General features: G+C 72.7%; 46 protein-coding genes and 3 pseudogenes (1 of these 49 cut by a window edge). 26 read left to right on the top strand and 23 right to left on the bottom strand.

The annotated features are described in order from the left end of the window. The 4 genes from MCM47_RS42695 to MCM47_RS29215 all read left to right on the top strand — a co-directional run. Positions 1–368: the 3' portion of a transglycosylase family protein gene (locus MCM47_RS42695; RefSeq protein WP_305068037.1), read on the top strand. Its footprint begins 412 nt before the window's first position; only the last 368 of its 780 coding nucleotides appear in the window; its start codon lies beyond the left edge, outside the window; its stop codon occupies positions 366–368. Positions 369–785: 417 nt separating this feature from the next. Next, positions 786–1,541, top strand: a complete 756-nt coding sequence (locus tag MCM47_RS29225) for an SDR family NAD(P)-dependent oxidoreductase (RefSeq protein ID WP_374209227.1) — start codon at positions 786–788, stop codon at positions 1,539–1,541. 260 nt (positions 1,542–1,801) lie between these two features. Continuing rightward, complete coding sequence (locus MCM47_RS29220; protein WP_238864680.1) at positions 1,802–2,413, top strand: TIGR03086 family metal-binding protein; 612 nt, start codon at positions 1,802–1,804, stop codon at positions 2,411–2,413. Positions 2,414–2,641: 228 nt separating this feature from the next. Continuing rightward, complete coding sequence (locus MCM47_RS29215; RefSeq protein WP_238864679.1) at positions 2,642–3,400, top strand: hypothetical protein; 759 nt, start codon at positions 2,642–2,644, stop codon at positions 3,398–3,400. 140 nt (positions 3,401–3,540) lie between these two features. Here the strand turns inward: MCM47_RS29215 and MCM47_RS29210 are convergent, their stop codons facing one another. Both MCM47_RS29210 and MCM47_RS29205 read right to left on the bottom strand, forming a co-directional pair. Further along, on the bottom strand, positions 3,541–3,999 hold the full coding sequence (locus MCM47_RS29210) for a (2Fe-2S)-binding protein (protein WP_238864678.1): 459 nt from the start codon (positions 3,997–3,999) through the stop codon (positions 3,541–3,543). Between the two features lie 17 nt (positions 4,000–4,016). Beyond that, positions 4,017–6,488: a xanthine dehydrogenase family protein molybdopterin-binding subunit gene (locus tag MCM47_RS29205; protein ID WP_238864677.1), complete on the bottom strand. Its 2,472-nt coding sequence runs from the start codon at positions 6,486–6,488 to the stop codon at positions 4,017–4,019. Between the two features lie 426 nt (positions 6,489–6,914). Here MCM47_RS29205 and MCM47_RS29200 point away from each other — a divergent pair, with 426 nt between their 5' ends. Both MCM47_RS29200 and MCM47_RS29195 read left to right on the top strand, forming a co-directional pair. Beyond that, positions 6,915–8,255, top strand: coding sequence for an MFS transporter (locus MCM47_RS29200; protein WP_238864676.1), 1,341 nt, complete (start codon positions 6,915–6,917; stop codon positions 8,253–8,255). 274 nt (positions 8,256–8,529) lie between these two features. Beyond that, a complete protein-coding gene (locus MCM47_RS29195) occupies positions 8,530–10,122 on the top strand; it encodes an alpha/beta hydrolase (protein ID WP_238864675.1) in 1,593 nt (530 codons plus the stop codon). Between the two features lie 299 nt (positions 10,123–10,421). Here MCM47_RS29195 and MCM47_RS29190 read toward each other — a convergent pair whose 3' ends face one another. Together MCM47_RS29190 and MCM47_RS29185 are read right to left on the bottom strand one after the other, a co-directional pair. Then, on the bottom strand, positions 10,422–10,715 hold the full coding sequence (locus MCM47_RS29190; RefSeq protein WP_238864674.1) for a DUF1330 domain-containing protein: 294 nt from the start codon (positions 10,713–10,715) through the stop codon (positions 10,422–10,424). Positions 10,716–10,801: 86 nt separating this feature from the next. Next, a complete protein-coding gene (locus MCM47_RS29185) occupies positions 10,802–11,440 on the bottom strand; it encodes a flavin reductase family protein (protein ID WP_238864673.1) in 639 nt (212 codons plus the stop codon). Positions 11,441–11,896: 456 nt separating this feature from the next. On the opposite strand from MCM47_RS29185, the gene MCM47_RS29180 reads away from it, so the two are divergent. The 3 genes from MCM47_RS29180 (at position 11,897) to MCM47_RS29170 (ending at position 16,889) form a co-directional block, all read left to right on the top strand. Continuing rightward, entirely contained in the window at positions 11,897–12,478 is a 582-nt protein-coding gene (locus MCM47_RS29180) for a kinase (RefSeq protein ID WP_238864672.1), read from the top strand. Positions 12,479–13,131: 653 nt separating this feature from the next. Continuing rightward, complete coding sequence (locus tag MCM47_RS29175) at positions 13,132–15,957, top strand: SdrD B-like domain-containing protein (RefSeq protein WP_238864671.1); 2,826 nt, start codon at positions 13,132–13,134, stop codon at positions 15,955–15,957. A 143-nt stretch (positions 15,958–16,100) separates the two neighbouring features. Continuing rightward, positions 16,101–16,889, top strand: a complete 789-nt coding sequence (locus tag MCM47_RS29170) for a hypothetical protein (RefSeq protein ID WP_238864670.1) — start codon at positions 16,101–16,103, stop codon at positions 16,887–16,889. 126 nt (positions 16,890–17,015) lie between these two features. On the opposite strand, the gene MCM47_RS29165 is transcribed toward MCM47_RS29170, so the two are convergent. After that, the gene (locus MCM47_RS29165) at positions 17,016–18,362 is read right to left on the bottom strand and encodes a nitrous oxide reductase family maturation protein NosD (RefSeq protein WP_238864669.1); all 1,347 of its coding nucleotides are present in this window, start codon (positions 18,360–18,362) and stop codon (positions 17,016–17,018) included. Positions 18,363–18,420: 58 nt separating this feature from the next. Between MCM47_RS29165 and MCM47_RS29160 the strand changes: the two genes are divergently transcribed. Together MCM47_RS29160 and MCM47_RS29155 are read left to right on the top strand one after the other, a co-directional pair. Then, positions 18,421–19,629: a Dyp-type peroxidase gene (locus MCM47_RS29160; RefSeq protein ID WP_238864668.1), complete on the top strand. Its 1,209-nt coding sequence runs from the start codon at positions 18,421–18,423 to the stop codon at positions 19,627–19,629. Positions 19,630–19,828: 199 nt separating this feature from the next. Beyond that, entirely contained in the window at positions 19,829–20,224 is a 396-nt protein-coding gene (locus MCM47_RS29155; RefSeq protein WP_238864667.1) for an STAS domain-containing protein, read from the top strand. Between the two features lie 188 nt (positions 20,225–20,412). Here MCM47_RS29155 and MCM47_RS29150 read toward each other — a convergent pair whose 3' ends face one another. Genes MCM47_RS29150 through MCM47_RS29140 form a run of 3 tightly spaced genes read right to left on the bottom strand, consistent with a single transcriptional unit; the run spans position 20,413 to position 23,957 of the window. After that, positions 20,413–22,353, bottom strand: coding sequence for a YhgE/Pip family protein (locus tag MCM47_RS29150; RefSeq protein WP_238864666.1), 1,941 nt, complete (start codon positions 22,351–22,353; stop codon positions 20,413–20,415). Continuing rightward, positions 22,350–23,192: an ATP-binding cassette domain-containing protein gene (locus MCM47_RS29145; protein ID WP_238864665.1), complete on the bottom strand. Its 843-nt coding sequence runs from the start codon at positions 23,190–23,192 to the stop codon at positions 22,350–22,352. The genes MCM47_RS29150 and MCM47_RS29145 overlap by 4 nt, the downstream gene beginning before the upstream one ends. A 60-nt stretch (positions 23,193–23,252) precedes the next feature. Then, positions 23,253–23,957 carry a metal-dependent hydrolase gene (locus tag MCM47_RS29140; RefSeq protein WP_238864664.1) on the bottom strand — a complete coding sequence of 235 codons (705 nt, stop codon included), beginning with the start codon at positions 23,955–23,957 and terminating at the stop codon, positions 23,253–23,255. 652 nt (positions 23,958–24,609) lie between these two features. Here MCM47_RS29140 and MCM47_RS29135 point away from each other — a divergent pair. The 4 genes from MCM47_RS29135 (at position 24,610) to MCM47_RS29120 (ending at position 27,300) form a co-directional block, all read left to right on the top strand. Continuing rightward, entirely contained in the window at positions 24,610–24,831 is a 222-nt protein-coding gene (locus tag MCM47_RS29135; RefSeq protein ID WP_238864663.1) for a DUF6458 family protein, read from the top strand. 440 nt (positions 24,832–25,271) lie between these two features. Continuing rightward, positions 25,272–26,144 carry an RNA polymerase sigma factor SigF gene (locus tag MCM47_RS29130; protein ID WP_238864662.1) on the top strand — a complete coding sequence of 291 codons (873 nt, stop codon included), beginning with the start codon at positions 25,272–25,274 and terminating at the stop codon, positions 26,142–26,144. 78 nt (positions 26,145–26,222) lie between these two features. Then, on the top strand, positions 26,223–26,636 hold the full coding sequence (locus tag MCM47_RS29125) for an STAS domain-containing protein (protein ID WP_238864661.1): 414 nt from the start codon (positions 26,223–26,225) through the stop codon (positions 26,634–26,636). Between the two features lie 190 nt (positions 26,637–26,826). Continuing rightward, positions 26,827–27,300 carry an ATP-binding protein gene (locus MCM47_RS29120; RefSeq protein ID WP_238864660.1) on the top strand — a complete coding sequence of 158 codons (474 nt, stop codon included), beginning with the start codon at positions 26,827–26,829 and terminating at the stop codon, positions 27,298–27,300. A gap of 322 nt (positions 27,301–27,622) precedes the next feature. On the opposite strand, the gene MCM47_RS29115 is transcribed toward MCM47_RS29120, so the two are convergent. Further along, on the bottom strand, positions 27,623–30,439 hold the full coding sequence (locus MCM47_RS29115) for a helix-turn-helix transcriptional regulator (RefSeq protein WP_238864659.1): 2,817 nt from the start codon (positions 30,437–30,439) through the stop codon (positions 27,623–27,625). A gap of 199 nt (positions 30,440–30,638) precedes the next feature. Between MCM47_RS29115 and MCM47_RS29110 the strand changes: the two genes are divergently transcribed. From MCM47_RS29110 to MCM47_RS29100, 3 genes are all read left to right on the top strand, one after another. Then, entirely contained in the window at positions 30,639–31,202 is a 564-nt protein-coding gene (locus MCM47_RS29110) for a TetR family transcriptional regulator (protein ID WP_238864658.1), read from the top strand. A 177-nt stretch (positions 31,203–31,379) separates the two neighbouring features. Then, positions 31,380–31,784 (top strand): hypothetical protein, encoded by a 405-nt coding sequence (locus tag MCM47_RS29105; RefSeq protein ID WP_238864657.1) that lies wholly within the window; start codon positions 31,380–31,382, stop codon positions 31,782–31,784. 163 nt (positions 31,785–31,947) lie between these two features. After that, positions 31,948–32,307 (top strand): hypothetical protein, encoded by a 360-nt coding sequence (locus MCM47_RS29100; protein ID WP_238864656.1) that lies wholly within the window; start codon positions 31,948–31,950, stop codon positions 32,305–32,307. 116 nt (positions 32,308–32,423) lie between these two features. Here the strand turns inward: MCM47_RS29100 and MCM47_RS29095 are convergent, their stop codons facing one another. Together MCM47_RS29095 and MCM47_RS29090 are read right to left on the bottom strand one after the other, a co-directional pair. After that, on the bottom strand, positions 32,424–32,618 hold the full coding sequence (locus MCM47_RS29095) for a hypothetical protein (protein WP_238864655.1): 195 nt from the start codon (positions 32,616–32,618) through the stop codon (positions 32,424–32,426). Positions 32,619–32,651: 33 nt separating this feature from the next. After that, complete coding sequence (locus MCM47_RS29090) at positions 32,652–33,719, bottom strand: alpha/beta fold hydrolase (RefSeq protein ID WP_238864654.1); 1,068 nt, start codon at positions 33,717–33,719, stop codon at positions 32,652–32,654. A 607-nt stretch (positions 33,720–34,326) separates the two neighbouring features. Here MCM47_RS29090 and MCM47_RS29085 point away from each other — a divergent pair. Together MCM47_RS29085 and MCM47_RS29080 are read left to right on the top strand one after the other, a co-directional pair. Next, positions 34,327–34,914 (top strand): annotated as a pseudogene (locus tag MCM47_RS29085) (pyridoxal-dependent decarboxylase); the annotation flags it as partial. Between the two features lie 80 nt (positions 34,915–34,994). Then, entirely contained in the window at positions 34,995–36,782 is a 1,788-nt protein-coding gene (locus MCM47_RS29080) for a sodium:proton antiporter (protein ID WP_238864653.1), read from the top strand. 53 nt (positions 36,783–36,835) lie between these two features. Here the strand turns inward: MCM47_RS29080 and MCM47_RS29075 are convergent, their stop codons facing one another. From MCM47_RS29075 to MCM47_RS29060, 4 genes are all read right to left on the bottom strand, one after another. Continuing rightward, positions 36,836–37,786 (bottom strand): DUF389 domain-containing protein, encoded by a 951-nt coding sequence (locus MCM47_RS29075; RefSeq protein WP_238864652.1) that lies wholly within the window; start codon positions 37,784–37,786, stop codon positions 36,836–36,838. Between the two features lie 80 nt (positions 37,787–37,866). Then, complete coding sequence (zwf, locus tag MCM47_RS29070) at positions 37,867–39,243, bottom strand: glucose-6-phosphate dehydrogenase (RefSeq protein WP_238864651.1); 1,377 nt, start codon at positions 39,241–39,243, stop codon at positions 37,867–37,869. Between the two features lie 35 nt (positions 39,244–39,278). Next, on the bottom strand, positions 39,279–40,859 hold the full coding sequence (locus tag MCM47_RS29065; RefSeq protein WP_238864650.1) for a GMC oxidoreductase: 1,581 nt from the start codon (positions 40,857–40,859) through the stop codon (positions 39,279–39,281). A 146-nt stretch (positions 40,860–41,005) separates the two neighbouring features. Continuing rightward, a complete protein-coding gene (locus MCM47_RS29060; RefSeq protein WP_238864649.1) occupies positions 41,006–41,560 on the bottom strand; it encodes a gluconokinase in 555 nt (184 codons plus the stop codon). A 139-nt stretch (positions 41,561–41,699) separates the two neighbouring features. On the opposite strand from MCM47_RS29060, the gene MCM47_RS29055 reads away from it, so the two are divergent. Next, positions 41,700–42,665: a 2-hydroxyacid dehydrogenase gene (locus MCM47_RS29055; protein ID WP_238864648.1), complete on the top strand. Its 966-nt coding sequence runs from the start codon at positions 41,700–41,702 to the stop codon at positions 42,663–42,665. Between the two features lie 44 nt (positions 42,666–42,709). Here the strand turns inward: MCM47_RS29055 and MCM47_RS29050 are convergent, their stop codons facing one another. The 6 genes from MCM47_RS29050 to MCM47_RS29025 form a co-directional block, all read right to left on the bottom strand. Then, positions 42,710–43,633, bottom strand: a complete 924-nt coding sequence (locus MCM47_RS29050; protein WP_374209226.1) for a cyclase family protein — start codon at positions 43,631–43,633, stop codon at positions 42,710–42,712. Beyond that, complete coding sequence (locus tag MCM47_RS29045; RefSeq protein WP_238864647.1) at positions 43,630–45,453, bottom strand: glycoside hydrolase family 15 protein; 1,824 nt, start codon at positions 45,451–45,453, stop codon at positions 43,630–43,632. Before MCM47_RS29045 ends, MCM47_RS29050 begins: the two co-directional genes overlap by 4 nt. Before the next feature lie 125 nt (positions 45,454–45,578). Then, entirely contained in the window at positions 45,579–46,622 is a 1,044-nt protein-coding gene (locus MCM47_RS29040) for a cytochrome d ubiquinol oxidase subunit II (RefSeq protein ID WP_238864646.1), read from the bottom strand. Further along, complete coding sequence (locus MCM47_RS29035) at positions 46,619–48,097, bottom strand: cytochrome ubiquinol oxidase subunit I (protein WP_238864645.1); 1,479 nt, start codon at positions 48,095–48,097, stop codon at positions 46,619–46,621. Before MCM47_RS29035 ends, MCM47_RS29040 begins: the two co-directional genes overlap by 4 nt. Positions 48,098–48,183: 86 nt before the next feature. Next, complete coding sequence (locus MCM47_RS29030) at positions 48,184–49,527, bottom strand: NAD(P)/FAD-dependent oxidoreductase (RefSeq protein WP_238864644.1); 1,344 nt, start codon at positions 49,525–49,527, stop codon at positions 48,184–48,186. Positions 49,528–49,978: 451 nt separating this feature from the next. Beyond that, positions 49,979–50,809, bottom strand: coding sequence for an oxidoreductase (locus MCM47_RS29025; protein ID WP_238864643.1), 831 nt, complete (start codon positions 50,807–50,809; stop codon positions 49,979–49,981). A 91-nt stretch (positions 50,810–50,900) separates the two neighbouring features. Here MCM47_RS29025 and MCM47_RS29020 point away from each other — a divergent pair, with 91 nt between their 5' ends. Together MCM47_RS29020 and MCM47_RS44150 are read left to right on the top strand one after the other, a co-directional pair. Then, positions 50,901–51,482 (top strand): TetR/AcrR family transcriptional regulator, encoded by a 582-nt coding sequence (locus MCM47_RS29020; RefSeq protein WP_238864642.1) that lies wholly within the window; start codon positions 50,901–50,903, stop codon positions 51,480–51,482. 155 nt (positions 51,483–51,637) lie between these two features. Next, positions 51,638–51,919 (top strand): annotated as a pseudogene (locus MCM47_RS44150) (hypothetical protein); the annotation flags it as partial. A 160-nt stretch (positions 51,920–52,079) separates the two neighbouring features. Here the strand turns inward: MCM47_RS44150 and MCM47_RS29015 are convergent. Next, positions 52,080–54,086 (bottom strand): hypothetical protein, encoded by a 2,007-nt coding sequence (locus MCM47_RS29015; RefSeq protein ID WP_238864641.1) that lies wholly within the window; start codon positions 54,084–54,086, stop codon positions 52,080–52,082. A gap of 558 nt (positions 54,087–54,644) precedes the next feature. On the opposite strand from MCM47_RS29015, the gene MCM47_RS29010 reads away from it, so the two are divergent. Then, on the top strand, positions 54,645–55,133 hold the full coding sequence (locus tag MCM47_RS29010; protein WP_238864104.1) for a hypothetical protein: 489 nt from the start codon (positions 54,645–54,647) through the stop codon (positions 55,131–55,133). On the opposite strand, the gene MCM47_RS29005 is transcribed toward MCM47_RS29010, so the two are convergent. After that, positions 55,105–56,055 carry an IS5 family transposase gene (locus MCM47_RS29005; RefSeq protein ID WP_238864640.1) on the bottom strand — a complete coding sequence of 317 codons (951 nt, stop codon included), beginning with the start codon at positions 56,053–56,055 and terminating at the stop codon, positions 55,105–55,107. The two genes, MCM47_RS29010 and MCM47_RS29005, sit on opposite strands and share 29 nt — an antisense overlap. A 228-nt stretch (positions 56,056–56,283) precedes the next feature. On the opposite strand from MCM47_RS29005, the pseudogene MCM47_RS29000 reads away from it, so the two are divergent. Then, positions 56,284–56,553: pseudogene (locus MCM47_RS29000) on the top strand (GNAT family N-acetyltransferase); the annotation flags it as partial. Positions 56,554–56,729: 176 nt separating this feature from the next. After that, the gene (locus tag MCM47_RS28995) at positions 56,730–57,461 is read left to right on the top strand and encodes a transposase (RefSeq protein ID WP_255752950.1); all 732 of its coding nucleotides are present in this window, start codon (positions 56,730–56,732) and stop codon (positions 57,459–57,461) included. Positions 57,462–57,671: the final 210 nt, after the last annotated feature.

The raw sequence follows: 57,671 nt of genomic DNA, 5'->3' as shown, positions 1-57,671 counted from the left end.
GCGCCCCGGCCGCCGTCGACGCCTCGGCCCCGGCGGCCAAGCCCGCCCAGCAGCCGGCCCCGCAGAAGGCCGCCCCCCAGAAGGCCGCCCCGCAGAAGGCTGTGCCCCAGCAGGCCGGACCCGCCCAGAAGTCCGCCCCCCAGAAGCCGGCGCCCCAGCAGACCGCGCCTGCCCGGAAGTCGGCGCCGCCGAAGGCCGCGGGTACGAACGCGCCGTCGGCCGGCAGCTACACCGTCAAGAGCGGCGACACCCTGAGCGGCATCGCGGCCAAGTTCGGCACCGACACCGCGAGCCTGCACGCCAAGAACGTCAAGACGATCGGCGCCGATCCCGACCTCATCTTCCCCGGCCAGGCCCTGAGCCTCTGACGGCTCGCCCGCCCGCACCGAGCGGCCGCCCCTCCCGGAGGGGGCGGCCGCTGCGGTGCAGCCTGGGGTGCTTCGCGCCGCGGTTGCCGCCGCGCCCGCCCCGGTTGCCGCCGCGCGCCTGGCGCTGACGGCGCTTCGGGGAGCCGGCTTCGACGACCGCGCGCGCCGGCACCTGCGGGAGCCGGACGGCGGGCCGCGGTTCGGCTCCCGCTCTCGCGCGGCGGGGCGGGCCTGCGGCCGGCCCCGCCGCAGCGGCCGAGCGGCGGCTGGCTCCGCTGCCGTCCGGCGGGCGGGAGGAGCAGGGCGAGCGGCGGATTGTTGAACGTTGAACTCGATGTCCGAATGCCGCCGGACTCGCGGGTCGCCAGGGCCGAGGATCGAGTCATGTCCGAGAACGAGACGAGGAGTTCGAACGATATGACGATGACGAAGCCGGCGAAGCTCGACGGCAAGGTGGCCCTGGTGACCGGCGGCAGCCGGGGGATGGGCGCGGCGACGGCCTTGCGGCTCGCCGAGGACGGCGCCGACGTCGTGGTGACCTACCTGGGCAGCGCAGAGAGGGCCGAGGAGATCGCCCGGAAGATCACGGCGATGGGCCGGCGCGGCTGGGCGGTCCGCGCGGACAGCGCCGACCCGCAGGAGGTCCGCAACGTGGTGGCGGCCGTGGCGGAGCGGTTCGGCCGGCTCGACATCCTGGTCAACAACGCCGGAGTCGGCGCGGTCGGTCCGATCGAGGACGTGGCGCTGGAGGACGTGGACCGGGTGCTGGAGGTCAACGTCCGGGCGCCGTACCTCTTCGCCCAGGCCGCCGCGGCCCACCTCGGCGAGGGCGGCCGCATCATCACCATCGGTAGCTGTCTCGCGCACCGCGTCGCCTTCTCCGGCGCCACGCTGTACGCCGCGAGCAAGGCCGCGACGGTGGGGCTCACCAAGGGGCTGGCCCGCGAACTCGGTCCGCGCGGCATCACGGTCAACGTGATCCACCCGGGGCCGATCGACACCGACATGAACCCCGCGGACGGCCCCGGCGCCGACTTCCAGCGCGGGCTGACCGCCCTCGGGGAGTTCGGTTCCGCCGCGGACGTCGCCGCGACCGTCTCCCACCTCGCGGGTGAGGACGGCCGGTACATCACGGGTGCCGAGATCGCCGTCGACGGCGGCGTGGTGGCCTGAACCGGCTGCTACGGGTGCAGCGGCACGCCGGCCCGGGTGCCCGGGCCGGCGCGCCGCCGGCGCGTGAGCGGCACGGCCGGCCGGCGCGCGACCCGACGAGCGGCGCGGGCGTCACCCGGCAGAACGGCACGTGCGTCACCCGGTCGAACGGTGCGTGCGTCACCCGGCCCGGCGCGGTGTTGCGCGGGGCCGGTTGTCGGTGCGCCCGCTTACGATCGGCCGGTCCGCTCACCTGACCGAACCACCGAGAGGCTCCTCCCATGACCGGAAGCGGGAACCCGAGCTCCGACCCGATCGAGCTGCTCGCCCGGGCGCTCGCTCAGACCGCCGGTCTGATCGACGGCGTCGGCACCGAGCTGGCCGGCCACCCGACGCCGTGCCGGTCCTGGGACGTCGGCGACCTCATCAGCCACCTCGTCTTCGATCTGCGGCAGTTCGCCGTCCGGGCGAACGGCGGCAACCCCGACTGGTCGCTGTCCTTCGAGCGGATCGAGGACGACTGGCTGCACGTCTTCGAGGCCGGGGCCGAGGAGCTGGTCGCCGCCTGGCGCGGCGCGGGTGACCTGGACGGGGTCATCGAGCTGCCCGGAGGTGCCGAGGTGCCCGCCCGCTTCCCGCTGGACCAGCAGATCGCCGAGTTCGCCGTCCACGGCTGGGACCTCGCGCACGCCACCGGCCAGTCCACCGAGGGCCTGGACCACGAGGTGGCCCGCGCCTCGCTGGCCTGGGCCCGGGCCGCGCTGCGCCCGGAGTTCCGGGGGAGCGAGGAGGAGAACCACGCCTTCGGCCCGGAGGTGTCCGTCGCCGAGGACGCTCCGCTCTACGACCGGCTGGCCGCCTTCTTCGGCCGGGACCCGCAGGGCAAGTGGTGAGGAGAGTCCCGTCCGAGGCCCCGGCACGTCGACTGCGGGCGTCGCGTTCGAACGGGCTTGCCGCCGGCGGCGCCGGAATCGGACGCCTGTATGACGATTCATCATCTCATGGGCCGATTGTGCTGATCGGCTGAATGCCGCCCGTCCGCTTTGCCAGCATGTCCTCGCCCGGATGCCGCCGACCCCCGGCGGTCGGCGGCACGTATGCGACGTGGACGGAGAGAACTGATGCGAGGCAACCGCGTGGTCCGGCTGGCGCTCGGCTTGTCGGCGGCCCTGATGGCCGCGGCGTGCGGGAGCTCCGGTGCCGGCGACGGCAAGGCGGCTGCAGACGGCCCGGCGGCGCCGACTGCGGCCGCCCCGGCGACCGCTCCCGTCCCGGGGTCGCCCGCGCCCGCCGGGGCGCAACCGCCCGCGCCCGCGCGCGTGCTCGACGCGGTACAGCTGCAGGCCGCCGTCCTCGCCACCGGCGACCTGCCCGGCTACACCGCGACCGGGTGGCCCGTCGAGACCGGCAGGAGCGAGCCGCTCCCCACCACCCCGCAGGACTGCCAGCCGGTGGAGAACATCCGGACCGGGAAGATCAGGCCCGCCGCCTCCGCGAAGGCCGCCGGCAGCGTGATGTCGGCCGACGCGGGCGGCGCAGGCGTCGGCATCCTCCTCGGCGGCTTCGAGGGCGACGGCGCGAAGCAGGTGCTGGCGGCGCTGAGGACCGCGCTGAAGAGCTGCACCCACTACGAGGGCGGCGTCCCCCGGCCGGCCACGGTCGCGGCGCTGCCCGCTCCGGCCCTCGGCGACGAGGCGGTCTCCTACACCCTGGCCTACGGCGCGAACACCCAGGAGGTGACGGTCGTCCGGCAGGGAGCGGTGGTCGCCGTGTTCGCCCCGGGCAACCTGTCGGGCGGCGGCAAGGGCGGCCCTGCGACGAAGGTGCCGCAGGAGGTGGTCGCGCGCCAGCTGGAGAAGCTCCGCAAGGCGGCCGGCTGACACCCGCCCCCCTGGCCCGGGGTACGCGGGGCGCCCGGCCCGCCCCGGCCGGGGGCGTCGCGCCTGCTCAGCCCCTGCTCGGCTCCGCTCGGCTCCGCTCGGCTGTGCGAGACGTAGAACGCGGCCCCCAACACCGGCCCCTACGCCGTCCGGGCGGCCGCCTGCTTGATGGCCTCGCGGATCCGGGGGTACGAGCCGCAGCGGCAGATGTTCTGGATCCGGTCGATGTCGGCGTCGGTCGGGGTGGGGGTGCGGCGCAGCAGGTCGACCGCGGTCATGATCTGGCCGGGCTGGCAGAAGCCGCACTGGGCGACGTCGCAGGCGAGCCAGGCCTCCTGGACGGGGTGCAGGGTGTCGCCGTCGGCGAGGCCCTCGATGGTGGTGACCTGCCGGCCGGCGCAGTCCTTGACCGCCACCGTGCAGGGCTGGAACTCCGCACCGTCCAGGTGGCTGGTGCAGGCGCGGCAGACACCCACCCCGCAGCCGTACTTGGGGCCGGTGACGCCGAGCTTGTCGCGCAGGACCCAGAGCAGGGGCATGTCGTCCGGGGCCTCGACGGTGACCGGCTGCCCGTTGAGGACGAAGGTGTGGCTGGGCATGGGGAGGTCGAGGCCCTTCAGAAGTCGATCGGGAAGGAGCGCGGGCTGGTGCCGGTCGCACGGGCGTACGCGTTGGCGACCGCGGCCGAGGCGGCCGGGACGCCCAACTCTCCTGCGCCGCCCGGCGATCCGGTCGGCGGCAGCAGGTGGATCTCGACCGACGGCGGGCTCTGCCGCTGCCGGGCGTAGCGGAAGTCGGCGTAGCTGCCCTCGCGGACGGCGCCGTGGTCGATGTGGATGCCGGCCTGCAACACCACCGAGATGCCGTCGATCAGCGCGCCGGTCAGCTGGGCCTCCAGGCCCCGGGGGTTGACCGCGCGGCCGACGTCGGCGGCGACCACCGCGCGCGTGACGCGGGGCTGCTCCGGGTCGGCGGCGTCCAGCTCGACGAGGTAGGCGACCCGGCTGCCGTGCTCGTCGTGGTAGCCGATGCCCTGGGCCTGCCCCGGGGGCATCGGGCGGCCCCAACGGCCCGCCTCGGCGGCCTTGTCCAGCACGGCCCGGGCGGCGGCACCGCGCAGACGGGCCCGGCGGAAGGCGACCGGGTCCTGGCCGAGGCGGCGGGCGAGTTCGTCCATCATGATCTCGTCGGCGACCCGGACCGTGCCGGAGTAGACCGAGCGCCAGCTGCCGGTGGGCACCTCCAGCGGGATCTCGGCCAGCAACTGGGTCGGGATGCCGACGTCGTAGGGGTTCTTCTCGCTGAGCAGGAAGAAGGCCTGGGCGAGGCTGAGCCCGGCGACCGAGAGGTTGAAACCGGCGGCGGTGAGCGCCTCGCCGAGGCCGTGCCGGAAGTCGGTGGCCACGGTGGCGGCCCGGTGCTCGTAGGTGAGCACCTGCCCGAGGGCGTGGGTGGCGCGGATCCGGTGGTGGCTGGCCGGGCGCATCCGGCCGTGACGCATGTCGTCGTTGCGGGTCCACATCAGCTTGACCGGCCGACCGGCGGCGCGGGAGACCTGGGCGGCCTCCAGCGCGGCGTCGAAGAAGAGCCGGCGGCCGAACGAGCCGCCGCCGCGCACCACGTGGACGGTGACGGCGTCCTGCGGCAGGCCGAGCTCGGCGGCGATGGTCTGCTGGGCGACGATCGGGGTCTGCGCGGCGAACCAGAGCTCGGCGCGGCCGGGGCGCACGTCGGCGACGGCCGTCAGCACCTCCATCGGTGCGTGGTTGACGAAGGCGAAGTCGAACTCCGCGTCCACGTACCGGGTGAGCAGCGGGGGGACGAGGAACGGCGCGTGGGCGGCGCGCAGTCGGGCCTTGATGTCGGCGGTGGAGAGGGCGGCGACCGGGCCCGGGTTCCAGGTGGTGACCAGGGCGTCGCGGGCCTTGAGCGCCTGGTCGAAGGTCTCGGCGAGCACGGCGACGCCGGTGGGGATCCGGACCACGCCGAGCACGCCGGGCATCGCGCGGGCGGCGGAGGCGTCCAGGGACCTGAGGGTGCCGTTGAGGGTGGTGGGGCGGGCGACCACGCAGGGCACCGCGCCGGGAACGGCGAGGTCGCCGGCGTACTTGGCCTTGCCGGTGACGATGTCGCGGGCGTCGATCCGGCCGGTCGGCCGGCCCACCAGGCGCTGCTGGCCGGGTGTCTTGGGGGCGGCGGAGACGGCGGGGACGGCCACTTCGGCGGCCTCCGCGGCGAGTTCACCGTAGCCGGCGCGGCGGCCGTCGGGGGCGAGGACGGCGGAGTCGGCGGTGCGCAGGCTGTCGGCGGGCAGCGACCAGCGGCGGGCGGCGGCGGTGACCAGCCGGGCGCGGGCGGCTGCGGCGGCGGCTCGGACCGGGTCGTACAGCGATCGGACGGAGTTGGAGGCGCCGGTGAGCTGGTTGAAGAGCAGGTCCGGGCGGCCGTCGGAGAGCGGGACGTCCACGTCGGCCAGCCGGGCGTCGAGTTCGTCGGCGACCAGCATGGCGACGGCGGTGGTGAGGCCCTGGCCGACCTCCAGCCGCGGCAGGTGCAGCGCGGCGCGGCCGTCGGCGGTGACCTCCAGCACCAGAAGGTGCGAGGTCGGCAGGCCGGCCAGGATCAGTGCGTCGCCGAGGTCGACGACATCGGGGATCCCGGGCAGGCCCGACAACTGCGCCGGGGCGGAGGACTGTTCGGCCGCGGTGCGGACGGCGGCCCGGGCGGTGGCGGGTGCGGCGGCGTCCAGGCCGGCCCGGGCGGCGACGGTGAGGGTGGGCGCGGCCAGCAGGTAGGTCAGAAAGCGGCGCCGGCCGGGGTGCGGCGAGTCCGGCTCGGCGGACCGGCTGCCGGGGGAGGCCGGGGCACCCGGAGCGGCGGGGGTCTGCGGCGCGCCGGCCGCGGCCGCGTCCTCGGGAGCGTCGGTGGGTGCGACGGGGGTGCTGATGGGAAGAGTCCTTCGAGCCGGTGACGGCTCCGGTCGGGCGGGCCCGGGCGGCCCCGGCCCCGGTGCCGGACGCGAACGCGGACGAGCATAGGAGTGGGCAATGAGCCGGTCAACACCGTCACTTCGGCCGGGAGCGGACATCCGGCGGGTCCGGATGGGCCGGACACGGACGACACCGGACGGGCCCGGGTGCCTGCGCCGCCGCCGTCCGGATGGCGGCCCCTCCGCGTGCGGACGACAGTTCGGGCCGCGCCAGACCGTGCGGCGGGCGCCGCCGGGCACGCCGGCGGGGAGCCTGTCGCGTCGGCCCTCGGCCACCGCGGGGTGCTCGGCGGGACACCACCCGGGCCGGCCGCCGGACGTGCTCGGCCTCCGCGGGGCACGGCCGCGGGACACCACCCGGGCCGGCCGCCGGACGTGCCGAAGTGGCCCATGATCTCGGGCTTCGGCTGGACCTGCCCGGTGGTCCACTGCTCTCCTAGGATCGAACCTGCCAGTCAGGAACCGTTCAGGAGCGTTCCCGTGGGGAACGGCCGGCCCAGGGGGGCCGCGGCATCGAGGAGTCCAGTGTCGCCCGTACGTCCCATCCCGCCCGCCGGCCCGCAGCGCACGCTGGCCGTCGCCCAGTTGATCGGCTCCATCGGCGACGGCGCCTACTACACCTGCTCCGCGCTCTACTTCACCCGCGTCATCGGCATGTCCCCGACCCGGCTCGGCGTCGGCCTCGCCGTCGCCTGGGCGATCGGCTCGCTGGCCGGTGTCCCGCTGGGGCACCTGGCCGACCGGCGCGGACCGCGCGGGACCGCCGTCCTGCTCGCCCTGGCCACCGGCACGGTAGTGGCCTCCTTCCTGGCGATCCGCTCCTTCTGGCCGTTCCTGCTCGCCGTCAGCCTGTACGCCACCGCACAGTCCGGCCTGACCGCCGCCCGGCAGGCCCTGATCGCCGGCCTGGTCGCGCGGGCGGAGCGAACGGCGCTGCTGGCCCGGCTGCAGTCGACGCTCAACGCGGGTCTCGCCCTCGGCGCGGCGCTCGGCGGCGTCGTCCTGAGCACCGGCAGCCGGGCGGGGTACCTGGTCGCCTTCGCCGTCACGGCGGTGGGCTTCGTGGTGAGCGGGCTGATGCTGCTCCGGCTCCCGGCCCCCGCCCCGGCGCCCGCCGGACCGCGGCCGGCCGGCGGCGGAGCGCGGGCCGAGCGGAGGCTCGCCGTGCTCTCGGACCGGCGCTACGCCCTCGTCACCCTGGTCAACACCGTGCTGCTGCTGCGGATGCCACTGCTCAGCCTGGCGATCCCGCTCTGGATCGCGGCCCGGGCGGAGAGCCTCGGCTGGCTGGGGCCGGTCCTGTTCGTCCTCAACACCGCCGGCGTGATGGCGTTCCAGGTCCGCACGGCACGCGGTGTCACCGGGCTCCGCTCCGCCTCCCGCACCGTCCGCGACGCCGGCGCCTTCCTGCTCGCCTCGTGCGCCGTGTTCGCCCTCACCGCGGCGGACGTTCCGCTCTGGGGGACGGCCGTCCTGCTGGTGGTGGCGGCGACGCTACAGCTGGTGGGCGAGATGAAGCAGTCCGCCGGCTCCTGGCAGATCAGCTTCGACCTGGCTCCCGCCCACCAGACCGGCCAGTACCAGGGGTTCTTCGGCTCGGGCGTGGCGGTGGCGCGCACCGTCGGACCGCTGCTGCTCACCACCCTGCTGCTGGACTGGGGCGCGCCCGGGTGGCTGCTGCTGGGCGGGCTCTTCCTGGCGGCCGGCTGTGCGATGGGGCCGGCGGTCCGCTGGGCGGAGCGCGACCGGCCGGGCGCGGTGGCGGCGGTGCCGGCGCCGGCGCCGGCAGCGGAGGTCCCGTCGCCGGGGGCGGAGGTCCCGTCGCCGGGGGCGGTGGACGCGGCTGCCGGGGTGGCGCGGGCCTGAGACCGGCGAGGCCCTTCGAGCCGACCCCCGCCCGTCATGGCGGGGGTCCGCCACGGCGGAGGCCCCGGCAATTTGGCGATGGACCGTCACCTCGGGCAAAAGGACCGTCAACTTGGTGCCTGAGCAGCAAGAACGCCGGAATCCCGGCGTCCACACGGCAGAATCCGCCGATGTCGATGCTCTTCCCCTTCGGAACATCCACTGCCAGGCTGGCCGGGTTTGCAGAACCGGAGGAGGTTTCGTGTCCCGCGTGTCACGCATGTCCACTGCGGCGTTGGCGGTTGCCAGCGCGTTCGCCCTCGTCGCCGGCACCGCCGCCGCGGCGTCCGCCGCGCCCGACCCCGGCGCGGTCGCCTCGGCCGCCGAGGCCCGCGTCGAGCCGGTCGCCTGGACCCCGTGCAACCCCGATCCGACCAAGCCGGACCCGGGGATCTACGACTGCGCCGTCTACCCGGTGCCGCTGGACTACGACAACCCGTCCGGGGAGAAGATCGGCATCGCGATGATGCGCCGCCGCGCCGCCGACCCGGCCAAGCGGATCGGTTCGCTCTTCCTGAACCCCGGCGGCCCGGGCGGCAGCGGCTACCTCTGGGCGACCACCACCCGTTTCGGCAAGGACGTCCAGGACCGCTTCGACCTGGTCGGCTTCGACCCGCGCGGTGTCGCCCGCAGCAACCCGCTCAAGTGCTTCACCACCGACGAGGAGGCCGCCGCCGTCTTCGACCGGCAGGTCGGCGTGCCCGTCACCAAGGCGGAGGTCGACGCCACGCTCGACGCCACCGAGGACTACACCGACGCCTGCTCCCGCAACGCCGGCCCGCTCATCGAGCACATGTCCACGGAGAACGTCGTCCGCGACCTCGACCGGATGCGCCGGGCCGTCGGTGACAAGCAGCTCAGCTTCGCCGGCTTCTCCTACGGCACCCTGATCGGCTCCACCTACGCCAACATGTACCCGGACAAGGTGCGCGCGGTGATCATCGACGGCAACGTCGACCCCAACCTGCGGCTGCACAACGGCCTGGAGTACGACCGGCAGCGCGCCGCCGGCTTCGAGCTCGCCCTGGACGAGTTCCTCAAGCGCTGCAAGGCGGCCGGTGCCCCGCGCTGTGCCTTCGGCGAGGGCGACACCCGGGCGAGGTTCGACGCGCTCCGCGACCACCTGCGCACCTCCCCGGTCACCCTGCCGGGCGGCACCACGGTGACTCTCTCCAGCTTCACCAGCCAGGTCGCCAATGCCCTCTACGCGCAGAGCCGGCAGGCCCCGCTGGCCAAGTCGCTGCAGGCTCTGGACGAGGCGATCGCGCAGCAGGGCGCCCCGTCGCTGGTCGCCCCGAAGGCCGCCGCCGACGACGCCAAGGCGCTGGCCGTGACGGTGCCGTCCGCTCTGCGCGAGGCCCTGCCGGAGACCCCGTACAGCGCTGACGACTCCTACTACGGCGTCAACTGCCAGGACAAGCCGTACCCGTCCAACCCGCGGGTCTTCGCCAACCTGGCCCGTTCCTGGGAGAAGGAGTCGCCGACCTTCGGCCGCTACCAGGCCTTCGACGCGCCCGCGTGCGCCAGCTGGCCGGCTCCCGCGCGTGACGCCGAGCGCTACTCCGGCCCGTGGAACCGCCGCACCGCCAACCCGGTCATGGTGATCGGCAACCTCTACGACCCGGCCACCCAGTACAAGTTCGCCGAGCGGATGCAGCGCCAGCTCGGCAGCGCCGTGCTGGTCACCGTCGACGTGGTCGAGCACTGTGCCGTCGGCCGCAGCGCGGCGCTGGGCAAGCTGGTCACCTCCTACCTGGTCGACCAGACCGTACCCGCGCCCGGCCAGGTGCTGAAGCCGGACGTGGAGGCCTTCCCGCCCGTCTCCTGACGCCTCAGCGCCGCAGTTCACCACAGCGCGACCGGCTCACCGCAAGGGCCCGCCCCGGGTGCATCACCCCGGGGCGGGCCCCCGCCGTTGGGGCTTCGGACCCCGGCACGCACCCGCGACTGACCGCCGCCGCCGTGCAGACGGTGGGGGGAGAAGGGGTACGAGGGCTTCGTCCTGGCCCTGTCACGGCGTGAGCGGCCGCGACGGCCCGCCCCGGGCGGGCGCCTGGTCGGCCCGCCTGGGTGTCCGGGGGTGTCCGGGGTGCCCGGGGTGTCCAGGGGGCGGGGCGGAGGCGGCGGTCAGTCGATTCCTTCGACGATGCGGAAGTCGCGCTCGACGCCGTCGGAGAGGGCGACCAGCGCCTCCTGGTAGGCAGCGCTCTCGCGTGCCGCGACGGCCTGCTCGAAGCTGTCGAACTCGACCAGGATGGTGCGCTCGGCGATCCCGGCGTCATGCGCCGCGACCCGACCGCCGCGGACGATGGTCCGACCGCCTGCGGCCTTGACGGCCGGAGCGGCCAGCTCGTTGTAGGCAGCCAGCTTCTGAGGGTCCGAAATGGTGCGGTAGACGCTGACCCAGTAGGCCTTGGGCATGGCACCTCCAGTGTTGAATGAGTCCGACCAGCTTACGAGTTGGCTCGGACAGGCGTCGGCGGGCGAGAGCGAGACCGTCAGCCTGCTCAGACAGTCGTCGACCGGAGTCGGTGCGGCATCTTCCAGCCCTTGGCGAGCCTCGACGGGTGAACGTTGCGTCCCCCTCCGAAGAACTCGCAGAACTTCATGATCAGCGGGTCCCAGCCGAGCGGGTCCACATGGTGCGTCCCCGGGATGACCAGGTCCTCCTCGACATGGGCGCGAAGGACCTCGACCTCGAAGGCGGTGGCATGCGGTTCGGGACCGCCGAAAGGATGGACCGAGACGACCCTGCATTCCAGCTGGACCGGGCACTCCGCAACCCTGGGAGCCCGGACCAGGTCCGATGCCTGCTCGGTCAGCCGTGCGGTCGAGAACTTGTCCGGCTCGTGCCGGTAGCCCTGCTTCGCCTTGTAGTCCGGCACGGCCGGCTTCCCGGTGGTGAGCGCGATCCGGTCGACGGCGTCGACCATCGCTGACGAGGGCAGGTTGAGCACGCACTCGCCCTCCCGCAGCAGGTTCGCGGTGGTCTGGGCGTTGTCGCCGAGACCGAGCATGCAGGACTGACCCAGCCACCACGCCGAGGACATCGGCATCAAGTTCGCCGTGCCGTCCTCGTTGAGTGAGCTGATCAGCACCACCGGAGTTCCGAAGTAGAGGACCTTGAGCCCGGGGACGACGTGCATGCGCTGCGCCTTTCGCGGAGTGCCAGACGGACAGGCTCGCGATCAGGAGCACGAACCACCGCTGACTCTCTCGTGAGCGAACCCCTCGACGCTGGCGGAGATACGACATCGCGCTTCGGGCAGGTGAAGCGGTCCTCCGACGACAGGCCGGCGCTATCTACGGGGACGCGCGCCTGGCTGGTGCCAGCCCGGCCCACGCAGAGACGATGATCCGCTTGGCGGTGATCGGCGTGATGGTCCGCCGGCCGGCCCGGGGCCGAGCAGCCGGCCGGAGCGGCCCGCGGCTTCTCACGCTTCCGTCGTCTCAGACAGACATCTGTAAGGCACGAACCGGTCACACCTACTTGCCTGACGTGCAATACAGGCCCCGAGCGCCCCAGATGAGCTTCGGCACTACCTCCCGTCCCACACCCCGTGACCGCGTCGCACGTCCTGGCCGTGGGTACGGTCGGCATCGTGGACGACAGCGTCGATCAGCCCTCCGCCGTGAGCACCGCTGCCGGGACGGGCAGCACCGGCACGGTGCTGGTGGTGGTGCGCGGACCCAGCGGCGCCGGGAAGTCCAGCACCGCCGCCCGGATCCGCTCCGCCTACGGCCGCGGCCTCGCCATCGTCGGACAGGACCAGCTGCGCCGTGAGGTGCTCCGCGAGCGCGACGTCGTCGGCGGCGCGAACATCCCCCTGATCGGTCTGGTCGCCCGGCACGCCCTCAACAGCGGCTTCCACACCGTCGTCGAAGGCATTCTCGACGCCGGCCGCTACGGCGCCATGCTCGCCGACCTGGTGGCCGGCCACCGCGGCCGCAGCTTCCTCTACTACCTCGACATCGGATTCGACGAGACGGTGCGGCGCCACGCCACCCGGCCGCTGTCCGCCGAGGTGAGCGCCGAGCAGATGGCCGGCTGGTACCGGCCGCTGGACCTCCTGCCCGGTGGACTCGAACACGTCATCGGCGAGGACAGCACCCTTGACGACACCGTCGCCCGGATCCTGGCCGACACCGCTCTCACCCCGTCGGGCTGGACACCGCGCCCCTGACCAGCCGCCAGGACGAGCCGGCCAAGTCACCCGGTGAACGGCGTCCAGCGACGGGGCTGTGGGCGGTTTCGTCCAGCGCCCGACCCCCGGCCGTCGCCGATCTCCCTCCGCGCACCCGCTCTGGCGGGCGCGCGCTCGGTGTGGCGCCGGCCTCGGTGGTCTCCTCGACAGGTGCGATCGGGGTGCCGCTCTGGCGGGCGACCTGCTGGGAGACGCGGCCCCGCTGGTCAACCCGCCGGTGCTTCAGGGCCTGACGGACGTGCAGACGGTGTGTCGAGCAAGTGTCCGATCCGTTCCGAGTGGAGGGCGGAGGGCGGGTTCCGATCGGACCCGGATCCGCCGGGGCGCCGCCTTCCGGCGCGGGGCGGCCGGCCTGCACCGGGTCTCGCCGCGTCCGCCCGACCGGGTTCAAGGAGTGCGGTCTGTGGCAGAAGTTGCCTTGTGTGAAGGAGAGTTGGACTGCATAGTGCGTGTGCGCCCGCCCCGGTAGGCGTGACCCTTCGCCGACGAATCCCTGATTGAGGGGCAACGTTCCGGTTCTGCTGCGAACTTGTGCGGAGCCCCTTTAGGCTCCCATTAACAATGGCGGCGTTCCGCCACTCACGAACTCCACGAGGCCGGGCGGAAGGCCCAACCGGACGATGAGAGCAGGGATGACTACGACATTCGGAGAAGCAACCGGTGCCGCGCGCGGCCCGGATCGGCGCCGACCGGGTGCGCTCGGCGGGCGCACCGTGGGCGGCGCGCTGGCGCTGGCCGTGGGGATCGGTGCCTGCTCGCTGGTGGCGGCACCGGCGGCGTTCCCGCAGACGGGCGACGGGACGGTGACGGTCCGCGTGGTGCGGGCCGTGGACACGGACGGAGTGTGGACGCCCGGGCTGGAGCCGGGCATGGCGGGCGTGAAGGTGACGCTCACGGACGACGCCGGCACGAGTATGACGGGCACCACGGCGGCGGACGGCACGGTGGCGCTGGCGCCGGCCGCGGCCAAGCTGACCGGCGGCAAGTACCGCGTCCAGGTGGTGAATCCGAAGCCGGGTACGCTCTTCCCGGCCTTCGCCTCACGTCAGGGGCTGGCCGGGGCTCCCAACAAGCTGAGCAGTAACGAGGAGTTCGTCGACCTCTCCGGCGGCAAGGAGGTGACGTACACCACCGGGCTGTGGAATCCCGGTGACTACTGCCAGAGGAACGCGCCGCTGGTGACGACCTGCCAGCCCGCCATCCGCGACGGCGGACCGCAGCGGACGCTGGTGTCCTTCCCGTACAGCGCGCGCGGCCAGGACGGCGTGGACGTGAAGGTCACGGACATCGCGACGAACGCGGAGACCGGGACGCTCTTCGGCATCGCGTGGAACCGGGCGGACCGGCGGGTGTTCTCCTCCGCCGTGGCCAAGCGGACCACGGACTACGGTCCGGGCGGTGCGGGCGCGATCTACGTCACCGACCTCGCCCAGAAGCGCACCACGCTGTTCACCACCGTCCCGGACGCCGGTTCCACCGTCCACGGCGGCGGCACCGACGACGCGTTCCTGGCGGTCCCGGGCAAGGAGAGCCTCGGCGGCATCAAGGTCACCGACGACGGCAAGGACCTCTTCGTCGTCAACCTCAACGACCGCAAGCTCTACCGCTACAACGCCACCGTGCCGACGGCCCCCTCGCCGACGGCCGCCTACCCGATCCCGGACCCGGGCTGCCCGGCCTCCGGGGACTGGCGCCCGTTCGGCCTGGGCCTCCAGGACGGCACCGGCTACCTGGGCGGTGTCTGCTCGGGCGAGTCCACCGGCAGGACGTCCGACCTGCGCGCGGTGGTGCTGCCGTTCGACCTGACCACCGGCGCTTTCGGCAAGGCGGTGCTGGACCAGCCGCTGGACTACCCGCGCGAGTCGACGGTCGGTGGGGGACCGTGCGACGGGGCGGGCTGGTTCCCGTGGACCAGCACCTACCCGACCTCGCAGAACGGCAAGCCGTGCGGCGCCTCCACCATCGCCCAACCCGAACCGGAGCTGGGTGAGATCGCCTTCGAGTCCGACGGCTCGATGCTCCTGGCCTTCCGCGACCGCTTCGGCGACCGTGCACCGGCCGGTCCGACGCCGGGTTCGGCCTCCGTCGTCATGTCGGGCGGTGACCTGAACAAGGCGTGCCCGGCGAACGGCACGTACGTGATGGACACCAACAACGGTTGCGGACTGACCACCCGGGGCACCCGCTTCTTCGACACTAGCTGGGGTGGCCACCACAACACGGCGTTCGCCGGCATGGCCCTCTCCAAGGCGGAGAACACCATCGCGGTCTCCGCCTTCGACCCCAATCACACCGCCCTCGGTTACGGCACGTCGTTCCTCCAGCGGAACGGCAAGCAGGACCCGAAGTTCGGCCTGCGGCTCAACCCGCCCGGGGTGGACAGCGCACCGTTCGGCAAGGGTGCCTCGATGGGCGACCTGGAGGTGCTCTGCGACCAGGCACCGCTGCAGATCGGCAACCGGGTCTGGTACGACCCGGAGCGCAGGGGCATCCAGAGCCCGGGCCAGAAGCCGGTGCCGGGCGCGACCGTGAACCTCTACGACGAGGCCGGGAAGGTCGTCGGCACCACGAAGACGACGGAGGGCGGCGAGTACTACTTCGACGACTCCAACGTCACCGGCGGCCTCAAGCCTCACACGAAGTACACCGTACGGCTCGACGATCCGGCCGACTACGCGAAGGGCGGACCGCTGTACCAGTGGGTGCCGACCGACGCGGACGTCGGCGACAACCGCTTCGTCGACTCCAAGGGCGTCGTCCCGGCGGGCGGCACGTACGCGGAACGGGCCCTCACCACCGGCGGACCGGGCGAGAACGACCACACCTACGACTTCGGGTTCCGGCAGAAGGAGGGCGCGCTGCGCCTGGTCAAGCACGACCAGGACGGCAAGCCGCTGGCCGGCGCGAAGTTCCGGCTGTGGAAGGAGACGAACGGGACGAGCGGGCTGCAGACCAGCGGTGACAAGCCCGACACGGCGGTCGGCGAACCGTGCACCACCGGGGCTGACGGCACCTGCCGGGGCAGCGGTGCGGCGGGGACGTACTACTGGCAGGAGTCGAGCCCGCCGGAGGGCTACGCCACGCCCGAGGTGACGGTGTTCGGGCCGCTGGTGCTGAACGCCGACAACCTCGACGCCGGTGTCGAGGTGACGGCGGTCAACCGCCTGCTCCCGACGCCGACCCCCACCGGGACCCCGTCGCCCACCGGTAGCCCCTCGCCGACGCCGACCGGGCAGCCGACGCCGGACCCGACCAGCCCTGCCCCGGCGGCGCCGGTCCCGACGATGCCGCCCCCGGTGGTGCCGCCGGCCGTTCCGGCTCCCGCCCCTGGGTCGCACCTGCCTAGCACCGGCGCGGGCCCGGGCATCCCGGTGATGGTGGCCGGCGCGAGCACGCTGACCGTTCTCGGTGCGGCGCTCGTGCTGGTGGCCCGCCGACGCAGGGCGCGACAGCAGTAGCAGGAAGCACCCCCTTGCCGGGCCCACCCGGGTCCGGGCAAGGGCCGGTGCCCGAGTACCGGTAGCGGTCGGGCGGGCCGGCGGACCCGAGGTCCGCGGGCCCGCCCGACCGTCGTGACCGACCGACGAGAGAAGGCGATCGCATGGCCCGGAAGACGACGGCAGCCCCGCGCGGGGCCCGTGGTCGGACCCTCCGGCTCCGAGCGCTGATCGCGCTCGTGGTGTGCGCGACGGCGACGGGTGGCCTCGCCGCCTACCGGGCCGTCACCGAAGAGGCCGGGGAGCGACCGGTGACCGTCGAGGAGGCCTCCCGGCTGGCCCTGTCACGCCTGAACCTGTACCAGGCCAGCCCGATCACAGTGACGCTCGCCGCCGCCGAGGGCGGGGGCGTCGACGTCCGGGTCGAGGGAATCGTGGACTACCGCGCCCGCCGGGGCGTGGGCCGCTACCGGGTCACCGGGGCGAGCGGCCCGCTCGACCACGGACTCGTCGTCTGGGACGCCGGCGGCCTCGGGCTCGCCCCCGAACCGGCCGGTACCGACGGCCCGGCCTGGGAGCAGGCCGAGCGCGTCCCCCGCCAGGGCTGGTCGCCGCGCGCGTACACCGCGGACCCCCTGGACGCAGGGCTCCGGCTGCTGGTCGAGCTGGGCGCGGACCGGCCCGACAACCCGTTGCTGCTCGCCCAGTCCGGGGCACGCCGGCTCGGCCGCGACCGGATCGACGGCCGCGACCACGACCGGTTCGCCGGTCCGCGGGCCCAGGGCGCCGCAGCGGACGGCGCGCGGTCACCGCTGACCTACTGGGTCGACGGCGACGGCACGCTGCGGCGGGTCACGATGCAGATGCCCGGTCTGGGCACGCCGGCCACGCTGGACTTCGGCGGCCACGACGGGTCGGCGAAGTTCCCCGAGGCGCCGTGGCTCACCGGCTGACACCCGACGCCTCAGGGACGGCTCCGGGTGCCGACCCCGGAACCGACCTCCCGCGTCGGCTCCCGGCACCCGCAGTGGCCGGGCCCGTCCGTCCGGCCCGGCGACGGACCGGACGGACGGGCGCCCTCACGCCGGTCGGTCCGGGAGCGGTCCGGCGTCCGCCGGCAGCGGGTAGGAACCCGGGTCCACGGTCCCCGGCAGGTCGGTCGCCGGCCGTCCGGGGGCCGACGGGTCGGGCAGCGACGGCTGGGCGGGCGGAGCCGGCACCTGGCTGAACGGGACACCCGGCGGAGCCTGGACGGGAGCGGTGCGGCCGGCGCCGAGCGGGCCGTGCCCCGGGCCGCCGCAGCCCGCCGCGGTCTCCAGACCCTCGGGGCTCTGCACGGTCGGCCGGTTGCCGCTGAAGCAGTTGCCGGTGTCGACCGATGCCAGGACGAGATCGGCCCCGTTGCCGTCCACCAGGTTGCCCTCGACGCGGTTGCCGCCCGCCGGGTGCCCGGGCGGATCGGTGACCACCACCCCGGCCGCGCGGTTGCCGCGGACGAGGTTGCGCTCCACCCGGTTGGCGGTCCCGCCGCCGATCCCGATGCCGATGCCGAAGCCACCGTCCGCCTGTTCGGGCGTGTCGGCGGCGTTGTTGTCGGCGACCACGTTGCCCGCGATCACGGCACCGTGCTGCGGGGCCAGCGCCTCCAGATCGTTGGAGTTCACCGTGACGCCCACGCGGTTGCCGACCGCCCGGTTGCCGAGGATCGACAGACCGTCCGAGGCGTTGGTCAGCTCGACGCCGACCGCGTTGCGTTCCACGGTGTTGCCGCGCACCACGGTGTCGCAGGGCTTGCACTGGCCGACGTAGATCCCGGAGTCTGCGTGCCCGGAGGCGTAGGAGTCCTCGATCACGCCGCTGCGCGCGTCGAAGGCGTAGATGCCGTACAGGCCGTTGTTGTAGGCCGTCACCCGCGTCGCCCGGAAGCCCTGGACGGGCGGGAAGCGGGCGGTGTCCAGCGGGTCGTAGGCCGAGCCGCCGGCGCCGCGCTGCTGCAGCTTCTCGTCGGTGACGCCGGTGAAGAGGACGCCGTTGGCCAGGTACCCGTGGACGGTGAGGTTCTCCACCACGGAGCCGGGGCCGGTGACGGTGATGCCGTTGGCCAGGCGGAGTCCGCCGTCGAACAACACGGCGTTGCGGTCCGTCCCGCGCACCACGAGGTTGCGCTTGGTGACCCGCACGCTCTCGCGGTACGTGCCGGGGCCGATCAGCACCGTCTCGCCCTCACGCGCGACGTCCACCGCCTTCTGGACGGTGGGGACGTCCTCCGGTACGCGGACCACGCTCCCGGCCGGATGCTCGGCGTCGCCCGACGCCGACCCCGTCGAGGAGCACCCGGTGGCCGCCACGGCGAGCGGGAGGGCCAGGACCAGCAGGCGTCCCAGCACCGCCCGGGGTTTCGTGGGGCGGACGGGTGCGGTCGTCAACGGGCGATCAGGAGGCGTGATTTGCATGGTACGTGTTCTATCGTCTCCAATGGGCCGCATGCCCACCGAACCGGAAAACGCACAACCGTCGAGCGGATCCTCCGCGGCCGGTGTCGGGCGGCGACGGGCGCTACTGGCCGCCGGGGCGGTGCTCGCCGCCGGCGTCGGCGCGGCAGCCGCCGAACTGGCGGACGGCGGGCGTCCGTCCGGCCGCACGGACGCCACCGGCGCGCCGCCCCCGCAGGCCGCGCTCCCCTTCCACGGTCTCCGGCAGACGGGGGTGACGTTCCCGCAGCCCGCGGCGACCCAGCTGCTCGCCTTCGGCCTTCCGCAAACCTCCGCCGCCGCGGACCGGGAGATCCTGCGCACCCTCCTCGCCGCGTGGACGCGCACGCTGTCGAGCGCGGTGACCGGGCCGTCACCCGACCCGCGCCTGCAGGACGCCGGCACCGCCCGGCTCACCTCCCTGGTCGGTGTCGGCCCCGAGCTCGCCGCCCGGCTGGACCTCGCCGTCCCCGCCGGACTGGCCGACCTGCCGCCGTTCCCGGGCGACCGCCTCGACCCGGCCCGCAGCGGCGGTGACCTGGTGGTCCAGTTGTGCGCCGAGGACCGCTGGACGCTCGCCGTCGTCGGCGAACTCGTGACGACCGCCGCCCGGGCGGCCGGCGCCGTGCCGCGCTGGGCCCAGTCCGGCTTCCTGCCGCCCGTGGACGCCGGCGCCACGCCCCGCAACCTGTTCGGCTTCAAGGACGGCACCGCCAACCCCGACGAGGCGACCGCCCGGCAGTGGGTGTGGGGCCCGCCGGGCCCGCACGAGAACGGCACCGTCCTGGTCTACCGGCGGATCCGCATGGACACCGCCGCGTTCGCCGCCCTCCCCGAGGACGGGCAGAACCTCGCGATGGGCCGGCGCAGGGGCGACGGCTCCCCGCTGACGGGCACCGCCGAGCACGACGACCCGGACATCTACGCCAAGCGGCCGGACGGCTCCTACGTCATCCCCGTCACCGCGCACGTCCGCCTGACCAGTCCCCGCCTCGACGGCGGATCCCGGATGCTCCGCCGCGGCTACAGCTACGACGACGGCCCCGGCGACCGCGGGCTGCTCTTCTGCGCCTTCATGCGCGACCCCGCCCAGTTCACGCGCGTCCAGAACCGTCTCGCCGCCCGGGACGCCCTCAACCCCTTCCTCGAACACACCGCGTCCGCCGTGGCCTACGTCCTCCCGGGCGCTCCGGCGGGCACCACCCTCGGCGAGCACCTCTAGCGGCACGTCGAACACCCGGCGACGGAGGTCCCGGCGAACGCCCTCGCGACCCCGGAGAAGTCGCGGGACGGCCGGAACGCAGGCTGAACGGCCTCCGGAGCGACGAGTGCTCCTGGTGCACGACGCGTGGTGCCTCCGCGATTTGGCTGCCCAGGGGCGGCATGCATAGGGTCATGAAACATCTTCGTTGGAGGGGACGTTGCCAGCCCAGGACAAGACCGTTGCCGCACCGCCGGAGCCCACGTCCGCCGCGGGTCTCACCGTTCGGGTGTGGCGCACCGCGAACGAGGCGGCCGTGTGCAGCTTCACGGGCGATCTGGACCTCGAGAACCTCGCCGAGGCCCGCACTGCGCTGCAGGAGGCGGTCGCCGCATCTCCCCCTCTGTTGGTGGCCGACCTCGAGCACCTCGGTTTCTGCGACTCCTCAGGCCTGAACCTGCTGCTGAAGACACGCATGAACGCAACCGCGGCCGGAATCCCGTTCCGCCTCGCAGCACCGTCGCGGGCGATCACGAGACTGCTGGGCATCACGGGGGCCGACACGGTCTTCTCCCTCCATCCCTCGGTCGACGAGGCGCTCGCTGCCCCTCGATGACGCCGGACCCCCCGCGGCCCTGCCGGCCGGTGGTCAACGGCGACGCTGACCGGCCTGTACTGAAGGCCGGGACTCCCCGCTGCGCTGGGATTCCTGCGGATTGCCGGGCCGCCGCCGAAGCCGGGGCCCGGCCGTGACCGAGATGGACGGTGCGGCGCAGCTGCCCTCCTTACCATCCTGACCGTTCGTCACAGCTCCAGGTCGGGGTGGAGACGGGCGACCGTCCACACGCGCCGACGGCGCAGGACGAGCGACGTGAGGCACAGGAACAGGACGCCGAAGCCCACCAGGAGGGCGATGTCCCGGGTGAGGTGGGAGGCGAGGCCACCGCTGATCGTCACGCGGAGGCCGTCGACCAGGTAGGTCATCGGCAGGAAGGCGTGGACCGCCTGGAACGGCGCCGGGGTGGTCTGCATCGGGTACAGGCCGCCGGACGCCGTGAGCTGCAGGATCAGCAAAATCAGTGACAGGACGTCACCCGCGGTGCCGAACGCGGTCCGCAGGCAGTGGTCGATGGCGACGAACGCGGCCGCACCGACCAGGAGGAGCAGAACGGTCTTCCAAGGAGCCACTGCGTGCAGTCCGAGACCCGCGCTGACCACGCCGTAGAGGATCAGGGCTCCGAGCGCGCCCAGCGCGGCGGCCGGGAGCCAGCCCGCCACGGCGAGGGTGGAGGCCCGGGTGCGGGCGGCCAGCGCCCTGGTGTTGACCGGTCGCAGGAAGAGGTAGGCGAAGAGTCCGAACACCCACAGGGCGACGCCGAAGAAGAACGGCGCGAGCCCGCGGCCGTAGACGCCGGCGGGATGAAGGTTCGACCGGTCGATCTCGACGGGCGTCCCCAGCACCTGGGAGGCATGGCTCAGTTGACCGGCGTCCAGGACGGGGACCTGCTTCCGGCCGTCGTCGATGAGGTTCGCCAGCGTGGTGGCACCGGTGTTGGCCTGGTCGGCGGCCGTCTTCAGCGCTCCGGAACCCTGCTGGAGGGCGGACAGGCCCGTGGACACCGTGGAGGTCCCTGCGGCGATGCTCTGGGCGCCGGAGTCGACCAGCGCCAGGGGCGTCCGGGCGTTCCGGGCGGACTGCTGGGCGGCTGCCACTGCCTTCTGGAGGTTGGCGGCCTGCTGGAGCGCCGCGCGGGCGTTTCCGCCGGCGGTCGCGGCCTGGCCCTCGATCTGGCCGGCGGTGGTGTCGGCCGCCGAAGCGTCCTGCCTGACGCGCTGGAACAAGGGGTCATCGCTCAGCCCCGGGTGTGCCTGGGCCAGGCGGTCCAGACCGGCAGCCGCCTTGGCGGTTCCCTCCTTCACCGTTGACGTGGCGATGTGGACGGCGTCCACGCCCTGGGAGACGAGGGCGGCCGCGCCGACCAGGGTGCCGGTGGCCGAGTCCAGCTGCGGGGCGGCCTCATCGAGGGCGGCGGCCGCCGCGTGCACCTGGCTCGTGGCCTGGCTGAGCTTCCGGGCGCCGTCGGCGAGCTGGGCGGACCCGGCCTGCAGCGTGGCGCCGGCGCCGACGGCGGCGGAACTCCCCTGCTGGGCGACGGTGGTGGCGTTCACGAGTCCCTGCGCCGCCCGCGCCGCGGTGTCCAGCTTTCCGCTGACGTCCGCCAACCGGCCGTAGACGCCGCGGACGTAGGCCCCGTGCGCAGCGGCGTTGACCTGCTCCTGCAGCTTCGCCTGGACGACCTCCGTCATGACGCCCGCGATGTAGTTGTTCGCGTCGTTGAGCCGGATGTGGATCCTGGCCTGTTCGGGCTGTGCGTCGGGACCGGTGGCCAGGCGGGCGCTGAAGTCCGCGGGGATGTGAACCGTGAAGGAGTAGCGCCCGCGCTCCAGGCCGGTGCGGGCCGTGGCCTCGTCGACGAACGCCCAGTCGAACTCCCGTGAGGCTTTGAGCTCCGTCACGACCTGCGCGCCCGCGTCCACCTGCTGCCCCTGCCGGGTCTGGGCCGGCAGGTCCTCGTCGACCACCGCCACGGGGATGTGCCCCGTCTTCCCGTAGGGATCCCAGTTCGCCCACAGGTACATGGCGCCGTACAGCAGAGGAACCAGACACAGCACCAGGGGGACGAACCGCCTCAGCGGGCCCCGGAAGCTGCGCAGTTCCAGCACCGCGAGCCTGATCGCCGTCATGCGGCCCCCTCCTTCCGCTGGGGCGAGCCGTCCGGCCCGCCGTCCGGCCCCCGCCGTTCGTGCTCCTGCCGCGCGTCCTCATCCGAGGCGTCCGAGCCGTCCGAGGCGTCCGGTCCGTCCGAGGCGTCCGGTCCGTCCGGTCCGTCCCGTCCATCCGGTCCGTCCGGTCCCCGTTCCTCGGGCGGTCGGCTCCGCCGGGGCAGGGCCACCAGTACGGGCGCCGGGCCGAGGCCGCCGCCGGCTGCCGGAGGGTCGAGGGCGCCCGCCAGGACGGTGCAGCCCACCCGGCGGGCCCGGTCGAGGAGCCGCCAGACCCGCGTGCGATCGTCCGCCGGACACCCGCGGTCCACGTCGTCCGCGACGATCACGGCGGGACGCGTGGCCAGGGCGAGCGCGACGGCCACGCCCAACGCTTCCGCCGGGGGCAGGTCGCGCACCAGCGCCCTGTGGTCCACGTCGAGGTCCAGGGCCGCGAAGGCCTCGGCGACCTGCGCCCTGCTCAGCCGGCGGCTCAACCACCGGCGCTCGGCCACCAGCTCCCGCACCCGCAGGTCCGGGTCCAGCCCGATGGCGGGCTCTGCACGGGCCACGGCCACCAGCTCTCTCACCCGGCGGCCGTTCGGGGGCAGGACTTCACCGCCCACCCGAACCGTGCCGCCGTCCAGCCGCATCCGCCCCGCGAGCGCGAGCAGCACCGTCGTCCGGCCCGAGCCGCCCGGCCCGTGGACCACCAGCAGTCCGCCGGGATCCACACTCACGTCCAGGTTCTCGAACACCGCACCTCGGGGCCCGCGCACACCCGCTCCGCGCGCCACCACGTCCACACCGGCAATCTCCACCCCCAGCCGGTAACCCGTCCGTGCCGCGCCATGTCTGTCAGACCGGTCACACTTCTCGGCTCAACCGGAAGCCAGACGCGGGGCGAAGGCCGAGAACCACAGGGCCGCGAACGTGGCGACGGTCATCAAGGGGACGAGGAGCCGGGACTCCACCTTCCCTCCGGTCCGCCTGACCAGCACGAGTTCGAAGCGCCTGCGGTAGGGCCAGAGCAGGGGCGCGCCCCGGCGGGTCAGGCAGTCGCCGAGCAGGTGGCTCAGCGTGCCCAGGCAGACGGTGTAGGGCAGCCAGAAGTCGATGCAGGTGAACCAGGCGGCCACCGTCGCCGTCCCGACACCGGCCAGACCGACGGAGGTGATCCACGCGGTCGGCCCGTGCCCCGGTGGGTGGAGGTGCAGGGCCCGCGCCGCGAGGGCGAAGAGCACGAAGGTGAGACCGAGGGTGAAGCCGCCGCCGAGGTGGATGACGCCCATCCGGGTGCCCCACCCGGTGAGCGCGACGAACAGCAGCGAGTGCGTCGCATGCCGGTGGCCCCCGCACAGCCGGCCCACCAGACGGCACAGGCCCCTCGACAGCGGACCGAGCAGGTGCGCGGGCGTGGCGTCGTGGTGGTCGAGGTCCGGCAGCAGCGCGGCCCCGGCGCAGAGCAGGGTGCCGACCAGCACCTCGCTCGGCCGCGGCTGCGCGCCCAACACCGCCTCCGGCAGGAACGGCGCGGTGGCCGCGTAGAGCAGTGCCCCGCCGATCGCATGTGACTGACCCAGCATGTCGCCCCCTGACCTTCCGCTGCCTGGCGCACCGCCCGCTCCGGCCGCAGCCCGGGTCGGCGGAGGTCCGACTGCTACCCGCTCGGCAGTCACCCGGTTCCTCCTGCGCCCTCCCCCCCCGCCACGTCCGGTCGGGCGTTCGGGCGTCCCTCGGCCGGGTGCCCCGGGCGGCGTGGAGCATGCCTGACCGCCCGGGGCCCGCCGGGCCCGCGGTACGGGTGCGTTCGACGCGCCGGGGCGGAGCCTTGGACGATCGAGGCTTCGCCCGGCCGACACCTTGGGGCCGGCTCTCCCCGTGCGGGTGGTTGCCGGTCGACGGCCCCGGGGAGCGGCGTCACCCGCTCGGGGCGCCGGCATGGAACGGCGCGCAGCGGTCAGCAGCCAGGAGACCCGTGCGTCGCACCGGGTCGGCCCGCGCGACCCTCCTGTCGGCCGCTGGGCCGCTGACACGAAGGGAGACACCCGTGCTCGCCGGCATCAGCGTCGCCGTCCTGATCCTGGTCGCCGTCCTGGCGGTGCGCGCATTGAGGCGTTGAGGGGTGCGCGGTGCGCGTCAGGGGTGCGCGTCCGCGGGGAGTTTCGTCGCCGCCGGCATCCGATCCCGGATCCGGGGCAGTCGAGGGACAAGCCGACTGACGAGGAGTGAGACAGTATGGGTATCGGTGGCTGCATCGGGTTGTTCGCCCTCGGCGCCATCATGGTCTTCGCGACGGACTGGCATCTGAAGGGCATCGACGTCCACACGGTCGGCTGGATCCTCATGGCCGCCGGCCTGCTGGGAGTGATCACTTACGTCAACGTGTTCCGGCGCCGGCGCGTGGGTCGCAGAGTGGACGTCGACGAGGTGGTCGAAGAGCGTCGCTACTACGAGTAGGCCGCCGCATCCGGGCTGACGGTGAGGAGTGGGCGGTCGGCTCGGCCGGCTTCCCGCTCCTCGCGATGCCGGGGGAGGGGGTGTTCGGGCCCGAGGCGCGGCCTGGGCGCGCCGGGCGGTGCTGCGAGCCGTCGGGCGTGGTCGGGCCGGCCATCGAAGGTCGCCCCCGTAGAACGCCGGGTCGGGACCCGCATCCGGTCGTGGGCATCATCGAACCCGGGCGGATGGATCCGGTCGTGGGCCGGGTGCGGTGCGCGCCGTCATGGAGGCCAGCCCGGCGTCCAGGCCGCCGGGGACAAGGCCATTCCCCGGGAGGAGGTGCTCCGGACGGCGGATCTGGTGCGACGTGACCTTCGCGAAACCTTCACGAAGTGCGGCTGCATCGATCTCGCGCTCCGGGGTAGCAGGGCCCCGTCGTGCCGTAGCGGGAAAGGACTCGGATGCCCACGCCCACCGGTGAACTGCTCGCCGCCCCAACCGTCCCGGCCGGGAGGATACGGGAGCTGCTGCCAGCCGACCTGCCCCGGGGGGAGGACCTGCGCGAGATGGCGCCGGCCGACGCGCGGGAACTCACCCGCGTCCTGCTGCGCCGCCTCGCTGCGCTGGAGGAGGGGACGCGGGAGTACTCGTACGTCCGCAACACTCTGGTGGAGATGAACCTCTCCCTCGTGAAGTTCGCGGTCCGCCGCTTCACCTCGCACCGCGAGCCCAGGGAGGACCTCCTCCAGGTGGGCGCGGTCGGCCTGGTCAAGGCCATCGACCGGTTCGACCCGGACCTCGGCGTGGAGTTCACCACCTTCGCCATGCCGACCGTCCTCGGCGAACTGCGGCGCCATTTCCGCGACACCACCTGGGCGGTGCACGTGCCCCGGCGGCTCCAGGAGCTGCGTATCGTCCTGGCCAGGGCCCAGGAGAAGCTGTCGCAGGAACTCGACCGCGCCCCGACGCCCGCCGAACTCGCCGAGCACCTCTCGCTGCCGGTCGAGGAGGTCGTCGAGGGGCTGACCGCGGCCAACGGCCACACCGCGGGCTCGCTGGACCTCGGCGGCTCGGAGGACGAGGACGGCCCCGGCGCGCTGGGCGAGCGCCTCGGCGGGGAGGACCAGCGCCTGTCCCGGGTCGAGGACCTGGTGGCGCTCAAGCCGCTGGTGGCCGCACTGCCGGAGCGGGATCGGCTCATCCTGTCCATGCGCTTCTGCGAGGACCTGACGCAGTCCCAGATCGGGGCCCGCCTCGGGCTCTCCCAGATGCACGTCTCCCGGCTGCTGAGCCGCACCCTGCGGAAGCTGCGGGAAGGGCTGGTCGGCGACTGACGGTCGCCGAGGGCCGTGATCGGCGCAGCGACCCGGCCTATGTATGGTCGGAAGGCACGGACAATGGAGGGGGCGACGATGATGCCGTCCGACAACGACCAGGGCGAAGCGGCCCTGGTGACCGAACCCAGGCCCGGCCTGGTGGTGCGCAGCCGCACCACGGAGGCCGGGGCGGCGGTGTGCGCGCTCGCCGGCGACCTCGACATCGAGACGCTGGCCTCGGCCGCCGAGGACCTCGCCGAGCTGGTTGCGCGGCGCCCGTCCGCACTGGTCATCGACCTGAGGGAGGTCGCCTTCTGCGACTCCTCCGGGCTGAACCTGCTGCTCCGGACCCGCATCGCGGCCGAGAAGGAGGGGCTGCACCTGCGGCTCGCGGCGGTGGCGCCGACGGTGCTGCGGGTGCTGGAACTGACCGGTGCACGAACGGTGTTCACGATCCACGAGACCGTCGAGGAGGCCCTGGGCGCCGACCGGGTGCGCGTGACCGGGTGAGCGCGGGACCGCCCGAGCGTCAGGTCGCCTGACCGCCTGACCGCCTGACCGCCTGACCGCCCGAGCGCCGGGCTGTCCGAGCGGCGGGGCGGCCCGCCCGGCTACCGGTCGGCGCACGGGGAGAGGCATAATCCCGGAGCTGCCGGGAAACCGAGCTGCGAGAGTCGTCGATGCGGAAGGGTGCCCTTAGATGTCGATGAGCCGGGGAACCCTGGACGGTGACCCGCTCCCGGGCGGGCTCGTGCTGCCCGCCGGCGGTCAGCGCAGACGGTTGCCCCTCGCCGGGCTCCCCAAGCCGGTCGCGCGCGCGAGGGCCCACACCGTCCGTGCGCTGGGCGACTGGTGCGCGTCCGTCCCCGCGCCCGGCGCGGAGATCACCGAGGACATCGTCCTGGTGGTCGCCGAACTCGTCGGCAACGCCATGCTGCACGGAGACGGCCCGCTGGAACTGGTCCTCGACCTCACCCCGGACCGGCTGCGGATCGAGATCAGCGACCGCAGCACCGACCTGCCCGCTCCCCGGGAACCGCACCACCCCGCACTGCCCGGCGGCCACGGCCTGTTCATCGTGCAGCGGATCGCCGACCGCTGGGGCGCCGAGCCGCACGCCCAGGGCAAGACCATCTGGGCCGAGTTCGAGGCGTACCGTCTCCTGGGTGCGTGACCGGGAGCCTGCGGCATTCCGGATCCGAGCAGTACGTCCTGACGGCAGGGAGCCCGGACGGCGTGCGGTCGGCGACGAACGACAAGCGGCGGGGCCGCCCTCCTGATCGGGCGGCCCCGCCGCTTGCGCCCGTCCACACGACGCGGAGAGTCAGGGCTGACGCGTGCGGGCCCTCGCGGCTGAGCGACGGGCCGAGGACTGGGACCGCTCCCCGGCGGAACCACCGCTGGCGCTTGGCCGGCCCCGCCCGTGGTGGCACCCGACCGCGCGCGGCCGGGTGCCACCACGCCTTCGGCGCGCCCGCGTTGGCCGGGGCGGAGGGTCAGCAGTGCTGCGCGAGCGCGGAACTCGGGGCAGGGGCGTCCTCGTCCAGGCTGGTGAGGGCGTCGCGCAGGGCGGCTCTGGTGGTGATGCCCAGCTTGGGGAAGACGCGGTAGAGGTGGGCGCTGACGGTGCGGGGCGAGAGCCTGGTCCGTTCGCCGATCTCCTTGTTGGTCAGGCCGCTGGCGGCCAGCTCGGCGATCCGGCGCTCCTGCCAGGTCAGCGGGCTCGTGGTGCGCGCCGCCGGCCGGGCAGGGACGCCGCTGACCCGAAGTTCGGCCCGGGCCCGGGCGGCCCAGGCGGTCGCGCCGAGGCGTTCGAAGGCGTTGGCGGCCGGGGTGAGGAACTGCCGTGCCGTGGTGGCGCCCTGGACCCGGCGGATCCGGCTGCCGTGCGCCAGCCGGATCCGGGCCAGTTCGAACGGGAAGCGCGCTGCCGCCGGGTGGTCCACGGCCAGCGCGTAGGCCTCGGAGGCATCCTGCTCGCTGTCGGCGGTCATCGCCAGGGCGCCGTGGGTGACCAGCGCCAGCCGAGGCGAGACGGCGGGCAGGTTCGCGTCCAGGGCGGCCTGCGCGTGCGCCCGGGCTTGTGCGGTGCGCCCGGTGTGGACGGCGGCCTCGACCAGGTCCAACAGGGTGCGGGAGGCCTGGTGGGCGTAGGGCTGGAAGGCGCCCGGTGCGGTGATGCCGATGGCCTGGAGGTAGGCGCCCTCGTAGTCGCCGTCGCTCAGCGCCGCCGTGGCGCCGGCTGCGTCGGCGAGCTGGGTGAGGAAGCCGATGCCGCGCGGGCGGGCCCAGGCGTCGACCACCCCCTGGAGTTCGCGGGCGAGCGCCGTCTGCCCGCGCATCGCGGCGAGCTGGGCCAGGTAGGCCCTGGTTTGCTGGGCGAACAGCTCGTGCCCGTGCTCGTCGGAGTGCCGCAGGGCGCGCCCGCCGGTGCGCTCGGCGGCCTCCCATTCACCGGCGCCCATCTGGTCGAGCATGATCAGGTGCAGCATCACCATGCCGGTGGAGACCGCGCCGGTCTCCAGCTCGCGGGAGACGACGCGCTGGAGGTGCGGGCGAAGCGGGCTGAGGACGTCCAGGTGGTAGGCGGAGACGGCGAGCCGGGCGACGTCCCACGGCTCCTGGCCCGGCAGGTCGGCGGCGGCCCGTTCCACTGGGCCGGTCCAGCCGGCTCCGTGCCGGACGACGTCGCTCCAGGTGGCGCTGTAGATCCGGGCCCGCTCGCCGACCCGGTCGCCGAGCGCGGCGAGCAGGGCGTGGGTGCGCTCCCACAGGGCCCGGTCGGCGGCGAACTGGCTGGTGGCGAGCAGCAGGGCGAGCAGCCGGTCCAGCACCTCGGCGGCGATCGCGGAGACGGTACGGTCGGTGCCGTCCGCGTCCTGGCCGTCGCCGGCGACGCGCCGCTCGGCCAGCCGCTCGACCACGGCGGCGATCTGCCGGTGGGTGGAGCGCACGTCGCCGTCCTGGTAGAGGGCCTGGTAGCCGGAGGCGAGCGCGGCGGCGGGGGAGCGGTCGGCGTCGGGCCCGTGGTCGGCCCGCAGTAAGCGGCGGGCGTGGCCGAGGCGGGCGGCGTGTCCCGCGATGAACGCCGCGTCGCCGAGCCGCCGGGACCGCTCGGCCGGGTGTTCGCTGAGTTCGGCGGCGCGGGTCAGCCAGGTCACCGAGGTGAGCGCGCCGCCGCGTCGGGTCGCGGACTCGGCGGCGGCCTCCAGCACCCGGGCAACCTCCTCGTCGGGGTCCAGGGTGGCTTCTGCGAGGTGCGCGGCCCGGCGTTCGAGGTCCCCCCGGTGCAGCTGCGCCAGTGTCCGGTGCGCCTCGCGGCGCTCGGCGGGGGTCGCCAGCTGGACGACGCTGGAGCGCACCAGCGGGTGTCGGAAGGCGAATTCGCCGGTGGACGGCTCGATCACCAGCAGGCCGCGGACGACGGCCTCGTCGGCGTCGCGCATCCGGTACCGGTTCGCGGGCACCGGGCCGTCACCGGAGCCGGCGGCGACGCCGTCGAGGGCGCCCTTGAGCAGCTCCGCCCGGACGGTGGCGGCCAGGCCGGTGATCCGGGTGCCGTAGAGGTGCTGGAGGCGTCGGGAGGGTGAGGCGCCGCGCAGGGACCTCGGGTCGGCCGGGTGCTGGCCGTAGGCCGGGCCGGCCACGTGGCCGGGCAGTTCCAGCAGGGCGAGCGGGTTGCCCTGGGCCTGGTCGAGGACGACACGGCGCAACCGGCGGTCCAGTGACGGGTGGTGGCCGTCCAGCAGGAGGGCGGAGTCCTCCTCGTTGAGCGGGCCGACCGTCAGTTCGGGCAGCGCGGCGGTGTCGAAGGGGGAGGCGATGTCGGAGCGGACGGCCAGCAGGAGTTTCATCCGGCTGCCGGTCAGCCGGCGGCCGATGAACCCGCAGACCGCCGCGCTGGAGTCGTCCAGCCACTGGGCGTCGTCCAGGGCCAGGAACAGCGGCTGTTCGACCGCCGCTGCGGAGAGCAGGCCGAGCGCCGCGATGCCCAGGGCCATCAGGGACGGCGGGGTGCCCCCGGCCCGGCCGAACACGGCTTTGAGGGCCGCGCGGGAGATGTCGTCCAGCGCGGCGGTGTGCGGCAGCAGCGGGTAGAGCAGCTGGTGCAGCCCGGCGTAGGGCAGTTCGGACTCGGCCTCGACCCCGGTGGCCCGGACCACGAGTCGCCCGTCCCGGGCTGCCAGTTCGGCGGTGAAGTCGAGCAGGGTGCTCTTGCCGACCCCGGTCTCGCCCCGCAGGAGCAGTGTCCGGCCCTCCACGGACCGGGCGAACGCGGCCAGGTCCTCCCGCTCGCCGTTCCGACCGAGCATCGGCCCTACTGATCCCACGGCCCGGTTCCCTCCCCCTCGAACGTGCAGGTTGTCTGCGAAGGCCGCGGTGGGTGGGAGGGCGGGAGGCCCGCGCCGCGTACGGCCGTACGGCTTCTAACCACCTGGTTGGTTGATTAGACACCGACAAGGAACTGACTGTCAACCAAACGGTTAGTCGGTGCTCGGCTAAGGTCTGCCCATGCAACGCGACGCCGAAGCCACCAAGCAGAGACTCCTCGCGGCCGGGCGGGCCGAGTTCGCCGCCCACGGGCTCCACGGTGCCCGTGTGGACCGCATCGCGGCGGCGGCCCGGAGCAACAAGGCGCAGATCTACCACTACTACCGGAGCAAGGTGGGCCTGTTCGACGCGGTCTGGAGCGCCGCAGTGGAACAGATCGTCGACAGCCTGCCCTTCGACGGGGACGACGACATCCCCGAGTTCGCGGCCCGGCTGAGCGACATCTACGCCGAGCACCCCGAGATCCCCCGACTGATCACCTGGCAGAACATGGAGCGCGGCGCCGAGGCCTGCGACGCCCGCGCCCTCGACGAGGTCCGCCGACGCATCGGGGTGCTCGCCGACGCCCAGGGCAGAGGCCTGGTGTCGGACCGGTTCGAGGCTCGGCTGCTGTTCGCGGTGATGATCCACCTCGCCATGCTCTGGCCCACGATCGCCCCCGAGGTGCTGATGGTGGTGGACGTCCACGACGCGGCGCGGCGCCGCGACCTGGTCCGGCGGGTGGCGGCCGCGCTGCTGGACTGACCGAGTGCGGGGCGGGTCGCGACGGACGGGGTGGGAGGAGGTGGCGCCGGCCGGGTGGTGAGGATCGCAGTCATTTGACTGACGCCGGGGCCCTGGCGGGGGCGGCACTGTGAAGGCGCTGCACGAGCAGACACGTCATCAGCACATCGCAAGTACCGCATCGCAGGAGTCATCACCGTGAACAACCCGTTCGGCAAGCCGGCCAGGGCCGTCGGCGCCCTGGGCCTCACCGTCGCCGCGCTGACCACCGTCTCGGCCGTCCCCGCCTCGGCGAGCGCCGCGGCCACGGCCGGCTGCACGAAGAACTTCGGCTTCGGCAACGTCCAGGTCCAGGTGGACAACTGCTCCGACGGCTGGGTGTGGATCTACGTCGGCGACGGCACCTACTACAAGGGCTCCGTCCAGGCCACCGACGACTTCGGCCACGTGAAGACGCCGCTGGAGGTGGACCAGGGCAAGTCCGTCGCGACGAAGTACATCGGCAGCATCAAGAGCATCAAGATCTGCGGCACCAAGTACCTCGGCTGGACGCCGCCCCGCCCCTGGTGGACGTACTGCTCCAACGAGCTCTACGTCCACTGAGCTCCACTGGGCGTCCACTGGGCGTCCCAATTGAGCATGCCCGTGCGTTCCGGACGCCCGGTCCGGGAACCTGACCCGCCGGTACGGCAGGAGCGGCCCGACCTCGGCCGGCCGCCTGCCGTACCGGCGTCACCAGCACACCCACGGAGAGAGGTGGTTCCCCATGTTCAGCTCGAAGACGGTGCTCCGCGGTTCGGCTGCCGCAGCGGCCGCCGTCGCCGCCCTGCTCGGTCTCGGCGCGGGGTCGGCGAACGCGGCCGGCTGGCCGCCGCTGCAGCCGGGCGCCCGCCTGTACGCCGGCACCGGCGGCAGCGGTACGGCGACCACGGTCGACCTGGACGACCTCGGCACCTGCCACACCTTGGCGGCTCCAGCCCGTTCGGTCCAGGTCGCCGGCGGCACCGCCTCCGTGGTGCTGTACTCCGGCCCGGGCTGCACGGGTGCCGTCCCGTGGGCCACCGGCTCGCTGGCGCAGTCCGACACGCCGTGGGCGATGCGCAGTTACCAGGTGGTCCGGGCCTGAAAGCCGCCGCGGCGACCCCGGCCGGACGCCGGGCGACCGACCTCTTCAGACTCGAGCACGGACCGAACACTCCCCCATCGATCATCCGGTGTCGGGTCATGCCTGACCCGCTGCGCTCAGAGACCCGGATCCGCCGCCAGGCAGGAGAACCTGATCGCCAGGGCGTCGGGGTCGAGGGTGTCCGCCGCCGGATACCTCGGCAGCACCGCCTTCTCTTCGACCATGTCCTCGTAGGCGACGCGTTCCGAGGGCGCGCCGAATCGGGCCTCGCGGTTCGCTGCTGCCTGCTCGTGGGTGTTCGCATCACTCATATCGGCACCTCCAAGTGGTCGACACGCTCGCGGTCACAGGTGGTCGGCGTCCACCACGGCCTGCGCGAACGCCGCCGGCGCCTCCTGCGGCGCGTTGTGGCCGATGCCGGGGAGCACGCGGTGCTCGTACCGGCCGGTGAAGAACCTCCGGTACCCGGTGCCGTCGGTCGTGGGCAGGAAGGGGTCGAGAGCGGGGTCCACGGCGATGGTCGGCACCGTGATGGCCGGCCGGGCCGCGAGCAGCTGCTCGTAGCGGTTGTAGCGAGGCTCTCCGTCGGCCAGGCCCAGACGCCAGCGGTAGTTGTGGATCACGACGGCGGCGTAGTCGGGGTTCTCGAACGCCGCGGCGGTGCGCTCGAAGGTGGCGTCGTCGAACTTCCAGGTCGGGGAGACCTCGTCCCACACCAACCGGCACAGATCGTGCCGGTACTGCTTGGTCTCCATGGCGAGGCGGCCCCGGTCGGTGGCGAAGTAGTACTGGTACCACCAGGTGTGCTCGGCCTTCGGCGGCAGCGGGTTATGCTGCGAGGGGATGTTGACGATGAGGTATCCGCTCACCGCCACCAGGGCCTTGACCCGCTCGGGCCAGAGCGCCGCGACGGTGCCGGCGGCCCGCGAGCCCCAGTCGAAGCCGGCCAGCACTGCCTTGTGGATCTTCAGGGCGTCCATCAGGGCGATGACGTCGAGGGCGACCGCGGACTGCTGCCCGGTGCGGACGGTCGTGGGAGACAGGAAGTTCGTGGTGCCGTGGCCCCGCAGGTACGGCACGATCACCCGGTAGCCGGCATCCGCCAGCAGTGGCGCCACGTCGACGAAACTGTGGATGTCGTAGGGCCAGCCGTGCAGGCAGATGACCACGGGCCCGTGCTTCGGCCCGACCTCGGCGTAGCCGATGTCGAGCACACCAGCCTGGACCCGCTTCAGCTCGGCGAACGTGGTGTGCGTGCCCGGGGCGATAGCCGGGATGACCGGGCCCGGGCGGCCGGGCCGATCGGAACCGGCGGCGAAGGCGGTGGACGCGTTCGATGCCGCGCCGACCGAGACGGTCGTGGCCCCCACCCCGAGACCGACCACCTTGGTGAAGGTACGCCTGTTGATCACGTCTGATCCTTCCCGGAGACTCGTTGATGCCTCCACTGTTCGTTCGGCCACCGGCCCGACACATCAGTCATATGACGTCGAGTGTGCGAAGGCGCTCGCGACACGAAGGACCTGCCGGGCCGCCACATTCAGCCATTCGACCAGGTTCCGTCCGGGCGGTCATGTGCGGAGCCGGATGCCGACCTGACGGCCGGGCTGCGCCCCGCTCAGGCGGTTCGGTGTCGCCGTCGAACGGGCGGGCGAGGGCGGCCACAGTGGTCGGGACCGGTGTCCACGCGTTCGGGAAGGGGGAAATGGGACCCGGAAACCCTGACCGCCATCGTGCCGGAAGTCCTCGACAACACCACCCCGAACGCGCGCCCCGAGCCCAGGCCCTCCACCCGGCCGCATCCCTGCCCGCCCGATCCAAGGCCCGGACCCGGCCGGGGCGTTCGTGGAGCGGATGCGGTCGCCCTGGCGCGGCCGCTGGCTTCGGTCTGGCTGTCGACGAAGCCGATCCGCTTTCGTCCATGCCACGCAACCGGTATGGCGCAGGTCCGCATGCCGCCTGAGGAATCGGTCCGTAGTGTCACATGCGGACCAGTGGACCCATAGGTGAGGTGCCTCGATGGCTCTGCACAACGCACAGGAGCAGGCGGCCGACGCGGCCGTCGACATCCTCGCCTCGCCGCTGAGCGAGCACCCGCTGCCCAAGCGGGCCATGCCTGACTTCCCCGCGCCTGCGCCGGTGGTCTTCCAGCTGCTGCGCAACGAGCTGCTGCTGGACGGCAACGCCGCACGGAACCTCGCCACCTTCTGCACCACCTGGATGGACGACGAGGTCCGCCGACTGATGGACCTGTGCCTCGACAAGAACATCGTCGACAAGGACGAGTACCCGCAGACCGCGGAGATCGAGTCACGCTGCGTGAACACCCTCGCGGATCTCTGGCACGCCCCGGCCGGCTCCGGCGGCATCAACGCGGTCGGCTGCTCCACCACCGGCTCCAGCGACGCCGCCATGCTCTGCGGTCTCGCCCTGAAGTGGCGGTGGCGCAACCGCCGGCAGGCCGCGGGGCAGTCGACCGAGCGGCCGAACCTGGTCTGCGGGCCGGTGCAGGTGTGCTGGGAGAAGTTCGCCCGATACTTCGACGTGGAGCTGCGGCAGGTGCCGGTGGAGCCCGGGGCGACCGGCCTCCAGCCGCACCAGCTGCGCGACCTCGGCGGCGACGACATGCGCAGGGCGATCAAGCACCTCGACGAGGGCCGCCCCCACGACGCAAGCCCTGGACCGACGTGACGGAGGACCAGATCCTACTGGGTTGCGGCCTGACCGTCGCTCTCGCCGTGGGATCGCAGATCCTGGCGAGCAGACTGCGCGTGCCGTCGCTGATCGTTTTGCTGCCGGTCGGGTTCGCGGCCGGGGCCCTCACGGAGGTGGTCCGCCCGGCCAACCTCGTGCCGGACTTCACGGCCCTGGTGTCGCTCGGGGTGGCCGTGATCCTCTACGACGCGGGGCTGGGACTCGATCCGCAGCAGCTGAAGGGCGAGACCCGCAGTGTGGTGTCACGGCTGATCGTGTTGGGGATCCCCATCACCGCCGGAGCCGCTCTGGGGCTGGTCGTCGCCTTGTTCGACGTCCCGGTCGGTGTGGCGGCCATGACGGGTGTCATCCTTGTCGTCTCCGGGCCGACCGTCGTCGGCCCGCTGCTCGACAATGCCAGGCCGGCCGACCGGGTTCGGAGGATCCTGACCTGGGAGGGGACCCTCGTCGACCCGCTCGGCGGAATCCTGGGGGCGGTCGTGTTCCACATCATCGTCCGGGCCCAGAACAGCAGCCACGGCTTCCGGTTCGGGGGGTTCCTCGGGAGCATGGCCGTCGGGCTGGCAGGCGGCGCGGTCGGTGTTGCACTGCTGTGGCTGACCCTTCGCAAGCTGCGGCTCGGCGAGACGCTCGGCACACTCGCCCAGCTGGCCACGGTCGTCGCGGTGGCTGCGGGCTGCGACATGGTCCTGGACGACACCGGCCTGATCGCGGCGATCGTCACCGGCATCGCCGTGTCGAACCTGCCCGGGTTCGACATGCCGGCGCGCCGCCCGTTCTTCGAGACGGTCGTTCAGCTGACCATCGGCCTCCTGTTCATCTCCATCTCGGCCTCGGTCTCCCCGAAGTCCGTCACCGCGGTGCTGGTTCCTTCGCTGGTGCTCGTCGGCGCGCTCGTCCTGGTGGTCCGGCCGCTGGTGTCACTCGTCGCGGCGGCCGGAACGGCTGTGGACGGCGGGGAGCGGGCCTTCATCGGCTGGATGGCGCCCCGGGGCATCGTCGCTGCCTCCACCGCCGCGACGTTCTCGGCCTCGCTCGCGCACCAGGGCCTGCCCGGTGCCGACAAGATCCTCCCGATCACCTTCCTGGTGATCGTCGGAACCGTCCTGGTCTACGCACTGACCGCCCGGCCGGTCGCTACCTGGTTGGGCGTCGGCGCCTCGTCACGCTCACGGCCCCTGCTGGTGGGCGCCTCCCCGTGGGTGATCGACCTCGCGCAGTCGCTCCGCGCGGCCGGCCTGGAAGTGATCATGTGGGCCGGTGACCCCGGGGAGCGGGAACGGATCAGAGCGGCGGGAATCGAGCTGGCCGCGGGCGAACTCCTCGCCACGGCCACCGACCCCCGGGCCCGGCTGGAGGGGGTCACGGCGGCGCTGCTGCTCACGGACGACGACGACCTGAACGCGCTTGCCTCGGTGGTCGTGCAGGCCAGTCTGGACGGCCCGGTGTACCGGGTCGGGCCGCCCCCCGGCGGTCAGGGCATCGTCGCCCCGTTCACCGGCGGCCGGGTGCTCTTCGCCCCCGCCCTCGTCCGCGACGCGCTGCAGGCCCGCCACGAGCAGGGCGCCCGTTTCGTCCTGCAGCCCGCCGCCAACCCGCTCCCCCCGGGCCATGAACTGCTCTTCGTCGTAAGGGCCGACGGCCGACTCGAGCCGGTCACCCGGGGGCAGGCCACCGAGCCGGCGAAGGACGACACCCTGCTCCTCCTCGGGCCGGCGCCGCACCCTGCACCGTCGGACGGCGCGCGCAGCGGCGGCTGACCGCGTGGGCCGTCCGACGGCGGCCGGGGACGCAGTCCGTGCCGGTCAGCCAGTCAGTCGCCCTCGGGGTCGGTGCGCCGCCCGGCTCGCTGCCAGAATCGCCGCTGCAGGCGGAGGGTGAGGACGCCGACGAGCACGAGTACGAGCACGTTCAGGAGGAGTTGGAAGAACGAGCCCCGGGCCTCGTGCCAGTCGGCGAAGGCGACCGAGACGGCGATGTCCGAGGCGGCCGGGATCGTGGTCACCGAGATGAAGACGCCGAGGAGCGCGCTCGCCCGCGCCTCGGTGAGCGAGACGATGCCGACCACACCGGCGAGGGCGGCCACGACCAGCGAGAAGAAGTCGGGTGTGTCGATGAGCTGGGACACCGGCCGCAGGCCGTGCTTGAACGCATCGGACTCCTGGTCCAGGGCCCGGGACAACCCCGCGAAGGCCAGCGACACGACGATGGCCAGCAGGAACCCGACCGTCAGTGCGCGTGCACCCTCGCGGACCCGGCGCCGGTTACCGCGGTCGATCCCCAGCGCGACGCTGACGATCGCGTTGTACTCGGGGCCGACCACCATCGCGGCCACGATGAGGATCTGGGAGTTCGACATGATGCCGACCGACCCGATGACGCCGGCGATGACCAGGAACAGGTAGAAGGAGGGGAGGTAGGTTCCCTCCGCCCGGATGTGCGCCTCGACCGCGGCCCACAGCGGCGTGTGCACGAGGAGGCTGGGCTGGTCGGCCTCGATCCGTTCCGCGTGCCGCGAGAACATCATCTCGACGTCGTCGACGGCGATGGACCCCGACCGGTCGATCCCCAGGTCCCGCAAGCCGCCCAGCACGTCGTTCGCGGCGCCCTTCATGACGTCGCACTCCAGCGCGTCACCGTCCGGCGCGTTCGACGCCGACCGCAGGACCACCAGGTTGAGGACGCGACGGTCCGCGGCGAGCAAATCGATCGTCCGCTCGGTGAGCGAGGGCGGCGTCACCATTCGAAAGTGGACCAGGTCCATCCGAGTTCCTCCTGCCACCGAGGGGCGCCGGTGGCGCACACGGCACCACGGGCCCCTCGGGCGGCGGCCGGTGGGCCGGCTCAGCCAGCCGGGTCGTACCAGGTGTCGCCGTTCGGCAGCAGGGTGTCGGCCTCCTTCGGCCCCCAGGTGCCGCGGCCGTACGGGTGGACCGGGACGGCGTCGCCGAGCACGGGGTCGACGATGCGCCAGGCGGCTTCCACGGTGTCCTGACGGGCGAACAGCCAGCGGTCACCGTCGAGGGCGGCGCCGATGAGCCGGTCGTAGGGGCGCATGTCGGAGCCGGGAATCTGGCTGAAGGTCAGCTCCTCGTGGTTGGCCCGCCAGCCGCCGCCGGGCGCCTTTCCGGCCAGCGTGAGCGCCACCTGGGTCTCCGGCCAGACCCGGAAGCGGAGCATGTTGGTGGCCGGCGCCGGCCGCAGACCGAACACGTCGTGAGGGGCGCCGCGGAACCGGATGCTGATCTCGGTGGCGGTCACCGGGAGGCACTTGCCGGCGCGGATGAGGATCGGCACGTCGGCCCAGCGCCAGGAGTCGGCGGCGAGCCGGATCGCGGCGAAGGTCTCCACGGTGGACTTCGGGTCGACGCCGTCGACGTCGAGGTAGCCGTCGTACTGGCCGCGCACGATGTGCTCGGGCGTGAGCGGCCTCAGCGAGGCGACGGCGAGGGCCTTGGAGTCGCGCCAGGCCGACAGGCCGTGTCCGGAGGGCGGGTCGGCCAGGACGGTGGCGAGGACCTGGAGCATGTGGTTCTGGATCACGTCGCGGATCGCGCCGGTGCGGTCGTAGAACCGTCCGCGGTCGGAGACGTCGAACGCCTCGGCCATGGTGATCTGGATGCTCTCGACGTGGTTCCGGTTGAGCAGCGGCTCGAGCACCGAGTTGGCGAAGCGGGCGAACAGGACGTTCTCGACGGGGTCGAGCCCGAGCCAGTGGTCGACCCGGTAGATGGCGTCCTCGGGGAAGTGCTCGTGCATGGTGGCGTTGAGGGCGCGGGCGCTCGCCAGGTCCGTGCCGAAGGGCTTCTCGACCATGATGCGGGCGTCCTTGGCCCGGCCGGCGGTGGCGATGCCCTGGGCGATCCGGCCGAACAACGGCGGCGGAACCTCCAGGTAGTACAGGGTCCGCCCGCCGCTGCCCATGGCCTCGGACATCGCACGGTAGGTGGCGTCGTCGCCGAGGTCGCCGTCCACGTAGCGCAGCAGGCCGAGCATCTTGGTCGCGGCGGGGGACGTGGGGTCCATGTGGTTGAGGGTGAGCGAGGCCTCGGCGTAGTTCCGGAACTGCTGCAGGTCCCAGCCGGCTTTGGCCACGCCCACGATCGGGACGTCGAGGACGCCGCGTTCGACCAGGCCGACCAGGGCGGGGAAGGTCTCCAGTTTGGCGAGGTCGCCGGTGGCCCCGAAGATGACCAGGGCGTCCATCTGCTGTGTCGTCATCGTGAACTCTCTCGTTGGTCCGGGTGGTCCGGTGGTCAGCGCAGCCGGTCGGCGATGTGGTCGCCCACCCGGAGCGCGTTGGCGATGGCGGTGAGCGACGGGTTCACGGCCCCGATGCTGGGGAAGAAGGACGTGTCGACGACGTAGAGGTTGTCCACGTCGTGGGCGCGGCAGTTGACGTCCAGGACGGACGCGGCCGGGTCGGTGCCGAAGCGGACGGTGCCGGCCTGGTGGGCGGTGGCGCCGATCGGCATGCCCTTGTGCAGGTAGATGCTGTGCGAGAGCAGGTGGTGCGGGTGCATGCCGAGTTGGCCCAGCATCCCCTGGAGCTTGTGGCGCAGCCGTTTGAGTCCGGCGGTGTTGTTCTTCTCGTCCAGGGCGAGGTGGATGCCTCCGTCGGCGTCCAGGGTCACGCGGTTGTCGGGGCGGGGCAGGTCCTCGCCGCAGAGCCAGAAGTCGACGGCGTGGGGGGCGAGCACCTCGAAGGGCATGTCAGGCGAGACGGCGCCGGCCCAGCGCGGTGCCTCGCCGTGGATCTGCTCGGCGTCGGACTTGCCGAGCATCTGGATGCCGCCGAGCGGGTAGTCCCAGTCGTCGGCGCCGAGGTACCAGTCGTTCATGGCGAGCGTCTTCTGGAACGCCGTGGGGTTCGGCTCCTTGGAGACCGCCATGAGTGCCAGGTTGTTGTGCCGCATGTAGTTGCGGCCGACCTGGCCGGAGCTGTTGGCCAGTCCGTCCGGGTGCCGGTCGTCGGCCGATCGCAGCAGCAAAACGGCGGAGTTGACGGCACCGCAGGCGACGACCACGACGTCCGCGGCGAAGGTCTCGGTGCTGCCGTCGCCGAGTTCGGCGACCACGCCGGTGACGGTCCGGCCGGTGGGGTCGGTCTCCAGCCGGCGCACGTCGGCCCGGGTGATCATCGTGACGTTGTCGTGCTCCAGGGCCGGGTCCACGCAGAGCACCTGAGCGTCGGACTTGGCACCCAGCAGGCACGGGAATCCGTCCACCCGGTCGCAGCGGATACAGGCACTGCCGTGGACAGCCCGGCCCTTCTCGTCCTGGATCAGGTTCACGCCGATCGGCAGGTGGAAGGGGTGCAGCCCGTGCTTCTCCAGGTCGTCGCTGAGCTGCTGGATGCGCGGCTCGTGCTCGACGGGCGGGAAGGGGTAGTCGGCGCTCGCCGGACCTTCGGTCGGGTCCTCCCCGTGCCGGCCGTGGACCAGGTAGAGCTGCTCGGCCTGCGAGTAGTACGGCTCCAGGTCGGCGTAGTCGATCGGCCACGCGGGGGAGATCCCGTCGTGGTGCTGCAACTCCCCGAAGTCCTCGGGACGCAGGCGGAAGAGCGCGGCCCCGTAGAACTTGGTGTTCCCGCCGACGTAGTAGTTGACCTCGGGCGGGAACTCCTTGCCGTCCTTGTCGTACCAGTACTCGGGGGCACGGTACTTGCCCTTGACGAACACCGCGGTGGAGTCCCAGTTGTCCCGTTCGCGGGGCAGGTAGTCACCGCGTTCGAGGATCAGGATGCGCTTTCCGGTCGGGGCCAGCCGGTGTGCGAGGGTGCCACCACCCGCGCCCGTGCCGATGATGATGACGTCGTAGTGCTGAGCGCCTGCCACGGAGAGTTTCCGATCTGGAGTCGTTGCCGGCCCTGCTGCGCCGACCCCCCGGTGACCGTCGCGGTGCGGGTCGCATCACGCACCACCGCGTCGGCAGGACCGGTCCCGTCCTTTGCACGCTACAACCGGCCGGGCCGGGTGGCACCTCAGGGCTGGGACCGGTGGATCGGATCGGCCGGGTGGGCGGGCCGGGCCAGGGCCTGCAGCGCCGCCTCCACGGTCCGCTCCGTGCTCCCGGAGGCGTCCACGGTGACTCCTGGCTCGTCGGCCCCGAGCGGCTCCAGCGTCCGGTACTGCGAGTCCAGCAGCTCCGGCGGCATGAAGTGCCCTTTCCGGGCGGAGATCCGCTGCAGCGCCAGGGCGGGGTCGAGCGACAGGTGCACGAACCACACGTCGGCGCCGGGCGGCCGCAGCAGGGCCCGGTAGGCGTGCCGCAGCGCCGAGCACGCGAGGACGCCGCCGCTGCGGTCCGCTGCCGTGCGGATCCACTCCGACACGGCCTCGAGCCAGGGGCGGCGGTCGGCCTCGTCCAGGGGGCGCCCGGAGGCCATCGTGGCTCGGTTGGCGGCCGAGTGGAGATCGTCCGCGTCGAGGAACGGCACGGCGAGCCGGTCCGCCAGCCGGCGGCCGACGGTGGTCTTGCCGCACCCGGAGACCCCCATCACGACCACCACGCGGTTGCCGAGAGCTACGCCGGTCATGGTCGGCGGGCCTCCTCGGGTCGGCTGCGGGACCATTGCTGCGGGGACACGGGTGAGTCTCCACTCTCACCCCCTGGAGGCCCGACCGCCGCCAGGCGCACCGGCGCGGTCCACCGGTCGGGCCGGCACGGAGGCCAGCATGACGGTTGCCGGCGAGGGTTCCACCGGGGCCCCGGCGATGCGGGTGATGCTGCCGTACGCGCCGCCGGAGCTCGGCGCCCTGCCCAAGGGGTGGCAGGCCCTGGTCTGGGACGGCCGCGGCCCTGCTCCGGCCGACAGTGCGATGGAGGCCGTCGAGTTCTTCGTCGTCCCGTACACCCGCACCCGCGCGGCGCTGCCCGTACTGGATCGGCTGCCGGCGCTGCGGGTGGTTCAGTCGCTGAGTGCGGGGGTGGAGAACCTGCTGCCGTACGTGCCCGCGGGTGTCACGCTCTGCAACGCCCGCGGGGTGCACGACACGAGCACGGCCGAGCACGCGGTGACGCTGCTGTTGGCCGCACTGCGGGGGATCCCCGAACTCGTCCGGGCGCAGCAGGCGCAGCACTGGTCTGCTGGCTTCCGCCCGGCGCTGGCCGACCGGACGGTCCTGGTCCTGGGCTACGGAGCGATCGGCGCCGCCGTCGAGGCCCGGCTCACCCCGTTCGAGTGCGAGGTCCTGCGGGTGGCCCGTACGGCCCGGCAGGCGCCGCTCGGGCCGGTGCACGCGACGGCGGAGCTGCCGTCGCTGCTGCCGCGGGCCGACGCGGTGGTGCTGACCCTGCCACTCACCGAGCGGACGAGGGGTCTGGTCGACGCCGGGTTCCTGGCGCGGTTGCGGGACGGTGCCGTGGTGGTGAACGTCGGTCGCGGAGCCGTGATCGACACGGCAGCGCTGGTCGCGGAGCTCCGTGCCGGGCGCCTGGCAGCGGCACTGGACGTCACCGATCCGGAGCCGCTCCCGCCGGGGCACGCGCTGTGGATGGCGCCGAGCACGCTGATCACCCCGCACGTGGCCGCCACCACCTCGGCCTTCCGCCCGCGCGCACTGGCGCTCGTCCGGTCGCAGTTGATGCGGTACGCCGCCGGCGAACCGCTGGCCAATGTGGTCTCCTCCGGCCGGGGTTGACGCGTTGCGGGTCGGGCCCCGGCCGGGACGGGCGTGAGTGACCGTCAGAGGATCGCGATCGGGTTCACCGGGGAGCCGGTGGCTCGTGGCAGCCGCAGCGGCGCGACCACGCACAGGAAGGACCAGCGTCGCTCCTGCACGCAGAGCGGCACGAGGTCCTCGAACTGCAGGTAGTCCAGCAGGTGGAGGCCCATGGCGTGCACGGCGAGGACGTGGACGGGGTAGTCCACGCCCTCCGCCGGGGACGGTGCGGCGTCGTTGTTGCCGTCGCTGCCGAGAACCGCGACCCGTCGTTCGGCCAGGAACTCCATGGCGTTCGGATGGAGTCCCGCGCGGGCCGCCGAGGCGTCCCAGGGGCCGTGCTCGGCCCGGCGGCGGCGGTGTCCGACCCGGACGAACAACAGGTCGCCCGGACCGACCCGGACTCCCTGGGCGGCCTCCGCCGCGGCCAGTTCGTCGGCGCCCACCTGCTCGCCGGGCTCCAGCCAGGGCACCCCTCGTGCCCGCGGGACGTCCAGCAGGACGCCGCGGCCGACGATGCCGTCCCGGACCAGGTCCACGGAGAGTGCGTCGGCCCCATGGGTGGTGAGGGTGTCCGCGTCGACGCCGCCGTGCAGTGTTCCGTCGTAGACCACGTGGCAGAGCGCGTCCAGGTGGCTGTCGGCGTCGCCGTGCACGTTCATGGCGATGTGGTCGCGGGCGAAGGCCAGGCCCTCGTCGGGCACCCGGCCGGCCACCGCGCCGGTCATCCGGTGGACGGCGGGTTCGGGGTTGTCCGGCCCGGGGCCGGTCTCCACCGGTGCGGCCAGCGAGACGTGCAGCCCCGCCCGCACCTCGCGGGCAGCCGCCGCCACCCGCTCCGGGGTGAGCTCGGCGAGGGCGCCGTCCGCCCGGTCGCGGCGCAGCCGCCGGTACAGCGAGCGGAACTCGGCGGCGCCGACCGCGGCGGTGGTGGGGTCCACGGTCACTCAGAACCCTGCTTCCCGTCCAGTGCGTCGTCCAGGGTTCTGGCAGCCATGATCAGGGAGAGGTGGGTGAAGGCCTGAGGGAAGTTGCCGAGCTGCTCGCCGGAGGGGCCGATCTCCTCGGCGAACAGGCCGACGTGGTTGGCGTAGGTGAGCATCTTCTCGAAGGAGTAGCGTGCCTGCCGCAGCCGCCCCGCGCGGGCGAGCGCGTCGACGTGCAGGAAGGTGCAGAGGCTGAAGGTGCCCTCGGAACCGCGCAAGCCGTCGGGCGAGGCGGCGGGATCGTAGCGGTAGACCAGGCTGTCGGAGACGAGCTTGCGGTCCATCGCGTCGAGGGTGGACAGCCAGGCCGGGTCGCGCGGCGCGAGCAGGCCGACCCGGGGGACGAGCAGCAGGGAGGCGTCCAGGACGTCGCCGTCATAGTGCTGGACGAGCGCCTGCTCCGTCTCGCTCCAGCCCTTGGTCATGATCTGCTCGAGGACCGCGTCGCGGGTGTTGCGCCAGCGGACGATGTCGGCGGGACGGCTGAATTCCTCGGCCAGGCGGATGCCGCGGTCGAAGGCGACCCAGGTCATCACCCGGCTGTAGGTGAAGTCCTTGCGGCCGCCGCGGGTCTCCCAGATGCCCTCGTCGGGCCGGTCCCAGTTGTCCGCGAGCCAGTCGAGGGTCTTCACCGTCGCCTTCCAGCCGCGGTAGCCGGCCTGGATCCCCACCTCGCGTCCTTCCGCCATGGCGTACAGCGCCTCGCCGTAGATGTCGAGCTGCAGCTGGTCCATGGCGGCGTTGCCGGCGCGGACGGGGTACGAGCCGCGGTACCCCTCGAAGTGCTCCAGGATCTCCTCGCTCAACTCAGGGTCGCCGTCGACGCGGTACATGATCTGCAGCCGCTCGCCGGGCATCTCCAGTCGATCGTGGAGCCGGTCGCCGAGCCAGCGGGTGTAGGCACCGGCCTCGTCGGCGAAGCCGAGGTCGAGGAGCGCGCGTACGGACAGCGAGGCGTCGCGCACCCAGGTGAAGCGGTAGTCCCAGTTGCGCTCGCCGCCGACCTGCTCCGGCAGGCCCATGGTGGCGGCGGCGATCGGTGCGCCGGTCGGGTGGTAGGTGAGCAGCTTGAGGGTGATCGCGGACCGGCGGACCATGTCGGGCCAGCGTCCGCGGTAGTTGGCGGTGCGGACCCACTGCTGCCAGAAGTTGACGCTGTCCCACAGGGACTCGGTGATCTCCTCCTCGTTCATGGGGGGCGGCGAGGCGCCGTCGGCGGCGCAGACGGTGAGCACGGCGCCGGCGGCCTGGCCGGCGTTGAGCGTGACGGTGCCCGCGACGTCGTCGCCGGCGCGTGCGACCGGGAAGGTGGTGCGCAGGTGGCAGGCGATGCCGGGGGCGTGGAAGGCGGCGTACCGCTCGTCGAGCTGGAGTTCGTGCTCTGCTCGGCCGTAGTCGAAACGCGGCCGGCAGTCGAGGGTGAAGGTGACGGTGCCGCGGACGGCACGGATCGCGCGGACGACGGTGTGCCGGTCGGTGGGGCTGCCGGAGGTGTTGGGCGGCATCCAGTCGATGAGTTCGCCGACGCCCTCGGGGGACATGAAGCGGGTGACCAGGACGGCGGTGTCCGGGTAGTACAGCTGCCGGTAGGTGATGTCCCCGCTGTCGGGGCCGATGCGGAAGTGGCCGCCGCGCTCGTGGTCCAGTAGGGCGGCGAAGATGCTGGGCGAGTCGACCCGGGGGGCGGCGAACCAGTCCAGCACACCCTTGGAGGAGACCAGGGCGACGGTCTGGAGGTCGCCCACCAGGCCGTGATCGGCGATAGGGGGGTAGCGGTCCATCAGTGCTCTCCGTGTCCATGATTCGGCTCCCCCGGCTGACGCTAGCCGAGGTGCTCGTGGCGGGGCGGTCCTCGTCGGTGGGTCCGGCCGCCGCGCCCCACGGACGGCCGAACGGTCTGCCTGCGTCAGGCGTCGTCCCCCGGGAGTCGTGCGGCCGAGGTGTCGGTGTCGGTGAGCGGCTCCAGCCGGCCCTTGGTGTCGAGTCGGTAGACCAGTACCAGGGCCGGGCCGACCAGCAGGACGGCGATGAGCGTCACGATGGCCAGCCAGCGCAGGCTGTGTGCGGCCCCGGCGGCCTGGGAGACCGTGAGCGAGGTCGGCAGGAGGTAGGGGCGCTGGGCGAAGCCCCAGGCCAGCACGGCCAGTCCCACGGTCGCCACCGAGGTGTAGCGGGACCAGCCGTAGAGGCGGCGAACCAACAGCAGCACGGTGGCCAGGCCACAGACGCCGGCCAGGATCGCCATCAGGAGTCCGAGGCCGCTGGTGAGGTTGTCCCACACGTACCGTGCGTCGTCCCGGGTGACGGGCAGGGCGATGAGGGCGAGGACGACGAGCGCCGCGAAGGCGGCCCAGGCCCGCCGGCGGAAGTAGTCGACGAGGTCGTGGGCGCCGAACCGCCGGGCGTCGGAGCACAGGAACACCGCACCGAGGTAGGCGGTGGCGGCGATCGCCATCAGGCCCGCCATCAGCGAGGTGGGGTTGGCCCAGGCGTCCGAGGACGCGGGGACGTCCACCGCGACCCGTCCGGAGGCGATGCCGCCCAGCACGGCGCCGAGGAAGAACGGCGTGAGGAGCGAGGAGATCGCGAACGCCGCGCCGTACACCCGGCGTTGGGCGATCCGGTGGGTCGGCTTGCGCAGTGCGAAGCCGGCTCCGCGCAGCAGCTGTCCGACGGCTGCGAGGGCGAGCGGCAGCCACAGCGCCTCGAAGACGGCCTGGAACATGAGGGGGAATCCCGTCCACATGAGGATCAGGATGAAGATCAGCCAGACGTTGTTGACCTCCCAGACCGGTGCCATGGCGTGGTCGATCAGCCAGCGGGGCCGTTTGCCGCGCTCGGCGCCACCGGCCAGCAGGTCCCAGAAGCCCGCGCCGTAGTCGGTGCCGCCGGCGCAGGCGTAGGCGGCGATGGCGATCACCAGCAGCCAGGCGATGAGGTCGGCCATCATCGGGCACCGCCGGACGTCGCGTCGGACCCGCCGCGCGCTGCGCCCGCCCTGTCGGGTGCACGCTCTCCTCTGGGGCCATAGGGGGTGTCGGTCTCGGGATCGGCCGTCCCGCGCATCGCGGCGCCTTCGTCGGCGATGCGCCAGCGGGTCCGCATCTTCAGCAGCACGGCCAGGAAGGACGCGAACACCGCCACGTACAGGACGACGACGATGCCGAACATCGTCCAGATGCCGGCGGCATGGGTGGGGGTGACGGCTTCGGACACCCTCATGTTGAAGTAGACGATCCAGGGCTGGCGGCCGACCTCGGTGGTGATCCACCCGCATTCGACTGTGAACAGGCAGGCGGCTCCCGCCAGTGCGGCGCAGGAGAAGAACCAGCGGTTGATCGGCAGGTCGCGGTGACGCCACCAGATCCAGGCGTACCAGAGCGCGAGCAGGATCAGCACGCTGCCGATGGTGGCCATGATGTCGAAGGCCCAGTGCACGATGGTCGCCTGCGTGGGCGTGGGGCGGTCGGCCGCCGACACGGCGGTCAGACCGGTCACCTGGGTGCTGGGCTTGAACCCGGCGAGGATGGAGTCGAGTTGCGGGATCTTGATCCCGCCGGAGATCGTTCCGTTGCCGTTCAGTCGGCCGAAGACGTATTCCGGCACGTGGGTGTCGGTGTTCCAGACGATTTCCATGGCGGCGAACTTGGTCGGCTGCTTGTTGAAGACGGCGCGGGCGGCGGAGTCTCCGAGGAAGAACTGGAGGGGGGTGAGGATCGCGGCGACGGTGAACGGCACGGTGAACCCGAGCTTGTGGTAGCGGTCGCGCCGGCCGCGCAGCCAGCCGACCGCGTACACGCCGGCCACCACGTAACCGGCGGTCATGAACATCGCGACCACGAAGTGCCAGTACTGGGGGCCGAACATCGGTGTGAAGATCGCCTGCCGCACGTCGACGTTCACGGGGTTGCCCTGGGAGTCCAGGGTGAAGCCCTGAGGGGTGTTCATCCACGAGTTGGCCGCGATGATGCCGAACGCCCCCATCGCCGCGGTCAGCGGCAGTGGTACGGCCAGCCACCAGTGTGTCCACGGCTTGAGCCTGCGCCAGCCGTAGAGGTAGACGGCGATCAGGACGGCCTCCAGGAAGAACGCCCAGGCCTCCACGCCGAAGCCGACGCCGAAGACGTCGCCCCAGCGCCCCATCATCCCCGGCCACAGCAGGCCGAACTCCAGCGACAGGACGGTGCCGGTGATGATGCCGATGGCGAACTGCACCGCCATCACCGCGGACCACCGCCGGGCAAGCAGCAGGGCCACCGGGTCGTTGCGGCGCAGCGCGCGGTAGTGCATCAGGACGGTGATGAACGGCAGCGCGACGCCGAACGGCACCAGCAGGATGTGCGAGGCCAGGGTGAAGGCCATCTGTTCCCGGGCCGGCAGGAGCTGGGGAGGGGTGTCCGCCAGGTGGGCGGCGATGCTGAGCATGTGCGCCTCGATGGGTCCGCCCCGCGTGCGCGGGGCTGAGGGGGAACGGCAACGGTACGGCCGGTACGAACCGACCGGGGGCGGTGTCAGGACGAGGGTGCGGGGGGCTCCGTACCGGCGGCGGGAAGTGCCGCCGCGGCCGCGTCGGGCATGGTGAAGGCGCGTTCGCGCCGCGAGCCGGAGGCGAAGACGACCGCCCAGCTGAGCACCGCGCCGAACCTGCTGCGGAAGCCGGTGAGGAAGGCCAGGTGGATCAGCAGCCAGGCCAGCCAGCCCGTGGTGCCCGACAGGTGGATCCGGCCGACCTTCACGACGGCCCTCCCGCGGCAGATGTAGGCGGCACTGCCCAGGTCCACGTACTTGAAGGGCTTCGGCTTCCGCTTGCGGCCCTCGATGGAGTGGCGGCCGGCGCGGCCGGCGTAGGCGCCGGACTGCATGGCGACCTCGGCGAGGCCGGGCAGCCGGTCGAGGCTCATCACGTCGCCGGTCACGCGGATGTGCGGGTGTCCGGCGAGGGTCAGGTCGGGTTCGACTGAGATGCGCCCGGCCCGGTCCTGGGTCGCGCCGGTGGCCCGCGCGAGTGCGGCGGCGATCGGCGGGGCCTCGACGCCGGCCGTCCACAGCACGGTGCGCGCCGGGTGGCGGGTGCTGGCGCCGTTGCGGTCCTTGACGGTGAGCCCGCCCGCGTCGACGCCGGTGACCATGGTGCCGAGGTGCATCTCCACCCCGAGGTCCCGCAGCGTCCGGGCGGCCCGCTCGGCGAGGCGGGGGCCGAAGGCGCCCAGGACGGCGTCGGAGCCCTCGAAGAGCAGCACCCGGGCCTGCGCGGAGTCGATGGCGCGGAACTCCCGGTCGAGCGTGTGCCCGGCGATCTCCCGGATCTGCCCGGCGAGCTCTACCCCGGTCGGACCGCCCCCGACCAGCGCGAAGGTGAGCCACTGCCGCCGCTCCTCCGGATCGGCGGCCGTCTCCGCCATCTCGAACGCCTGGTAGAGCCGGCGCCGGATCGCGATGGCGTCGTCCAGGGTCTTCATGCCGGGCGCGTGCGCCGCGTACTCGTTGTGGCCGAAGTAGGACTGGCGCATGCCGACGGCCACGATCAGGTCGTCGTAGGGCACCTCCAGGGGCTCGCCGCCGGGCCGCTGCGCACGCACCACCTTTGCCTCCGGGTCCACGTCGGTGGCCTCGGCGAGCAGGCAGTCCACATTGCGGTGCCGGCGCAGCACCCCGCGCAGCGGCTGCGCGATCTGTCCCTCCGAGAGGATCCCGGACGCGCACTGGTACAGCAGCGGCTGGAACAGGTGGTGCGCCCGGCGGTCGATCACGGTGACCGCGGCGGGGGCGTGCCGCAGGGCGCGGGCGGCGAACAGCCCGGCGAACCCGCCACCGATGACCACCACCCGTCGGGGCGTGAGGTGGTCCTTCATCATCGTCCCCGGAGTGCGCCGGCCGTTCCTGCCACCATGGTCTCTCCTCCGGGCATGTGGAAGGGCCCTGCGGCCGTGCACGCGGAAGGCCCTAGGCATCAACAGGTGGTCGCGCCCGGGGCAGGTGTACGAGCCTTGGCGGCGCGGAATTCAAACGAAAGCACGCGGGGCGGCCGACCGGTAGCCTGGCGCGCCAGACGAGTGCCCTCCTCCGGTCTCATCACCGGAACGGCCCAAGCCCACACCGTGGCGCAGGGGAGGGTTCGGCGGTTCTTCCCTGTCGTGCTTGAACCGGCGCGGAAGGACACAGACGCTCTTCGCGCGCATGAGTGGCTCTGTTCACGAGTTGCGACAGCACTTGTTGACGAGTTTGGGAGGCACTTGAGCCGCGACGGCCGTCGAACAGTTCGCGAGTTTCGGCAGCACCCTGCGGGCCTTGGCTGTCCCGGATGGTTCAGCGTGGCAGGCCGATGGCGCGGGAGATGACGGTGTCGAACGCGCGGTCGGGCAGGAGGCGGCGCAGGGCGATGAGCGGGCGGGCGCCGAAGCCGGTGGCGTAGCGGGTCTTGGGGCGGCGGGCGGTGACCGCCTTGGCGATGGCGTCGGCGATGACGGACGGCGGGGAGTTGCGGTTGGCGTTGGCCTCGGAGCGCAGGGAGGAGGCCACGGCGGCGGCCTGGGTGGCGTAGGCGCCGGCGGTGGAGGACTTCTCCAGCTTGTCGGCGGCGATGGCGCCCCATTCGGTGGCGATGCCGCCCGGCTCGATGACGACGACGTCGATGCCGAAGGGCTTGGCCTCCAGGCGCAGGCAGTCGCTGAGGGCTTCGAGGGCGAACTTGGTGCCGTGGTACCAGCCGCCGAGCGGCGTGTAGATCTTGCCGCCCATGGAGGTGACGTTGACGACGGTGCCGGAGCGCTGGGCGCGCATGTGGGGCAGGACGAGCTGGGTCAGGCGGATCGCGCCGAAGACGTTGACCTCGAACTGGTAGCGGGCCTCGTCCAGGGGCACGTCCTCCAGGGCGCCGTAGGAGCCGTAGCCGGCGTTGTTGACCAGCACGTGGATCCGGCCGGTCTCCGCGATGATCTTGTCGATGCCGGCCCGCATGGAGTCCTCGTCGGTGACGTCCATCGCGAGCGGGCGGACGCCGCGGTCGGCGAGCTTGGCCAGGCGGTCGGTGCGGCGGGCGGCGCCGTAGACGGTGTAGCCGAGCTCGTTGAGCTTGAGGGCGGTGGCTTCGCCGATGCCGGAGGAGGCACCGGTGACGAGGGCGGTCTTGGCGGGCATGGCGGGTCCTCACGGGTAAGATGAACTATGGTTCACCATCTATCCTGAACCTTGGTTCATCTTGATGCAAGTGAAAGGGCAGGCGAGTTCTGTGACCCAGGCCAGGGCACCGCGCGCCGACGCGGTCCGCAACCGACGGAAGATCCTCACCGCCGCCGGTGAACAGATCACCCAGCACGGCCCCGAGGTCGGCATGGACGAGATAGCAGCCGCTGCGGGCGTGGCCGTGGGCACCCTGTACCGGCACTTCCCCACCAAGACGGACCTGGTCGCCGCCGTCGTCGCCGAGTGCGTCGCCCGCGTCGCCGACGACGCCGAAGCCGTCCTCGCCCGCGTCGCCGCCGGAGCCCGGGCCGCGGACGAGCTGACCGCCTTCCTCGGCCGCGTCATCGAGCAGTCCGTCACCGACCGCGCCGTGAAGGCGGCCGCCCGGACGCTGGGCGCGGAGCCGGGCGACCACGCCGACGAGGACCGCGGCAGCAACGCCGTCGCCGCACTCATCCGGGCAGGCCAGTCCGACGGCGACATCCATCCCGACGTGACCGTCAGTGACATCTACCTGCTGTTCTCCACCGCTCCCACCGACCAACCGTCCGCGGCCCGGGCCCGTTGGCTCGCCCTGGTCACCCCCGGGCTGACCACCGGAGCCCGGCCGGGAGGCAACCGACGCTGATCAGACCCCGGTACCGCATCAAGCTGTGCTGTCACTTCTCGTGAACATCGAACACGACCGGTTCATGGTGCTGTTCAAAGTCGCGTACATCCGCTGTCGCAACTCGTGAACAAAGCCACATGAGAGCCGAACCGGACGTCAGCTGACCCTGCGGCATGGCGACCAGGTCGCCGTCGTCGTCGAACTCGGAGCAGCGTTGCGGTCGTACGCGGTCGGGGGTCGGGCCGTGCTCCACGGCTTCGACGCCGAGGACCGCATCACCGCAGGCGCGCGGTCAGATCCTCGTACCGTGGCCGAACCTGGTCGGTGCGGGACGCTACCGGTGGCGCGGCGAGGACCTGCAACTGCCGCTGGCCGAGCCCGAGCACGGCAACGCCGTCCACGGCCTGCTCCGCGGGACGGCGTGGCAGGTCGTCGAGTCCCGCCCCGCCCGTGCCGTGTGCGAGACCGGGCTGTGGCCGCAACCCGGCTACTCGGTCGCGCCCTACAGGGTCGGCCAACACGACTTCCGTGAGCCGCGTAGCACCGGCACCACGCGCTTGGACACCCCCTTCGGGACCGCACCCCTCGCCCGGCGGACCGCCAAGCTGCGAGCACTCACGGCACGGCGCCGATCGGGACGGACATGGCCGCGGCTTCGGTGGCGTCGGTGGGAACCTCCGCTTCGGGGCGGCGCCAGTCGAGGAAGGCGAGAACGGCGCCGGCGACGCCCAGGTAGACGAGCAGGACGGTGAGGGCCTGGCCCGTTCCGTGGCCGTCGAAGTAGATCGTGTGGTGGAGCAGGATGTAGCCGTTGCGGGGCGGCAGGTAGGGCCCGAGGTCGCGCCAGAAGGCGGGCAGGTACGGCACCCCGGTGGCGCCGCCGGAGGAAGGGTTGCCGAACAGGAGGATCGCGATGATCGTCACCAGGGTGCCGATCGGCCCGAGCAGCTTCTGCAGGACGGCGGCGACGAAGGCGACCACGGCGACGATCAGCGTGCAGACGGGCCAGGTGATCCAGAACTTGTGGCTTGGAAAGCCCTGCAGCCAGTAGCAGACGATCACATCGATGATCAGACCGCTGACCACGGCGAAACCGGCCAGTTGGGCGGCGCGCCAGCGGCCGGCCGCCCGGCCGGTGGCGCTCATGAGCAGGGTCGAGCTCATGTACCCGCCGATCAGCAGCGGAACCAGCATCAGCGCCTGGACCAGGCCGAACGGGTCCTTGGGCACGAGCGGGGTCGGGGCGTACTGCTGCACCGTCAGCGGCTGACCGGTGGCCTTGGCCGCCTCCTCGAACCTCACCGCGAGGTCGAGCGGTGCCAGGTCGCTCATGGACGGCACCACGATCAGGGTGGTGGAGCTGCCCGAGGTGACAAGCGCGCCGAAGATCCGCGCCTCGTCCATCGCAGTCTTGGCCGTAGCCTCGTCCGAGTACTGGGTGACCTTCAAAGAGATGGCCTTCTGGGCCGCGGGCAGGACGGGCGAGGTGCCGACCACGCCGAACGGCAGGTTGTCGGCCTTGGGGGCGTGCGAGGCGCTCATGTAGGTGGTGGCGAACAGGCACTGCATGACGGCGCAGATGCCCAGCGCCACGAGGAAACCGATCCTGCGCCGCCGGGCGTCGGCTGGGGTTGCCGCAGGGCCGTCCGCCGTGGCCGCCGTCTCTTGCGGGCCGCTGCCCGCGCGGGCGGCCGTCCTGCCCGGGCGGATGCGGCCGAACCAGGCGATGACGGCCGTTCCGGCGGCGGCGTAGAGGAGCAGGACGACGATCGGTGTGGTGATGTCGTTGCCACCGAAGTACAGGACGTGATTGACCAGGGTGACCGCGTTCTGCGCCGGGAGGACGACCCCGATGTTGCGCCAGTAGACCGGCAGCAGATACGTGCCGAGCCCCCCGGCGGGCGGGCCGCCGACGGCGATGAAGAGCAGCGCCACCAACAGGGTGCCGATCTTGCCCACCACGGCCTGCACGGCGGCGGCGGCCAGCGCCACCGCCGCGGTGATGAGCCAGAAGCACGGCAGCAGGGGCCAGAAGTGGCTGCTGGCATACGCGCCGATCCCCAACCCGGCGATCACGTCGGTCAGCACTGCGCCCACCAGCGCGTACCCGGCCAGGATGGCCGCGCGCCATGGTGCGGCGGCGACGCCGTGGGCCGCCTTGAAGACCAGGACCGCCGCCAGATAGCCGCCGATCAGCAACGGCAGCAACAGAAGTGACGTCACGGCGCCGACCGGGTCACTGGCCGCGAGTGGCTTGACCGTTTGCACGGTGACCGGTTGGTTGAGCTTGCGGGCCGCGGCCTCGAACGCCGGCTCCAGCTCGGTCTGGGCGAAGAAGCTCTTCGCCGGGACGATGATCAGCGTGTCGGTCGAACCGCTGCTGACGTACCCGCCGTACAGCTCGCCCCGGCCTGCCGCGTCTGTCACAGCCGACGGGCTTGGATAGGAGGTCAGGTCGAGCCCGACCCTCGATGCCACCTCGGCGACCACGGGCGACGGCGGCCCGGTCACGCCGAAGGGCATGTTCCGCGGCACGAGCAACTGCTGGGCACTGACGAGGGACAGTGCGAGCAAAGCCTGACCGAAGAGCACCAGCCCCAGCGTGAAGACGATCTTCGTCACGGAACCCGTGGAAGCCGCCTGCTTCGCCATCCCTGTCCTCCAGCCAGCCGCCGCCTGGTCCGTCCTTCACGCACTTTGCGATTGAACGGCGTCGCGATGCGGTACGCCGCGACTGATGGGTCGCCCGAACCGTCGGTTGAACAGCGCTACTGCGGTCGGCTTCGGCCCCGGGTAGTCGGTGGTCGTCAGGCCGACTCCCCGCTAGCAATCCCGACACAGGTCCGGTGGAGCGGCAACTCGAGGACAGCGATGATCCGATGTGGTCAGGCCTGTCGAAGGGGGGAGAAGGGGGGAATCGACGGTGTCGCCGGAGCAGCGCGCAGGCTCCCGTGGGACATGCGCTCCGTCCGGACGTGACAGCCGCCTACGCCATGCGGGTTCGAACACACGGGTCTCGGAGTGGCGTGAAGGGCGGTGGCGAGCTCGTCGATGCGCATGGTCAGAAGCGATTCCCAAAGCGGACGTAGCTTCAAGTCTTCGCTGTTCAGGCATGTGGTCGTCGCCGGGTAGGCAGGCTGGATCCGCTGTGTTCACGCTCGCTGTGTGCGGAGGTGGCGGATGCCGTCGGTGCTGGGGCTGCTGGAGGAACGCGAACGGGCCGCGCTGGCCCGAGTGGAGGAGTTGCGCGCCGAGCTGGAGCGGGTCCGGGCGGCGGTGCTGGAGGCAGAGGAGGCCGTGCGGCGCGCGGCCGTCGCCCGCGAGGAGGTCGTCGATGCCCTGGCCGCCGCGTCGGGCGTGCCGGACACCGCGGTGGCGGGGGCTGCGGGTGGTGTTGCGGCCAGGGTCGAAATCCCGCCGTGGCGTCAGGGGTTGGATCTTGCGGTGCTGCCGGGTGACTGCGCGGCGATCGTGGCACTGGTCCAGGACGACGCAGCCGGTGGCGGGGGCGGCGTGCGGGCCCGGCAGATGCGCGATCATCTGGGCTGGCAGGCCAGTGACGCGCGCGAACAGGCCGCTCGGTTCCGTGCCAAGCGGCTGGTGGAGCGCGGGTGGTTGTGCGAGGACGGGCCGGGGTTGTTCAAGCCGCGGCCGGGGCGGGCCGGCTGAGGCGGCGGGCAGCGGGGGCACCCCGGCGGGCCAGTCGCCGGGTGGCGGGGATGCTCGCCGCCCACCAGAGCATGGCTTCGGCGCTGTCGGTGCGGGTCTCGTAGTCCCGGGCCAGACGTCGGGCCCGGATCAGGTGAGAGAAGCTGCGTTCGACCACCCAGCGGCGCGGCAGCACGGTGAACCCGGATGCGTCGTCGGGGCGCTTGACGATGGTCAGGGCGAGGGAGAGGACGGCGCGGGCAAAGTCGACGAGCCAGCCGGTGTAGCCGCCGTCGGCCCAGACCAGGGTGATGGCGCGATGCCGGGCGCGCACGCGCTCCAGCAGGTCGCGGCCGGCGTCGCGGTCGCTGACCGAGGCCGCGGTGACGATCACGACCAGCAGCAGGCCGAGAGTGTCGACGGCGATGTGTCGTTTGCGGCCGTTGATTCTCTTTCCGGCGTCGTAGCCGCGGGAGGCGGTGGGAACGGTGGCGTCGCCCTTCACCGACTGGGAGTCGATGATTGCGGCGGTGGGCTCGTCCTTCCTTCCGGCCAGCTCGCGCAGGCGGGCGCGCAGCCGGCCGTACAGTTCCTTGATCAGGTCGTTGTCGCGCCAGCGGCGGAAGAACCGGTACGCGGCCCGCCACCTGGGGAAGTCGGCCGGCAGGCTCGCCCAGCGCACGCCCTCGGCCACCAGGGAGCGCACGGCGTCGATCATTTGACGGTGGCAGTACCCTTCCGGGCGCCCGCCGCGTCCGTTCATCCAGGCCGGGACCGGCAGCAGCGGCCGGACCAGGGCCCATTCTGCGTCGGTCAGGTCGGAGGGGTAGCGGCGGGTGCGGTCCGGATGGTCGGCGGCGTTGCCGAACTGGTGGGCGAGGCAGTCGCACGGCGACACGCCGAAGGTAGACGCGGACGGGGCGGGCACGCCACAGTGGGACACCAGGGCCTCCTGATGCTCAGTTGACTAGACATCACCGAGCTGTGCAGGAGGCCCTTTCCCTATGTCTCAATCAGCGCCCGATCACCCGAACGAGGTCGACACGCGCGACAGTTCGATCAGCAGGCGTGTCATCCGCTTTGGGAATCGCTTCTGAGGAAACCCCGGCAAGCCGCGACGTTTCGCCGTCAGGTCAGGGGTCAGTCAAGAGGCGGCCGAGCTCAACTCTGCGGCTCGATCGCCGCCTTCACCGAACTCGTCATCCCCGGCAACGGCACAGGTGACGGCCAGCACTACGGCAGGGGGGTGCTGCCCGAGCACCGAGGTCACGGCCTCGGCCGATGGATGAAGGCCGAGTCGATCCGACAGGCCCACAGGGACTATCCGGACCTCGGTGACCTCCTGACCGACACCGCCGACAGCAACGCGCACATGCGACGGGTCAACGACGGTCTCGGCTACACACCCACGCACACGACACACCAGTATCAGGACCTTTAGCAGAGAGCGGACGGGCCGGACCGGGACATCACCCCGCCCGGCCTGTCCGTGCTTTCGATACACGCCCTAGCTTGATCTTTAAGCAATCGCCTCGAACGAGCCGTCGAACTTGATCACTCATACCAGTATCCGCCGCACAGGGAAGCGGCCTTCGTCTGGGTACGAAGGCCGTGGGGATGAGTCTGCTGCAGGACAACGTCCGACGGGACGCATTCGCTGAACTGTCATGCTTCCGAGGGGAGTTCTACGACTGCTTGATCCGGCGGGGAGATGCCCTGTTCGAGCTGGCCGACGCGGTGCTGTGCGCCGACGGACCGGTCCGGTCGCTGGTGGAACTCTCGCTGGTGGGCGAGCACCGGCGAGGCCACGGCAGGCCCTACGACGCCCTGGCCTGCGGCCGCCTGGACATCGATGGGCTGCGGTGGGCGCTGGCGACCGTGCCGCTGCCCCGCGCAGTGGACGGCCGGCTTGTCCTGGCCGTCGACATCACCTGCTGGCTGCAGCCCGACGCCCACACCTCGCCGGAGCGGACCCTGTGCACCTACGGACGGGGCAAGGACCAGCACATCCCCGTCCCGGGCCGGCCCTACTCGGTCATCACCGCACTTGAGCCCGGCCGCAGCTCGTGGACCGCACCGCTGGACGCGATCCGGCTGACGCCAGGGGACGACGCGGCCCAGGCCACCGCACAGCAACTACGCGACCTGGTCGAGCGGATGATCTCGGCCGGACAATGGCAGCCCGGTGAACCGGACCTGCTCGTCGGCGCGGACGCCGGCTACGACGCGCCCCGCCTGGGCGGCGGGAGTTCGTCAAGAACGCCCGCCCATGACCCGCCCGATCGCCGCGCCCGGCTGAACGCGGCCGGGCGGACACCATGGAGCCCCACACCGACCACGAGACAGTGACGCCACGTCAGCCCCACCCGGCGACAAGGAGGACCTCCAAGAAGACCGACGACCCACTCCACCAAGGTATCGAAGCCGACGCGGCCGTTCACTGCCTGCTCGACGTGCTCAACGGCCGAGGCGGGGATCTTCGGCGCGCTTGTCACCTCGGGCAGCTCCACCACCCTGATCGTGGTGCCGTCCATGAGCGACCTGGCACCGCTCGACCTC

The sequence above is a fragment of the Kitasatospora sp. A2-31 genome, assembly GCF_022288725.1.
In the GTDB taxonomy this organism is placed as follows: domain Bacteria; phylum Actinomycetota; class Actinomycetes; order Streptomycetales; family Streptomycetaceae; genus Kitasatospora.
This window is presented reverse-complemented; position numbering and strand designations above follow the sequence as displayed.

Coding starts and splice junctions, on each gene's coding strand:
- MCM47_RS29225 (WP_374209227.1), top strand. CDS start 786: ATGACGATGACGAAGCCGGCGAAGCTCGACGGCAAGGTGGCCCTGGTG.
- MCM47_RS29220 (WP_238864680.1), top strand. CDS start 1,802: ATGACCGGAAGCGGGAACCCGAGCTCCGACCCGATCGAGCTGCTCGCC.
- MCM47_RS29215 (WP_238864679.1), top strand. CDS start 2,642: ATGCGAGGCAACCGCGTGGTCCGGCTGGCGCTCGGCTTGTCGGCGGCC.
- MCM47_RS29210 (WP_238864678.1), bottom strand. CDS start 3,999: ATGCCCAGCCACACCTTCGTCCTCAACGGGCAGCCGGTCACCGTCGAG.
- MCM47_RS29205 (WP_238864677.1), bottom strand. CDS start 6,488: ATGTCCGCTCCCGGCCGAAGTGACGGTGTTGACCGGCTCATTGCCCAC.
- MCM47_RS29190 (WP_238864674.1), bottom strand. CDS start 10,715: ATGCCCAAGGCCTACTGGGTCAGCGTCTACCGCACCATTTCGGACCCT.
- MCM47_RS29185 (WP_238864673.1), bottom strand. CDS start 11,440: ATGCACGTCGTCCCCGGGCTCAAGGTCCTCTACTTCGGAACTCCGGTG.
- MCM47_RS29175 (WP_238864671.1), top strand. CDS start 13,132: ATGACTACGACATTCGGAGAAGCAACCGGTGCCGCGCGCGGCCCGGAT.
- MCM47_RS29170 (WP_238864670.1), top strand. CDS start 16,101: ATGGCCCGGAAGACGACGGCAGCCCCGCGCGGGGCCCGTGGTCGGACC.
- MCM47_RS29160 (WP_238864668.1), top strand. CDS start 18,421: ATGCCCACCGAACCGGAAAACGCACAACCGTCGAGCGGATCCTCCGCG.
- MCM47_RS29150 (WP_238864666.1), bottom strand. CDS start 22,353: ATGACGGCGATCAGGCTCGCGGTGCTGGAACTGCGCAGCTTCCGGGGC.
- MCM47_RS29140 (WP_238864664.1), bottom strand. CDS start 23,957: ATGCTGGGTCAGTCACATGCGATCGGCGGGGCACTGCTCTACGCGGCC.
- MCM47_RS29135 (WP_238864663.1), top strand. CDS start 24,610: ATGGGTATCGGTGGCTGCATCGGGTTGTTCGCCCTCGGCGCCATCATG.
- MCM47_RS29130 (WP_238864662.1), top strand. CDS start 25,272: ATGCCCACGCCCACCGGTGAACTGCTCGCCGCCCCAACCGTCCCGGCC.
- MCM47_RS29125 (WP_238864661.1), top strand. CDS start 26,223: ATGATGCCGTCCGACAACGACCAGGGCGAAGCGGCCCTGGTGACCGAA.
- MCM47_RS29120 (WP_238864660.1), top strand. CDS start 26,827: ATGTCGATGAGCCGGGGAACCCTGGACGGTGACCCGCTCCCGGGCGGG.
- MCM47_RS29115 (WP_238864659.1), bottom strand. CDS start 30,439: ATGCTCGGTCGGAACGGCGAGCGGGAGGACCTGGCCGCGTTCGCCCGG.
- MCM47_RS29110 (WP_238864658.1), top strand. CDS start 30,639: ATGCAACGCGACGCCGAAGCCACCAAGCAGAGACTCCTCGCGGCCGGG.
- MCM47_RS29100 (WP_238864656.1), top strand. CDS start 31,948: ATGTTCAGCTCGAAGACGGTGCTCCGCGGTTCGGCTGCCGCAGCGGCC.
- MCM47_RS29095 (WP_238864655.1), bottom strand. CDS start 32,618: ATGAGTGATGCGAACACCCACGAGCAGGCAGCAGCGAACCGCGAGGCC.
- MCM47_RS29075 (WP_238864652.1), bottom strand. CDS start 37,786: ATGGACCTGGTCCACTTTCGAATGGTGACGCCGCCCTCGCTCACCGAG.
- zwf (WP_238864651.1), bottom strand. CDS start 39,243: ATGACGACACAGCAGATGGACGCCCTGGTCATCTTCGGGGCCACCGGC.
- MCM47_RS29060 (WP_238864649.1), bottom strand. CDS start 41,560: ATGACCGGCGTAGCTCTCGGCAACCGCGTGGTGGTCGTGATGGGGGTC.
- MCM47_RS29055 (WP_238864648.1), top strand. CDS start 41,700: ATGACGGTTGCCGGCGAGGGTTCCACCGGGGCCCCGGCGATGCGGGTG.
- MCM47_RS29045 (WP_238864647.1), bottom strand. CDS start 45,453: ATGGACCGCTACCCCCCTATCGCCGATCACGGCCTGGTGGGCGACCTC.
- MCM47_RS29040 (WP_238864646.1), bottom strand. CDS start 46,622: ATGATGGCCGACCTCATCGCCTGGCTGCTGGTGATCGCCATCGCCGCC.
- MCM47_RS29035 (WP_238864645.1), bottom strand. CDS start 48,097: ATGCTCAGCATCGCCGCCCACCTGGCGGACACCCCTCCCCAGCTCCTG.
- MCM47_RS29030 (WP_238864644.1), bottom strand. CDS start 49,527: ATGATGAAGGACCACCTCACGCCCCGACGGGTGGTGGTCATCGGTGGC.
- MCM47_RS29025 (WP_238864643.1), bottom strand. CDS start 50,809: ATGCCCGCCAAGACCGCCCTCGTCACCGGTGCCTCCTCCGGCATCGGC.
- MCM47_RS29010 (WP_238864104.1), top strand. CDS start 54,645: ATGCCGTCGGTGCTGGGGCTGCTGGAGGAACGCGAACGGGCCGCGCTG.
- MCM47_RS28995 (WP_255752950.1), top strand. CDS start 56,730: ATGAGTCTGCTGCAGGACAACGTCCGACGGGACGCATTCGCTGAACTG.